Here is a 57,671-nt window from a genome sequence, read left to right on the forward strand (position 1 = left end):
AGGAAATTATCTTTGGAAAAGAAAAGATAACCACAGGAGCTTATAGTGACCTTAAACATTCAACTAATCTTGTAACTAACATGGTTACAGCTTATGGTATGGGAAAATCTTTAGGACTTCTTACTCTATCTGAAATAGGAGATTTATCATCTTCCACTAAAGATGAAATAATTAAAGAATGTAAAACTCTTATAGATAAGCTATATGAAGATACAAAGAATATTCTATTATGCAATAAAAATATGCTAGAAGATATAACAAATCAACTTCTTGAAAAAGAAACACTTTATTACGAAGATATGGAAAAAATAATACACTAATAAAATCTCTGCCATAATTTTATTAGTAATGGAGAAGCGGATGTGCTAAAGCTCCTCACTTTTCCACTACTCCACTTCTAAAGGATTTCCCTCTGTGAAATCCTTTAATTTTTGTCTTCTAGTATTTCTTCAAGAACTCCTTTTTCCTCGTATACTCTTCTGTACCTAGTCATCATCTCAGTAAAAATATCTGCAGAACTTTGCGGAGTTATGGTTATAGCATTGGCCCCTGCTCTAATAGTCTCTCTTATAGTATTTTCATCAGGTCCACCTGTTGCAATTATAGGAACCTCCGGAAACCTTTTTCTAATTTCTCTAACCACATGCGGAGTCCTTTTTCCTGCAGAAATATTTATAATACTTGCTCCAGCATCTATTCTTCCTTGTATATCTTCCGTTTCCGATACAACAGTTATAACCACAGGTATATCTATAGTCTTTCTTACCCTGCTTAAAACCTGGTTTGGAGTAGGGTTATTTAAAACGACCCCACAAGCTCCCTTAAATTCCGCATCTAGGGCTAAGTTAACCACTCTTTTTCCTGTGGTCAATCCTCCTCCTACTCCACAAAAAACAGGTTTATCTGTTCCAATCATAATAGCAGCAGTTATAACTGGTTGAGGAGTAAATGGATAAACTGCAAATATAGCATCTGCATTAGTGTTCCTTATAAGTGCTACATCTGTAGTAAAAACTAAGGACTTTATTCTCTTTCCAAGAACAATAATTCCGCTGGATTCTCTTATGCATTCTGGCATTTTTATCATATGGCTTCTCAAAACTCCATTTATTTCTGGTATGTTTTTCTTCATAATTTCCTCCAATCATAGCCGTTATTTTTGCAAAACTTGTAGTTTTATGAATATTGCTGTCTTATTATTTATTATATATTATTCCCTTAGTATATCATAATAATTAACTCTCTTAAAAGAGGAAAAATGAAATAAGGCTTCCACCTATTAATCCTCCTATATGAGCAAAATTGTCTATATTAGGAAGAGCAATACCAATAAAAATATTTATACCAACCACGGATAAAATCTCTTTAAGCATCATCCTGCTGCCTCTGCTCTTTGATTTCAAAGCTAAAACTAATACTGCTCCCAAAAGAGCAAAAATAGCTCCTGACGCTCCTATTGATACTCCATTTGAGAAAAGACAACTTGATATAGATGCTGCTAATCCACCAAAAATATATATTATTATATACTTAATTTTACCATAAGCCCTCTCAACAGCAGGTCCTAAAGCATTCAAAGCATACATATTAAGTACCAAGTGTAAAAGGCCACCGTGAAGAAACATGGATACAAAAAGCCTGTAATATTCTCCACTGGAAACCAAACTGCTCTCGTTAGCTCCCAAATAGAGAAGAACCCTAACATCACTATCCAAGATATTGCCGGATAAAAAAGCGGTTATACCATACATGATTACATTAATGACAATTAAAGCTATAGTAATTTTGGAACTTTTTCTTTTTCTATTTTCAGAATCCAATGCTCGCTTATAGTCTAAAACATGTTCTATCTGAGCCGATAAGTTCTCACTATATAGAGAGGAATATAATACCTTCTTCTTTTTCTCATCCACTACTATCAGATTATCTTCAAAACTTTCAGCAGCAAAATGCCAGTTGCCATCCCCTTTAGCGCTATCCACCATCAGTACTTTTGTAATCCTTATATTATGAGCATTCTCATCATGAATAAATTTCATATCTAAATTATTTAAGTTATTTTCATCTAAAAATACTACATAGCTTTTTATATCACCTATTACAGCGCTCATACCCCAGAATTTCTTACTACTGTCTATTGCTTTAAACTCTTGAATATTATAGTTATAGTATCTGTTGAACATATCTATAATGAACTTGGTTAATTCATCTTTTCTCATGTCCATCCCCTTCTCCTAAAAATGTTTAAAATCTGACGTATCATATGACTCATACCTATAAAATAACAACACCTATAAATAGGTGTTGTTATTTTATAGGTAATGCTGTTTTATGCTATAGATTCAATGACTATATCTAAATGTTGTAATAAGTCTATTTCATAGAATTGTACAGCCTGTTTTGTTTCTGGGTCATATAAAACCCTTATTACTGGTCTATCTGGGAAGCCTTTGTTCTGCCTTACAACATATCCTTCTACTTTATTTGAAAGTCTGACACAACTTCCTAATGGGTATATGGCAAAAGTTTCTTTAAAATTCACAACCATCTCTTTATCAAACATGCTTCCGCTTCCTCCTAATATAAGCTCATAAGCTTCATTAGGTTTAAACTTTTTTCTATAAATCCTATCATTGCTCACTGCATCGTACACATCACATATACAAACTGCCTTTCCAAACTTTGAAATTTGGTTCCCATGTAGACCATAAGGATACCCACTGCCATCTACCTTTTCATGATGCTGCTCTACTGCGTTTAATATAATGTCTGAAATACTCATATTTTTAACCAGAATATCTTTTCCATATATAGGATGGTTTTTGATTTCTAAAAATTCTTTTTCTGTCAGTTTTCCTTTTTTGTTTATAATTGTGCTGGGTATTTTTGTTTTGCCTATGTCATGAAGTATACCACCTTTTCCAAGTTCTATAAGCTCATCTAGACTAAATCCAATGCTTTCTCCTAAAAAAGTTACCATAATTCCTGTATCTATGCAGTGAACATATGTGTAATTATCATAAGTCTTAATATCATACAAACTTCTATTTATATCTCCAGATTCTATTATATACTCTATTAAATTTTCAACAATTCTTAAGGAATTTTTAGCTTCACTCTTATTAGCATTATTTAAATTTTTTATAATCTTATTCATATTTCTCATTGTGTGCTGCTTTAACTTGCACAATCTTTCATCTTCTACATCTATATCATCAAGTCTATCATCCTCTATATATACATAAAGAACTCCCAATTTTTTTAAATTTTTAATATACTGATTAGTAAGCTTGATTCCCGACCTTAATAGTACATTTCCTTCATTAGTTAAAATACTTTTCCCTAAAACATCATTTTCCTTAACTCTATTTATAAACTCTAGTCTCATAAGTCCACCTCAATAATAATTATATCTACTAGCTTTAAACACTTGAAGTCATTAATCATCATTATTATTATATTACACTTTATTCTATTTTTCATCATATTTTAGGGAAAAATGTAATTTATAATATATTTTAGTTTAATTGGATAAGTATTATTAAAAACTTAATTAAACTATTACTTATCGAGCATATCTAAAAGTTCATTAAATCTAGCTATAGTATCTTCAATAGGCTTAGGTGTAGTCATATCTACTCCAGCCTTCTTTAGAATATTTATAGGATAATCAGAACCTCCAGCTTTTAAAAATCCTTTATACTTATCTACTGCATCTCCTCCCTTTTCTAATATAGCCTTTACAAAGGAGTTTGCTGCAGAATAACCTGTAGCGTACTGATAAACATAAAAATCAGTGTAAAAATGAGGTATTCTAGCCCATTCCATGTCGATTTCCTTATCTATGACTATATCTTTTCCAAAATACTTAGCATTTAAATCATGATATATTTTGCAAAGGTCTTCGCTTGTCAAAGGCTCACCAGCATCTACTTTTTCATGAATTATCTTTTCAAATTCAGCAAACATAATTTGCCTAAACACAGTGGTTCTTATTTGCTCAAGCTGAGTATTTATAAGATATAGTTTTTTCTTCTCATCCTTTTCATTCTCTATAAGGTAATTTATAAGGAGATTTTCATTTACTGTAGATGCCACCTCTGCACAGAACAAGGTATAATCAGCATAAATATATGGCTGCTCTTTTCTTGAATAATATGAATGGATAGAATGCCCCATCTCATGAGCTAGTGTTGATACATCATTTAGCTCATAGTTGTAGTTTAATAAAACATAAGGCATAGTGTCATAGCTTCCCCAGGAGTAAGCTCCTTTTCTTTTACCCTTATTTTCATAAATATCTACCCATCTATTTTTGATTCCTTCATCAAATATTTTTAAATATTCTTCTCCTAAAGGTTTTAAAGCTTCTTTTATAATTTTTACTCCTTCATCAAATTCTATATGAGACTTTGGAGTATCAATCACTGGCACATATAAATCATACATATGAATTTCGCTAAGCCCAAGAAGCTTTTTCTTTATTCTCACGTATCTATGAAGGCTATCTAAATTATCATTTATAGTTTTTATTGCATTGTCATACACTTCTAATGGTATATCATTTGGCTTTAATGACGCCTCTAGTGAACTATTATATTTTCTTGTTTTAGCTACAAATGAGAAATTTTTTATAGATGATATAAGGGAAGTTGCTATAGTGTTCTTAAAGTTTTCATAGGTTCCAAAAAGAGCTTTAAATGCATCTTCTCTAACCCTTCTGTCCTTTGATTTATTATATATTCCATAATTTCCTTCTGTAAGTTCCACTTCGTTACCTTCCTCATCTTTAATAGTAGGGAAAGTCATATCCGCATTTGTAAGCATATTAAATATGCTTGAAGGAGCATTTAAAGCATCTGATACAGAAGCCATAAGCTCCTCTACTTCCTTACTTAAAGTATGAGGCTTTTTCTTTAGAATCCTCTTTAGCATAAATTCATATTTTTTAAGCTCTGAATTTTCTTCTATTGCCTTTTCTATAGTGCCTTCTTCATAAGATAAAATCTCAGGTATAAAGAATGCTCCCATAGCTGCTAGTTCTGCAGAATAAGATTCCACCTTGTTTTTTATTGATTGATTAGCGTTGTTTGAAGTATCTTCATCAGACTTTAAAAAAGCGTATACAAAAAGTTTATCAGCAAGTCTTGATATTTCTTCATCCAGCTTTAGGAAATTTAAAAGCTCCTTAGGATCTTTAAGCTTTCCTTGAAAATCCTTTATCTTTGGAGCCATATCCTTAAGCTTCTTAAAATCCTTCTCCCACTCCTCAGTATTTTCATAAATCTTCTCTATATCCCACTTATCTTCTTTTGCAATTTCATCTCTTCTTTTTACTTTTTTAACATCAGACATCATTTCAACACCCCAATCTTTTTTGTTTTTAAGTATTTCTAATAGTTTTATTGATATTCTTCCTTTTTCTCTTGTGCCTCTTCAAAGGTTCTTTCCATTTCACCCTTTATAAGCTGGCAAACCTCATTTATTTTTTCCACCATAAGGCTGTGATCTTCCTCATAATCAAACTTTACAACCCAAGTAGGATTATATTCATCATCTTTTTCTTCTATGTCATAACCCCTCTCTTCAAAAACATCCAAATCAAATAAATCATATATAGCAGTAAACTCCCACTCTTCTACATCTTTATTAGTATCAAAATAAAGACTTACCTTTCCATCTTCTGCATTATAGTAGAATTTAGTCACATACTCTGCTCCATCTCCTACTTCATAACTTCCCATTTCACTTATAAATTTGTTGTCCTTATCTACTTCCATTAATACTAATGCTGCAAATTCCATAAAAACACCCCTTCACTATATTTTAGTTCTTCTAACGCTGACATCACTGTTTTTATTATTCCTTTATGCCATACTTATAATGCATTATTTATTAGCATTAGAAAGCTCATGGCAAATATACATTAATATTATCATACATGAATATTTAGGTAAATTATCTTACAATAAAAATAAAACGCTGCTTAAATAAGTTAAATTTATTTTAATCTTATTCAGCAGCAATATTTTATTAAAAAGCCCTGCACAAAACCTTATATAGCTTCTACATTTTCTTCTTTAAGTATCTTAGTATCTAAAAGCTGTATTCCCTGAGCTACAGCTTGAGTCATATATCTTCTTTCCCCATCTTTAGTTTCATATGACCTTACCTCAAGTCTTCCCATTACACATATACGACTGCCCTTCTTAGCATACCTTGATAAAAACTCTGCATCCTTGTTCCATGCAACTACAGGTATAAAGTCAACTAACTTTTCTCCATTAGCTCCAGGAAACTCTCTTTCAACAGCTAAGCTAAAAGCAGTAACACATTTATCGCTGTCTTTAAGTCTTTTCACCTCAATATCTTTAGTTATTCTTCCAATAAACATTACTTTATTCATCAAATTTTCCTCCAATATAATCTATTTTATATAGATTATATCCATATCCTTACTTAAACCCGTATAACAAACTTTTTATTAATTTATCTCTCCACTAAACTTCTTCACTCTAAATTCCCCACTTTACACTTCTAAACTCTTCATTTTTAAATTAATGACTCTTAGTCTAATAACATACCTTAAAGGAATATCATCTTTAATCCAAAAAGTATAAGTATGACTCCTCCAACGTAATCTGCATATTTTGAGATTACACTTATCTTTCTTAGATACTTTGCAATGATAAAGGCAGTGATGCACATAATGAGAGTTATAAGGCCAATAAACACAGTGGATTCCAGCAATACAAAAGATACTGTTATGCTGTTTAAGGCTGTAAATCCTATTACTGCTGCATCTATGCTCACAGAAATCCCCAATATAAGATACATTTTTTTATTTATAAGTATATTGCTATTGTCATTATCCACGCCTTCTTTTAACATAAGCATTCCTACAATAGCTATTATTATGCCTCCTATAATCTTGGGAATAGATAATATGTAAGTGTTAAAAAGATAACCTAAAAATGCTCCAATATAGGATAATAGAAATTGAAAAAATCCAAAGGATATGCAAAACCAGATCTTGCTTTTTCTTTTTACTGCTGGATTTAGTCCTATGCTTAGGGATACTCCGAAAGCATCAAGGGCTAATGCTAAGGATATTATAAAGAGTGAGTATATTTCAATATAAAAAGTTTCCATAAAAAAAGTTCCCCCGTAGTTTAATAAGTATAAAGCCTTAATATATACTATTAATATGAGGGGGAAATTTGAGTTATTACTCTATGATATCTATACATTTATATTTTGAATTTCATTATTTTTAATCCTAGTTTTCTCTGCCGTCATCTGACCAAATCTGTATAATATATCTTCCTGCTTCATTGAATGTTATATGCACTCCCGTATTTGTATAATAGGACTTCAAATCGTATATCTTATAATTCATTGTCCCATCTTCACTAACTGTCCCATTCATTGCTTCATCTTCTCCTGCTTTTCGTACTATAACATTTTCTCCATTTGATATACTCATCATTATACTGCATTCATGTAAGCCTAGTTCATTGATTATATCTTGTCTTATTAACAAACTAACAGTACTTCCCTTATCTACATCAATATCAAGACCACTTTCTGTATATTCTGTTTGCGTACCTGGTAGTTTTCTACTAAGACTTAATCTTACTGGAGCAGTATCCTTTATGTTTATTGTAACTTTTGATCCCAGCTTCAATAAGTTTTTCTTATGAATATTTTCTACAATTATATCTACATAATTATTATCCAAAGACTCTAAAATTACATTTTTATTCTCTATTTGGTTTAGATGATACTCTCCTCCTTCAATCTTTACAACACCATTTTCATGAATATTTTGTATAGCTGCGTTTATATCATTATAGTCATATGCTTCTCCTATGCCTACAGTTACTTCATCTTTTAAACTTCTAGAAGTCTCTTCTTCCTCATAAGTTACCACAGCCTTTGCAAAAACTTTAGGTGTAATTGTTAATATATAGATTATAGCTAACAAAGTTAATAATAAAACTTTTCTCATGATTTTCTATCTCCATTTTTATATGAATTACATATTATTATCTGTTATCATCTACATATATTTCTGCCGTATATGTCTCCGCTTCATTGAATGTTATATCAATATTAAATGCTTCTGTTGTATTACCATCTATATCACCGATATCAAACTTTCCATCATTATCTGCATCCTTTATTTCTATTCCATTAGCCTTTACTACTGCTTTAGAAGCATTAGCTCCTAGATTTAATATTAGATCAGCAGGTTGTCCATTTCTTCCAAAAGCATCAGCATTTTTATCATTGATTTTCGCACTAATTACTATACTTGCAGATTCTCCCGGATTTTTCTTGATATCTATACTACTAGCACTAAAATCCACTCCATCTACAGTTCCTGATAATGTTACTGTGTTTTCAATATCATTATTGAGATAATCGATTTTATTTTCATCATACTTATTTTTTGAGACCTCAACTGCTCCTGCTCCATCTAACAAAACTCCTGCAGAATCATCATCGCCTATGTAATTGTGTTTTGTAATTGTATTTCCAGTTGCTTTTCCAATAACCTTATCTTCAAATACAATACCATTTTGTGCTATTACATCTGTTGCACCAGCCCCCATAAGTATGTTATCTATTACATTAGCAGTAAGTCCTTCTCCTTTAACATGAATTCCATCTTTCTGATAGGCAGTTACTGTACATTTTGTTATGTTTACCTTTCTTAGAGCCTTGTCCATATTATTCACATAGATTCCCCATCCATGTTGATTTCCAGTCAGATTTTTTTCTTTAATATTAGTCACTTCTACAGCCTCTATTGTTCCTCCAGCATTTTCTAAGCTTATACCAGTAAATCCATCTGTAACAGTTACTTTAGAATTTCCATCTACTTTAAGATTTTTTATATTTACATCTTCTGCACCTGTAACATAAATTATAGGTTTCTTATCACCTTTAGCCTCCAAAACATCTGGTGCTTTAATAAGAGCCCCATTGCCATTTATAGTGACATTTCTTCTAATTTCAAATTGCCCTTCATAATTTCCAGTAGGTGAAAGATTTATGACTTCTATGTTTTTATCAGCAAGGGCCTTTTTTAATTCCTCTGCATTTATTGGATTTGCCGTTGTTGATGCAGTATTAACAGTTACATCTACTGTTAATATATTAGAAATGGGTTTTGCAAAAGCTGATATTGAAACTAAATTTCCTGTGGTTAGCAGGGCTGCCATAATGGCTGAAACTTTTTTCTTATTCATTAACAATACCTCCATAAATTTTATATTCAGCGGTTAATATGCCGCTCTATGACATAAATAAATATGGCATAAATAAAATTAAATCTTTACTTCACATCAACATCCACTTTCAGCTTATTTGATATAGTCCGTCTTACTTTTGTAGTATCACTACTTCTATGCTTTTCCTTTGAACCTCTTACTAATTTTTTCTCTATCACTGTATTCTCTGTCCCTTCTAACCTTATTACTTCTTCATCAGACATTGTAAGAAGATTAGATTTTACATTTTTAAAAACTATACCCTGCTTTGCTCCAGATAGTATAACAATATTTGAAGCAGTTACATTTATTAAAGTTGACTTTCCATCTATTCCTGGATTTATAAATAAAGTTCCATCTATATTTGCATCCTCTAGAACTATATTATTTCCTGTTATGTATAAATCCTTAGAAGATTTTATATTTTTATATTGAGAATTGTCTTTTGCTTTTACTGGACACGTGCTCAGCTCTTCTTCAATCTTTACAACTCTTTCTATATCTTCCGGCATATCAGCCCTATTTAACTTTTCAGCTTCTTCATCTAAATTAAACAACTCATTATTTAAGCTTTTATATACTAATATTTCTTTTAATCTTTTATAATCCACATACTTACCATGGCTTTCATGAAATGAATGAATTCTTCCATCTGATAACTTCTTATTAAAATCTTCAAATAATAAATCCTTAAATCCTAATTTGCTGGTGATTAACCCATCTATAAGCTCTTCTTTATCATATTCATACACTTGTCCACTTTTATCCTCAATATCGTAATAATCTACAACAGCAAAAGCTTTTATGTTGGCCTTAATAGAAATTCCAAGAGCTATAATAATAAATGCTAATGCCTTTGCTTGTTTCATATTTTTCCCTCCTTTTCTTTAAAAGCATCCTCTATTTTTTATGCTAGATTTATTCAAAGTTATGCCAACTTTTTTATTTTCCTTTTTAATATTTTTCTTACCTATAAAAAAATAAGGAACTAGAAGTATGATTTTCTCCTAGTTCCATCAACCTTGATTAAATATATTCTTTTTATTAGTTTCCTGAAAGCTCTTCTTTCAGCTTTAAAGCATTTTCCATATCCACATTAGAAAACACCTGAATTTTAAACCTCTCCTTTTCTTCTGGAGTTAAACTTTTATAAATGCTCATAACACTTTTAACATCTCCCCAGAAATTATAAGAAGAATCTGACTGCAGATTATTTACTGTGCCGCTCATTATACTAACCATTTGTTTTTCTTTTGAAGAAGAAACATTTCCATAAAGAGAACCTAGTTCCCCTCCTATCTTACTAAGGGAACCACCTGAATTTGAATTATTTTCTCCTTCATTACTGTTTCCTTTTGATGTATTGTTCTCACTGCTTCCTAGACTTCCATTTCCTGTACTTGAATTTTTACCACCAGCATTATTTTCTAAATTTTTGAGAACTGTCCCGGATTCTAACTTAACTTTTTCTTCTATCTTTTTTATGGTTTCGTTAGTTTTTGCAAGGGTTTCTCTTGTTTCTTTCTTTGCAGTACAAAGAATTTTTCCATCCTTTATGGTGAAAGTTTCAATATCATCTGGTAAAATGTTTTTGCTTACAACTATCTTTCCTTCTTCTACAAGCATTTTTCCTTTAAAGTGGCCGCCTATGTATCCTAAAGTTTTGCTCTTAGGCAGATTGATTTTTCCTACTTTAAAGTATTCTGGTGTGTAAACAATGCTGCTGTCATCCATAGCAACTTGTCCTTCTGTTGTTAAAAGAACAGACAGTCCCTTATACTTTACTGGAATCAAAAACTTTGCTTTATCCTCACCTAAAACTACATTTAAACCCTTTATAGTTAAATTTCCCTTTTTTACTCCATCTTTAAAATAAGATGAACCCAGCACACTTATATCTTCTTCTGTAATTTCCATCTTTCCTTCGCTTTGAACTGTATCTAAAAGCAAGCTCATTAAAGTTCCAAAAGATTCTTGTCCACTATACTCCTTATAATTTCCCTTTGAAAATACTAAATAACTAAAAATTAAAATTACAGCTAATATAGCTAAAGAAAATTTTAGTCCTTTGCTTTTTAAACTTATCCTCATCTATTCCTCTCCTTTCTATGAAGATACAAATTAATTCTATCATTTTATATGCTGCAGGTAAACAGCATATTATTTCTCATTATGTATATGTCTACATTTATGGATAAAATTACGATAAAACCCTGTATTTTTATTAAAAATATATTATAATTTAAATAGTACAAAGGAAGGGGAGATTTATATGTCAGTAAAGAAAGCAATAATTCCAGCAGCAGGGCTTGGAACAAGATTTTTACCTGCAACTAAGGCTCAACCAAAGGAAATGCTCCCTATAGTTGATAAGCCTACTATTCAGTACATAATAGAAGAGGCTGTAGCTTCTGGAATAGAGGAAATACTAATCATAACAGGAAGAAATAAAAGAGCTATAGAAGACCATTTTGACAAATCTGTAGAGCTTGAATATCAGCTGGAGCAAAACAATAAAACAGAACTATTAGAAGAAGTTAGAAAAATCTCTAATATGGCAGACATACATTATATAAGGCAAAAGGAACCAAAAGGTCTTGGACATGCTATAAGCTGTGCTAAAACCTTTGTTGGAAATGAGCCTTTTGCAGTTATGCTAGGTGATGACGTTGTAGATAGTGAAGTCCCTTGTCTAAGGCAGCTTATAGACTGCTATAATGAATATAAAACAACTATTCTTGGAGTTCAAAAAGTTCCTAAAAGCGAAACTTCAAAATATGGAATAGTCGATGGTTTTAATATTGAAAATAGAGTTTATAAGGTTAGAAATTTGGTGGAAAAGCCTTCTATTGAAGAAGCTCCATCTAATATAGCAATCCTTGGAAGATATATAATAACTCCAGAAATATTCAATATACTAGAAAATACTCCTCCTGGAAAGGGCGGAGAAATTCAGCTAACAGATGCTCTTAAAACCCTTATAAGTCACGAAGCTATGTACGCTTATGATTTTGAAGGCAGAAGATATGATGTTGGAGATAAATTTGGTTTTCTTCAGGCTACTGTAGAATTTGCATTAAAAAAGCCAGATTTAAGAGAGCCTTTCCTAAAGTATCTTTCAACTTTAAAAGAAACTTCTCTTGTTAAAAATCTATATAAAGAAAACCAGGTTATGGATGAAGTAGCATCTTCAAAAGAAGAATAAATTAAAAAAGCCATGTAAAATTACATGGCTTTTTTATTATTTATTTTAGATACTGCTAGTTATTTTGCTCAATAATCCTTCCATCTTTTATATGTATTATTCTATCTGTCTTTTTAGCTATTCTATCATCATGGGTTATTATTACAAAGGTAGTTTTAAATTTATCATTTATATCTCTAAATACATTATATATACTCTCTGATGAATTAGAATCTAAATTTCCTGTTGGTTCGTCTGCTAATATAATCTTAGGATTATTCATGAGAGCTCTTGCAATAGCTACTCTTTGCTGCTGCCCTCCAGATAAATCATAAACCTTATTTTTCTTAATGGAAGAAAGTCCAACTAAATCCAAAAGCATTTCAGCTCTTTCTCTTGTTTTTCTACCGTGAAAAAACTTGTTTATAGTATGAGGCATGAGTACATTTTCTATGACATTAAATTCTGGAAGAAGATAATGAAACTGAAACACAAAGCCTATATTTCTATTTCTAAGAGAAGCTAAAGCCCTTTTACTCATTTTATCAATTCTCCTGCTTTGAATGTATACTTCTCCGCTGGTAGGCTTGTCTAAAGTACCTAATATATTTAAAAGAGTGGTTTTTCCACTTCCTGATGCTCCTATTATTGAATTAAATGAACCTTCTTCAATAGACATATTAATATCGTATAGCACTTGGGTTTTAACCCTTCTTCCATATATTTTGTTTATATTTTTTAGTTCTATAATATTAGCCATTTTTTATCACCTCTACAGGAGTTAATTTGAGGGACTTTATAGCTGGAAATACTGCTGCTAAAGTAGAAGCTGCAACAGCTATTAAAGAAGATATAATAATAAATCTGTTATTTATGATAATATCTACAATTGGCTTTCCATCTGAAGTAACTATGTATCTGTTAAATCCCTTTATATACAGCAATGTTAATAATACCCCTACTGCTGTGCCTATTAAACCTAGAATAAATGCCTGCAGCAAAAATATAAGTGCGGCAGAACCATCCTTTATTCCCATAGCTTTTAAAATACCAATTTGCTTATATTTTTGAACTACGCTTATGTTAAGTATACTCATTATACTTAACACTGAAGCTAAAAGTACAAAAAATTGTATTATAACAGAGCATATTTTCTGACCTATTATAGCACTAGCTATAAGTTTATTTTGATCTTTCCAGTTTTCTATTTTTAAATCATTATTTTTAATAGAGTTCTTTATGTTATTTGCAATATTATCTGCATTATAAGCATCATTAGTTGAAAGCTCAAAGGAAGTAATTTTATTTCCACTATCAGCTATGTCCTGAGCAGTTTTTAAATCAGTTATTACCCATATGCTATTTAATTTAACTGCTCCTAAATTATAAAACCCAACTACAATTACTTCTACATTCTTTCCTTGAAAATTCACCACATTTATTTTATCCCCTATTTTTAGTCCTAATTTATCACCTAAATCTTTACCAATAAGAGCTTGTCCGCTTTTGCTAATCATTTTTCCTTCATAAATCTTATTTTTCATATCGTATAGAGTATTCAAATCTTGTGGCAAAAACCCTCTTACTTGTATATTTTGTTTTTTATTATTAGTGTTTATAAAAGCATTATGTTCAATTACTGGAGAAACTATATTTATGTTTTTATCTACAGCCTTGATCTTTCTCTCAATATCTTCCCAAGATTCTATACTTCCTTTACTTGAAGTAATATTAATATGAACAAAGCTTCCAGCAACCTTACTTAAAAGGCTTTTATCTAGTCCTTGACTTAAAAGCCCTATAAAAATCTGCACTGATACTCCTATAGCTATACCCATAATTATAATAAGTGTCTGTATCTTACTTTTTCTTAAAAACCTTGAAGCTATCTTAAAAGACGTTAGCATAATTACTCCTCCATAAATATTATTTGTTTACTGAATTTTTCTTGTTCCACATATTACATACTCCTCCTTTAGAACTTATCTTACTCCAAATATTATCATATATGTAAAATATAAATATTCCAAATAATGAACCAGCAAAATCAATTAATATATCTCCAACATTAGATGTTCTATCCTGTATGAATTTTTGATAAAACTCATCCATAACAGCACACAATAAGCATATAAATAGTATATATCCTAGAGCACCTTTTCCTTTAAAATTTTTTAAATAAAGCAAGACTTATAATTATACCTAAAATAAGATATTCTATAAAGTGAGCACTTTTTCTTACAATAAAATTTAAGGTACTTGATTTAATATCCACATACTTTCTAATATGCTTTTTATAGATATTATTATTTTTTATAAAATTAACTATAGTGTAGCTTTTTTCATGAGACACAGATCCTATATTACTTGAATTATAAAATATAATTCCTATCCACAACATGCAAAATATTATTATTATCTTTTTCATAAATTGACCTCTCTTATTTATAGCAATCAGGTTATCCATTTTATTAAAATTCATAAAAATCATTATAAATTTTAATAAAATGATTTATCAGTCAACATAGCTTACGCTATATTTACTCTAACTGGGTGTAACCCCACACCCTCTATTCCCTCTGCAAATGCTTCAGGAAATACTTTTCTTATTATTTGATAAGAAGCATTTAAATCTGCATTAATCAATTTACCTTTATTGCTTCTAAATAATCCTCTAAATATTCTTCTGCTCTTATTATAATTCTCTTTTATTGGTAACTCACCATCTAAAAATGATGTTCCACTTGTATAACTTTCTTCTGTGATTATTACTTTAATTCCTACATTCTCTGCTTTGTAGATTATTTTATTTATAAAGTCTTGATGTGGTATGCCTACAAACGATTGATTGACTTTTTTACTCATTTTGCTTTCTCTTTTCCAATTTTTATTATTACCTATAATTATTGTGTTTATATCTAATGCTAAAGCATAATCTACTACCCATTTGCTTGCTTTATGAATGAAATCGTTAATCTTGTTATTTCTTTTTATAGTTAATTTATTCATTCTTTTCGTATAATCTAAATTATTCATTCTTTTAGCAATTTCTCTATAATGACTAATTTTCTTATTATAGTATTGATTTATTGATTTTAGACCCTTACCATTCAATATTATAGGCATTGCACCTACATTATTACTTATGGTTGCAAAGTTATCTAAACCAATATCAATACTAATATATCTACCATTATCTTGTTTTAATTCTGGGACTTCTGTTTGATAAACAACTTCAACTATAATATGATTGTATCTTGGTAATATCCTAACTTGTTGTAAATTATTAATTTTAGTATTTAATTTAAATCCATTAAAACATTTAGGGAAATGAATTTGATTATCTTTTAATTTACAATTCATGTTTGTTAATATTAATGAGTATCTACCATTTTTAGGTAAGTAATTTGGCAATTTAGGTCTACCATTATATTTCTCTTTATGCTTGCTCCAATCTTTAATAGCTTTGAAGAAGGACTTCCAATTCTTGTCTAATAATCTTAATGTTTGTTGTGCTGATTGAGCAGTAGGCATATTTCTATAATCCGTATTCATTCCTTCTTGTTTTAATAACTTATCCATTTGATTATATGAAATATACTTACTTTCACTACAAAACTTTTGCCTTATTTGATAATTTGCAAAATTATAAAGATTTTTAGATTTAAAACAATATTCATCTAACATCTTGTAGTAGGGATTTTTAGGATATATTATATGCCTTTCTACTCTATTAGCTTTCATCTTCTTCATTCACCTCCTTTTCTTCAAGTATCTTTTTTATCTTTTGTCCTTTTCTTTTAGAGTATAATTTCATAGAATAACAATTCAATAAACTAATTATTTCTTCAAATATTTCTTCACTATCTAATTTTTCAGAACCTACTTCGCTCATAACAATTATCTCACAATTGTATTTTTTAAATAAATGATAAAATAACTCAAAACCTACTCTGCTTAATCTATCTTTATAAGTTATTACAATTCTTTCTACTTTACCTGCAATTACATCGTCGAGCATTTTAAAAAAATCTTTTCTTTTTTCAAAACTAATTCCACTCGCTATATCTGAAAACACTCTTGATATGCAATATCCATTACTAAAACAAAACTGTTTCAACATCTGGATTTGATTTTCCAAGTCGGCTTTCTGTTTTGGTGTAGAAACCCTTGCATAAATGTATGTTTTTCTTTCTACTCCTTTATTGAATAATTTGTATACACTGTCTTTGTCATAATCATATCTGCCATTAGGTAAAATGTTTACTTTTATTAATCCTTCTTTAACGTATTTTGTAAGAGTAGGTCTTGTTATTTGCAATAATTCTAATACTTCTTCAGAGATTTCGCATCTAAATTCCAGTAAAAATTTTATTTTTACTGGAATTATTATTTTTTACACTTAATTGAAGGGCTGGTAAGCCCGCAGACCGTTAGGTCGTAAATTGAATATAATTCCCCCTTACCCCCACGCTACCAAATATTAACTTGGAAATTAAGATTATGTTTTAGCAAATAACGGATTTATCCAATTATTAATAAGTAGCATTTCATCCCTAATATCTTCGATTATATCTACCTGTAACATCTTTCTCTTTCTAAATCCCCTAATACATCTAAAAAAGTATAAGTGCATTAAGTTAAATGCTATTATTATAAATATTAACACAGTTTCTACGCCCATAGGGCTGTGAAGAAAACAGTGATTTAAATGCCACTCAGTTTTCAATTGATGAAAGGCATTGTTTTCAATATCCCACCTACTATGCATTATCTTCCACAAAGTTTCCACTGAAGTAACTTTAGATGTAGTTATAATCCATGCTTCTTTTATTTCTACTTTACCAGAGAAATGTAGTTCTTCTACAAACCTTATAAATCTTACTTTTGTATCTAAACTTGGCATTTGAAAATCATCTTCATCCCAGGCTTTAATTTTAGTATAATTGCTACTTTTCTTCTTAACAGTCCATTCTTTATCTGCCTGTCGGCACTTGAATAAACCAAGTGCATCCTTAACAATATTAAGTCTTTCATCTTTAACTCTTACTACTGCATCCATTCCTATTGATAAAACTTCATTAATCCAGGTAGATTTACAATATAATGCGTCAGCTACTATAATATCTGCAAAATGATGAAATTCCTTATACAGCTTTCTAATTAGGCGCTTTCCTCCTGTAATTTCCCCTTCATCCTTATCTGAACCATCTCCTTTAGGTTCCAGCATTTCCTGACCTAAGATAAGATGTGGATCAGAACCTACAGTTGAACATACTACAGACCTATGAAAGTAATGAGTAACTCCATTCCTTTGAACTCGTGAGAGACAATTATCACAACATTTTTTAGTGCTTTCAAATAACTCTACACCATCTATTGCAGCAACTTTTAGTCCATCTATAGTTCCATTTCTAAAAACCTTATTATTTATACTTGTCTTAATTATACTATTATGAAGTTTCTTCAAGCCATCTAAATCAAAATCGCTTAAAGACCGCCTAACGGCGTCAATGCGAGGCATTTTAGTTCTTTTAGGTAATACTTTATTAAATTTACCCTTCTTGAGCCAATGTTCTAATCTATTGAAACTTCTTATTTGAAGCATAAATCCAAATAAAACTACAAATGTAATTGTTGAAATTTTTATTGGTGATTTTACTCTTTTATCTTTTAGGGTATTGATTTTTTCTCCAAGATGGTATACCTTAGAGAAGTAAGTGAGCATTTGTTTTAAATAACTTTTACTCATTTTATCAGCATCCTTTCTTTATGTTTGTAGCAAAACTATTATAGAAGGGATGCTTTTATTATGCAAATTTTTTCTCTATAATTTCCAGTAAAAATCGGAAAATACCACAGTTCTAGTTGTCACTCGTTAAGTCATATAAATCAACGGGCTTATCGCCCTAAAAAATTTCAAATGCGAAATCTCTGGCTTTTTATGTATTTTATGCATATTTAAAAGTAAAGTGGCTGTAGATTAAACAGCCACCTTACTTTTAAATAAAGAAATATTATTTTTTAAGGTTATAGAAAGCTTTAAGTCCTCTATATTCTCCCATTGTTCCTAATTCTTCTTCGATTCTTAATAATTGATTGTACTTAGCAACTCTCTCACTTCTTGCTGGAGCACCAGTCTTGATTTGTCCTGCATTTACTGCAACAACTAAGTCAGCTATTGTAGTATCTTCAGTTTCTCCACTTCTGTGAGAAACTACTGCAGTATATCCTGCTCTCTCAGCCATTTCTATTGTATTTAAAGTTTCAGTTAATGTTCCTATTTGGTTAAGCTTTATAAGAACTGAGTTTGCAACTCCTCTTTCAATTCCCATAGCAAGTCTTTCTGTATTAGTTACGAATAAATCGTCTCCTACTAATTGAATCTTTCCGCCTAACTTTTCAGTTAATAACTTCCATCCTTCCCAATCTTCTTCTGCCATACCGTCTTCGATTGAGATTATTGGATATTTTTCTACTAATTCAGCATAGAAATCAGCCATTTCAGCTGGAGTTAATGTTCTTCCTTCTCCTTTTAATTCATACATCTTAGTTTCAGTATTGTAGAATTCTGAAGATGCAGGGTCTAAAGCTATGAATACTTGTTCTCCTGCTTTGTATCCAGCTTTTTCTATAGCTTCTACAATAACTTGTATTGCTTCTTCATTGCTCTTTAAGTCTGGAGCAAATCCACCTTCATCACCAACACCTGTTGATAATCCTTTGTTCTTTAATATGTTCTTTAATGTATGATATATTTCAGAACACATTCTTAAAGCTTCTGAGAAAGATTGAGCTCCTGCTGGCATAATCATGAACTCTTGTAGATCTACATTGTTGTCAGCGTGTGATCCACCATTTAATATGTTCATCATAGGTACTGGTAGAACTTTTGCGTTAACTCCACCTATGTATTGATATAAACTAATTCCTAAGTATTCTGCAGCAGCTTTTGCACATGCAAGTGATACTCCAAGCATTGCATTAGCTCCAAGTTTGCTCTTATTTTTTGTTCCATCAAGTTCAAGCATAACTTTATCTATTGCAACTTGATCAAATACATTCATTCCAACTAATTCTTCGGCTATAATTTCATTTACATTGTTAACTGCTTTTTCAACGCTTTTTCCCATGTATACTGATTTATCGTTATCTCTTAATTCAACTGCTTCGAATATACCAGTTGAAGCTCCTGATGGAACTGCAGCTCTTCCTACTGTACCATCTTCTAATTCAACTTCTACTTCTACAGTTGGATTTCCTCTTGAGTCTAAAATTTGTCTTGCATAAACATCTACTATTTCTACAAAAGTCTTCATATTTATCTCCTCCTAATTTAAGATAAAAATTTATATATACAGTAGGAAACAATCATAATTGTTTCCTAACTGATATTATTTAAAGATGCTTTTTCCTGTCATTTCCTTTGGAATTTCTAAGCCCATTTCTTCTAGCATTGTAGGAGCTATATCTGCAAGTATTCCACTCTCTCTTAATTCTTTTTTCTTGGCATCATTTGATACATAAATGAATGGTACAGGATTTGTTGTATGAGCTGTCATACTTCCTCCTGTAGAATAATCTATCATCTGTTCACAGTTACCATGGTCTGCTGTTATGAATATAGAACCGTTTTTCTCTAATATTTTATCCACAACTCTACCTAAACATTCATCCACAGCTTCAACTGCTTTAAATTGCAGCATCCATAACTCCTGTATGGCCTACCATATCCGGATTTGCATAATTTAATATTATGGCATCATACTCATCTGAATCTATTCTTTTAATAACTTCATCTGTTACTTCATATGCACTCATTTCTGGTTTTAAATCGTAAGTTGCAACCTTTGGAGAAGGTATTAAAACTCTATCTTCATTAGCATAAGGCTCTTCAATTCCTCCATTAAAGAAGAAGGTTACATGAGCATACTTTTCTGTTTCAGCTATTCTTAATTGCTTTTTACCTAATTTTGATAAATATTCTCCAAAAGTATTTTTATAAGATTCAGAACCAAAAGCAACTTCAACATTTTCAATAGTCTTATCATACTCTGTTAAAGTTACGAAAGTCAAATCAAGATTCTCTCTTTCAAATGCATCGAATACTTTATCATTTATTGCTCTTGTTATTTGTCTTGCTCTATCTGGTCTGAAATTAAAGAATACTACTGAGTCTCCATCTTTAATAGTAGCTACAGGCTTCTCATTCTTTAATATTACAGTTGGAAGCACAAATTCGTCTTGCTTGTTATCATGATAAGATTTTTCTATAGCTTCTAGAGCACTTCCTGCATATTCACCTTTTCCTAATACCAATGCATTATATGCAAGCTGAGTCCTTTCCCATCTTTTGTCTCTATCCATAGCATAGTATCTTCCAGATATAGTAGCAATAGTTCCTACTCCAACTGAACTCATATAGCTTTCTAAGTCTTTTACATATGTTGGTGCTGAATCTGGTGGTGTATCTCTTCCATCAAGAAAAGCATGTACATATACTTTTTTTATGCCACTTTTTGCAGCAAAGTCAATTAGGCCTTTTAAATGATCTATATGTGAATGAACTCCACCATCTGATAAAAGTCCCATGAAATGAAGTGAAGAGTTATTAGCCTTTACATTATTTACAGCCTTTAGCAAAGCTTCATTTTTAACTAAATCTCCATCTTCTATGGCTTTAGTTATTCTTGTAAGAGCTTGATATATTATTCTTCCTGCGCCTATATTTAAGTGACCAACCTCTGAATTACCCATTTGTCCTTCTGGAAGTCCAACAGATAATCCACTAGCTCCTAGTTGTGTATGTGGATATTCGTTCCAAAGTTTATCATAATTAGGCTTCTTAGCTATTCTAACAGAATTTCCGTCTTCATTATCTGATATTCCAAATCCGTCTAGTATAGCTAACATAACAGGCCTCTTTATCATGTGTAATCACCTCCGAGAAATATCTTTAATCCTTTCTAGGATTCTAACTTCAGCTTTACTGCCTAACTGAAACTCAGAGTCCCTAATCCAATAAAATTGCGGGGAAATCTTATTACTTATCAAAGTTTACTATAGCAGCAAAATCTTGTGCTTTTAGTGAAGCTCCTCCGATAAGTCCTCCATCTATATTTGGTTTTGCCATTTGCTCTTTTATTGTTGATGGTTTAACTGAACCGCCATATTGTATTCTCATCTTTTCTGCAGCTTCTTCTCCAAACATGCTTGCAACAGTTTTTCTAACGAAAGCTATTGTTTCTTCTGCTTGATCAGATGTAGCAGTTTTTCCTGTTCCTATAGCCCAGATTGGTTCGTAAGCTATTACAAGTTTTTCAACTTGTTCTTTTTCAAGTCCAGCTAAGTCAAGCTTAATTTGTCTTCCCAATACTTCTTCAGTTATATTAGCTTCTCTTTCCTCAAGAGTTTCTCCTATGCAAAGTATTGGAAGTAGGTTATGTTCAAAAGCTTTCTTTATCTTCTTATTTAAGTCAGCATCATTTTCTGCAAAATATTGTCTTCTTTCACTATGCCCTAATATTACATACTTTATTCCCATTTCTTCAAGCATAGCTGGAGAAGTTTCTCCTGTAAAAGCTCCACTTTCTTCAAAGTGCATATTTTGAGCTCCAACTTCTATATTAGTTCCCTTAACAGCCTTTACTACCGCATCTAAACATATAGTTGGTGGACAAACTACAACTTCACTGTTAGCATCTTTAACTAATGGCTTTAATTCCTCTATAAGCTTTAATGCTTGTGATACAGTATTATTCATCTTCCAGTTTCCTGCTATAATTGGCTTTCTCATATTAACACACCCCTTATATTTTTTAATAGCCAGCTTTTTTAGGTATTAGGTACTAGTATCTAGAACCCAGTACCTAGTACCTATGACTATCCTTTCATAACTTATGCTTTCTAACCTACTTTTATTATTTGTCTGTAAGTGCTGCAATTCCTGGTAGTTCTTTTCCTTCTAAGAACTCAAGTGATGCTCCACCACCAGTTGAAATGTGAGTCATTTTATCTCCAAATCCAAGAGTATTAACAGCAGCTGCACTGTCTCCTCCTCCGATTATAGTAGTTGCATTTGACTGTGCCATAGCTTCTGCTACTGCTATTGTTCCTTTTGCAAAGTTTGCAAATTCAAATACTCCCATTGGTCCATTCCATATAACTGTCTTAGCATCCTTTACTGCTTCAGCATAAAGTTTAGCTGTTTTAGGTCCTATATCTAATCCCATGTAACCTTCTGGAATGTTTTGATCTTCTGTAGTAACTGGTTTTGTGTCTGCACTAAACTCAGCACCAACTACGTTATCTATTGGAAGTAATAATTTAACTCCTTTAGCTTGTGCCTTTTCCATCATTTCTTTAGCATAATCTATTTTATCTTCTTCTAATAAAGATGTTCCTATAGAATAGCCTTGAGCTTTTAAGAAAGTATAAGCCATTCCTCCACCTATTATTAATGTATCAACTTTTTCTAAAAGATTGTTTATAACGTTAATTTTATCAGAAACTTTAGCTCCACCAAGTATTGCTACAAATGGTCTTTCTGGAGTTTCAACAGCTTCACCTAAGAATTTTAATTCCTTTTGAATTAGGTATCCACAAGCAGATTCACTAACAAATTCTGTTACTCCAACTGTTGAACAGTGTGCTCTATGAGCTGTTCCAAAAGCATCATTTACAAATACATCAGCAAGAGAAGCTAATTCTTTTGAGAAGTTTTCTTCATTTTTAGTTTCTTCTTTTCTATATCTTGTGTTTTCAAGTAAAACAATATCTCCGTCTTTCATATTTGCTACAGCATTCTTAGCGTTTTCTCCAACTACATTATTATCTGCTGCAAATACAACTTCTTTTCCTAATAATTCTGAAAGTCTCTTAGCAACTGGTGCTAATGATAATTCTGGCTTTGGTTCTCCCTTTGGCTTACCAAGATGTGAACAAAGTATAACCTTAGCTCCTTGGTCTACTAAATATTTAATTGTTGGAAGTGCTCCTATTAATCTATTTTCATCTGTTATAACTCCTTCTTTAAGCGGTACATTGAAGTCACATCTTACTAATACTCTTTTACTTTTAACTTGGATATCTTCTACAGTCTTCTTGTTTAACTTCATGATTATATCTCCCTTCACATTTTAATAAAATTGCCTTGCAATTTTCTTACTAGTGATAAAAAATAAATTAATGATTTATATGTATCATTAAAATAGCACATATAAAAGCTAAATTTGCTTTAAAATTAGTATTCTACATCTTTTTATAATTATTATTGTTGAATTAAATTGTAAGCGGTCCTTTTTTGTCCCACGGACAAGTTATTTGTCCCACTTACATTATAATGTAAACGTAGGGATTTTTAAATAGGATTTTTAAAAAAAGTTTTAGTTTTAACATATAAGAAAAATGCACATCAATTTTATTATATAAAATATAAATCCAATGCGCCATCCTTAGAATTAAAAAGCATATTAATCTTAATTAATCAAAGATTAATATGCTTTTACTATGTTAGGGTATATATTTTAGGTATCTAATTTAAATTATTTTGAAAGGTTAGCAAAATATTTTAAAGTTCTAATTAATTGAGAAGTATATGACATTTCATTGTCATACCAAGAAGCAACTTTAACTAATTGCTCTCCATTTACGTCCATAACCTTTGTTTGAGTAGCATCAAATAATGAACCATAGTGAATTCCAATTACATCTGAAGATACTATAGGGTCTTCAGTGTATCCAAAAGATTCATTAGAAGCAGCTTTCATTGCTGCATTTATTTCTTCTACACTAACCTTCTTTTCTAGAGTACATACTAATTCAGTTAATGAACCAGTTATAACAGGAACTCTTTGTGCTCCTCCATCTAATTTACCTGCTAATTGTGGAATAACTAATCCTATAGCTTTAGCAGCACCAGTTGAGTTAGGAATTATGCTTGCAGCTGCAGCTCTTGCTCTTCTTAAATCACCTTTTTTGTGTGGAGCATCTAAAGTATTTTGGTCATTTGTATAAGCATGGATTGTAGTCATGAATCCTTTTGTTAAACCAAATTTGTCATTTAATACTTTAGCCATTGGAGCTAAGCAGTTTGTTGTACAAGATGCACCAGAGATAACTGTTTCTGAACCATCTAATACATCATGGTTTACGTTGAATACAACTGTCTTTAAGTCTCCAGTTGCAGGAGCTGATATAACAACTTTCTTAGCACCAGCTTGAATATGAGCTTCTGCTTTTTCTTTCTTAGTGAATAGTCCAGTACATTCTAGTACTATGTCTACTCCTAATTCTCCCCAAGGTAAGCTTGCTGGATCTTTTTCAGCAATTACTTTTATTTCTTTTCCATTAACTACGAAAGCTCCGTCCTTAACTTCGATTTCACCATTGAATCTTCCTTGAGATGAATCGTATTTGAATAAATGAGCTAAAGTTTTAGCATCTGTTAAGTCATTTATTGCAACTACTTCAAACTCAGGATTGTCGATCATTAATCTTAAAGCTAATCTTCCTATTCTTCCAAAACCATTAATAGCAACCTTTGTCATTGAAATTACCTCCTAAAAATCTTATTTTATATATTTTTATATATTTTTATATAAATATATATTTATATATTTTTAACGTTTTAAATGTATTTATTGGCGCTCACTTTTTATAATATTTATGATTTCTTTAGCAGCACCTTCATCAGTTATAAGAATATTATTTGAGTTGAATCTCTGTACACCTAGAATAGCCTTTGCTTTACTGTGTCCTCCAGATATAGCTATGATAGTTTGAATTTTTTTTGTATCTTCACCTTTTATTCCAGCAGTTGGAGTTGAAAAGATAACTTCTCCATTTATGTTAAAATAGCATCCAAATGCTTCTCCTACTGCTCCTTTTTCGTGCAATTCATTTATAGCTTCATCTTTTAAGCCTCTTTTTTGTGCCATATCCTCAGCTTTTCCAATACCGTAAATCAATATATTTGCTTTATGTATATTTTCTACAACTTCTTTTATACTTTCTTCATTTAAAATAGCAAATATCTCTGCATAATCTACATTATCTATGAGTTGAAGCATTTTATAATCTGCTGATAATCTCTCTGCCAATCTTGCAACTAAAGTATTAGCTTGAATTTCTACATTTCTGCCAATTCCACCTCTTGCAGGTATTATGAGAATATCTTTATATTCACTGGTCTTTGGCATATTATCTACCATCTTTTTTATGCTTTTCCCACCAGTTAATGCTATAATATTTTTATCTTTCAGTATGCTCTTTACAAAATTTGCTGCACTCTTTCCTAACTCCTCTAAGGTGAGCTCATTTTCATCTATATCTCCTGGGACAACTATTACTTTTCTTAGCTTCAAATTCTCTTTTAAATATTCTTCCATTTCTGATAGTCCTCTAAGGTCATGAACAAATTCCTTTAATGCTTCTAATATTTTCTTCCCATCGTAATTCACTGTCATTCCTTCTGCATTAATGTCTATCAACCCTTGTTTTTTAAGAAATCCAATTTCGCTTCTTACTATTCTTTCTCCAATTCCTAAGTGACTTGCCAGCATTCTCCTTCCTATGGGTTGATTATAATATATAGTGGTCAATATATTATACCTTTTGTCTAATAGTTCAAGTACTTCCGGAACCACTTTTTTTTCTATCTCCAAATACTTCAAAAGTAACACCTCTTTGGCCCTCTAATGTCCCACTTGTTTATTATACGTCCCACTTATTATTATAAATCAAATATATTTTTTTTAAAAGACATTTAACAAAAAAAATGTTAAATTTTTATTCTAAAAAATAATAAAGAAAAAGATACTTCTCTTTTCCTTTATTATTTGCTAAGCATTCTATTTTATTTATAGTAAAACTTTTAAATAAATCTTTATATTGATTAAAATCTTTTTCTTTTACTTGAGGATTTAATTCCCATTTCTTCTCTATACTTTGCCACCGTTCTTCTTGAAATATCAATATCTCTTTCTTTTAACAAATCACATATTTTCTGATCAGATAAAGGTTTCTTTTTATCTTCCTTATTTATAAGATCTTCTATTTCCTTTTTTATTATCTTTGTAGATACATCTTCAAAGCTGTCTACTCTAGAGATTCCAGTAGTAAAAAGATCCTTAATTTTTATTGTTCCTCTTTCTGTATGAATATACTTTTCTCTTATGGCTCTGCTCACCGTTGATTCATGTATCCCTAGACTATCTGCAATCTCTTTTAAAGTCATAGGCTTTAAAAAAGCCTCTCCATATTCAAAATAATCTTTTTGAATTTCTATTATTTTTTCTAATATATTATATATAGTATTTTCTCTTTGCCTAATACTCTTTATTAAAAATACAGCACTATTTAGTTTATCCTTTACAAACTTTACTGTATTCTTATCATCTTCATTATTGATTATCTGTTTATATAACTGATTTATATTTAATTTTGGGATAGAAGCATCATTCATTATAATGCAATACTCTCCATTTATTTTTCTTATATAAGCCTCAGGAATTATATATTTAGTTTCTTCTCCAGTAAAGAATCCTCTTGAAGGTTTAGGCTCTAAGGACTTTATTAAATCTCCATATTTTTGAGCATCCTTCACATCTATTTTTAGCTCTTTAGCTATTACATTATATTTATTTTCAGCTATCATTTCTAAATAGTTATCTACTATTTTATAAAGTTTTTCATCTTGAAAACCTTTTACTTGAAGCTGTATTTTTAAACATTCCTTTAGATCTCTAGCTCCTATTCCATGAGGTTCTAGTGATTGTACGATTTTTAAGCATGACTCAGCTAACTCCTTAGATATGGCTAGCTCTTCTTGAATTTCTTCAAGGGTTATATCCAAATATCCTCTGTTATCTATATTTTCAATCATATATTTACATACAGCTTTAACAAAATCATCCTCATTTAACTCTACTATTTGCTCCATTAAAAACTCTTTAAGTGATTTTTTAGCGCTGATAAAATTAAACGGAGATACCTCATCCTCGCTTTTTTCTCTGCTATAGCTTCCATGTCCATAGTCATCAAATTCTAAATACTTCAAGAAATTTTTATAGTCTATTTCATTCTTTGATTTTTCTGTATCATTTTTTTTATTATAATCTGCATCAAGCACTGGATTTTCTTGAAGCTCTTTTTCTATATAGCTTTGAATTTCGAAATTTGACATTTGAAGCAACTTTACTGATAGCTGCATTTGTTGAGTCATTATTAGCTTTTGTTCTTGAGTTAAATTTAAATTAAACTCCATCTTCATATTTTATCACCACTTTGCATTATAATACCGCTTCATATTACATTATATCATAAGAATTGGGCAATTAATAATTAAAATTCCTCAATGACTTTATGTAACATTTTCTTCTAATACTAAATACACCCATAAAAAATAAAAGCACCCTGATTTAGCGGGTGTTTTTATTTTCATTTATAATTTAATTATATTTTTCTATAAATGCTATTCCACAAGCATTAGGTCCTGCATGGGTTCCTACTACACATCCAACTTCACATTCAATATAGTTTACACCTCTATTAGTTAGCTCCTGTTGGAGATAAGGAAAAATATCTTTATTATCTATATGAAGTAATATACTAGGCTCTTCATTATTTAAATTATCTAAATATCCCAAAACCGTCTTAATTGCTCTTTTTGTTCCTCTTACCTTATCTAAAACTTCCATTTTCCCATCTACTGCAGCTAAAATCAGCTTTATATTCAGCAAGTTTCCTATTGCTCCAGCGGTTTTAGAAAGACGTCCTCCCTTAACCAGATTTTCCAAGCTTACAAATACGTAGCCACTTTTTATATGCGGAACAGTTTCTTTTAAAACTTTCTCAATTTCTTCTATGGAATAACCTTTATCTCTCAATTCAGCTGCTTTTATCACTAATAACCCTAATCCAGCAGTTACATTTAAACTGTCTATAACTAATATATCATCGCTTTCAAGCATTTCCTTAGCAATACATGCCGACTGGTATGTACCGCTCATTTTTGATGAAAGATGAATAGAAACAACTTTGTATCCTTCATCCAAATATTTTTTATATAATTCGTAAAATTTATGAGGATTTATTCCTGATGTGGTAGGAAACATGTCCTCTTCTTTTATTTTTTTTAAAAATTCTCTTATATTTATGGTCACGCCATCTAAATAACTCTCTTCTCCAAAACTAACCATAAGAGGTATGACTTCTATATCATATTTTTCTATGATTTCTTTATTTAAATCACAGGTACTATCCGTGATTATCTTAATCTTCTCCATAGTCTATACCTCCTACTTCATTCCTGGAAATCCTAATTGTCTTAAAGCTTCGTACGCAACTATAGCTACAGTATTCGAAAGATTTAAAGATCTTGTAGTAGTATTTACCATAGGTACTCGTATTCTATTTTCCACATATCTATCTCTTATATAGTCAGGTAACCCTGAAGTTTCCCTTCCAAAAACAATAAAATCTCCCTTTTTATATTGTACTTCATCATGATGATATTTAGCTTCTTTTGTTGTTGATAAATATATATTGGCATCAGGATATTTCTCTAACATATCATCGAAAGATTCATGAATTTCTATATCTAATAATGGCCAATAATCTAGGCCAGCTCTTTTTACTCTCTTATCATCTATGCTAAATCCTAAAGGTTTTATTAAATGTAATCTACAATCAGTTAGTACACAAGTTCTTGCTATATTTCCAGTATTCTGCGGTATTTCTGGTTGAAATAATACTATATTTAAATTAGGTTTATCTAATCTCATTGTTGACCCCCTATATTAGTGGAATTTAACTCTATATTATATTAATCATAAAATGAAGTAAAGTACATATAATCATGTATAGATGAGTTTACTACAGAATAAATTTTTCTATAGCCTTAGCCACTCCATCTTCGTCGTTAGTTTCAGTTATATAATCTGCTTCCTTTTTTACATAGTCTGGCGCATTTCCCATTGCTACTCCTAATCCAGCATACTTTATCATAGATAAATCATTTTCGCCATCGCCTATGCAAATAACTTCCTCTCTTTTAAATCCATAAAACTCTGTCAATATTTTTACTGCATTACCTTTTGAAATTCCTTTTTTCATTACTTCAAAATTATCTCCAAGAGAACTTACAACTTCAAAACTTTTTAAATTTATTATCTCATCTTTAGCTTTTTTTAGAGTACTGTAGTCTTCACTAATGCATATAGCTTTAAGTATTTCACCATCTCTATTTACAAATTCTTCTTCTAAATTAGGATTTACATGAAGATTAATTTTCATATCATCTGATAAATCTTCATTCATCTCAAGATAAGTATATCCTTTTGGGTAGGGTTTAGGCGAAATAATAGTATTAAAAGTATTAAAATAAACTTTAAAATCATAATTTTTAATAATTCCTAGTATCTTTTTACATTCTTCTATACTCAATGTAGAACTATATATTACCTCGTTTCTATCTTTTTCTCTAATATATGCTCCATTTGAAGCTATAATTGGTGCATTTATCCCTAAAAGTTGTGCATAATATTTTGCAGATGTAAACACCCTTCCTGTAGAAATCGCTATTTTAACTCCCATATCATGGGCTTTTTTTATGGCTTCCTTATTTCTATTACTAACTTCTTTACTGCTGTTCAATAAAGTCCCATCCATGTCCAAGCACACTAACTTAAATGCCATATTAATCTCCCCTTTATAATTTCATCCACTATGCTGACATTACCTATTCCCTACAGTATCAAAGAGTATTATAACATATAAGAAAATTGGGATGCAATTTTCTCAATTTAAAAGTGCTTAATCCTAAGTTTTTTGTTTCTTCCATATGGATTAAGCACTCTAAATTAACTTATTAATACTTTTTTAATATTTAATCTTACTTTTTCGTTCCTCTTCTAATTACTCCATTTATCGGTACATAATAATCATTAGATATTAATTCCTTACCTATAAACTTACCATTTTCATAGATATTTCTATAAGCTTTAACTCTGTAACCTTTGCGAGGCTGCTTTTCTACCTCTGTTTGTCCTGCTGGTAATGATGGATCATCTATATATTTTGTTGTTGGCTCAATTGTACTATATACTTCCGTAGTTATATCATAGGTTCGTTTTGCTAATTCAGAATTTGAATATACATTGAAATACACATTTCTATTTGAAGTAAAGCCTTCGATATATATAGGATAATCGAAAGTATTTTTAAATTTCAAGTCAATATTTCCCCAGTCAACCGTAGCATCAAGACCAATATCAACATATGTAGAAGGAATAGAATGGTGCACTCTTTCAGTGGTTTTTATATTTGCTCTTAGCAATGCATTATATAGAGTTGAAGATACTTGACATATTCCTCCGCCAAGGCCTGAATCGAATTTTTGATTTATTATAACTCCAGCTTCCTTGTATCCTCTTTCTTTTGTTCTTTCTCCAACAACTTCATTAAAGCTAAAAGTATCTCCTGGCATTATCACTGTACCATTAATACTTTGAGTTGATAATCTTATATTAGTCGCCCTACCTTCTGAAGAAGAGGAATAATTAGTTGAAAATGACCCTATCTTTGAATCAACCTTTCTTAATGCTTCCGCTTTAACCTTAGATTCTATAACTTTTATAGGGGCGTCTATGTTTATATCTCCAGTACTGTTATTTTTGATTTTAGCTGCAATTTCATCACTTAATTTTTTCTTTTCAAGCTCAAAACCTTTTTCATCTTCAGTAACTTGAAAACCTCCGTTTACAGACTTAATCGTTGCTTCCTTTGGTTTTGTATTAATATCCTTGCTTATAGACTCTATCATGTCATCTACTGGCTTATGATCATATGAAAATTGAAGATTATATTTTTTTAATTCAGGACTTTTTATAAGCTTATATTTAGATATTATATTTAAATTCTTACCATAAGCAAAAGCTTCATCTATGACTTCTGTTATATTGTATTGAGGATTTAATTGAGAATAATTTATTGTATAAGTTTTGCTTGGAGTTTTAACATGTATTTTCTTACTAAGTATTGGTTTTGAATACTTTTCTTTTAAAATTTCTAAAGCTTCTTCCTTACTCTTTCCTGATAATTCCACACTTTCAATAATAACTCCCGGGAACATAACATTGTCGAATTTTTGCGTAATAAAATACACATAACTAACAGCAGCTGAAATTAATAATAAAATGATTGTAAATACTAGATTTCTGACCCTCTTATTACTCTTTTTTCTTATTGTATTTTTTTTACTTCTAGCCATTTAATCTCTCCCCTCTTTCCAACTTATTATACTACAAAATTTTAAATAATTACATATGAAACTGTGTTTATACATTGGCTATAGTTTCATATTATGATAAAATTTTTTAAAGGAGTGATGAAATCATGAATTATGACAAATACAAACTTAAAACTTATTTAAAAAATATCTTATCCATCCCAAGTCCTTCTGGCTATACTTATAAAGTAATGGAATATATAAAAAGTGAACTTGATTCCTTAAAAGCTCCATATATTATTACGAATAAGGGAGCCATAATAGTTACACTCAAAGGAAAAAACAACGAATACCAAAGAACTTTTTCCTCTCATGTAGATACCTTAGGCGCTATGGTTAGTGAGATAAAATCAGATGGAAAGCTTGGTATAAGTCTAATAGGCGGATTCACAGGGAATTCTATAGAAGGAGAAAATTGCACTATTTTAACTATGGATGATAAAACTTATACCGGAACAATTCAATCCTTAAAGCCTTCTGTTCACATAAGTGGGAATGAGGCTTATGATCTTAAAAGAACCCCTGAAAATATGGAAGTTATTTTAGATGAGAAGGTATTTTCTAAAGAAGATATTCTAAACTTTGGAATTAATGTTGGTGATTTTATCTTTTTAGACCCTAGAACCATAATAACAGATAATGGTTTTATTAAAAGCAGACACTTAGATGATAAAGCTAGTACCGCTATACTCTTGTATACTATAGACTATATATTAAGCAATAATATAGTCCTCCCTTATACAACTAACTTTTTTATAAGCAACTATGAAGAAGTAGGTCATGGTGCAGCTTCATCTATACCTCCTTCTACTAAAGAATTTATATCTGTAGATATGGGGGCACCTGGACTTAATCAAAATTCTTCTGAATACGCTATATGCATATGTGCAAAAGATTCTTCTGGTCCTTATGACTATGAACTTAGAAAAAAGCTTGTAAACTTATGCAAAGTACAACACATAGATTACAGAATAGATATATATCCTCATTACGGATCAGATGCCTCTGCAGCTCTCAAAGCTGGATGGGATATTAAAACTGCTTTAATTGGGCCTGGTGTTTTTGCTTCTCATGCTTATGAAAGAACCCACATGGATTCGCTTATATCCACTTTAGAACTTATTGTTAAGTACTGCAAAATTAAATAGAACTAAGAGGAACGTTGCAAAATTTTACCCCCATATGTTCCCTTTTTTATTACAAATTATATAAAAAAGAAGGTTTTTTCCAAAAATAATAGAATATTGAATAATAGAATATTGTATAAAGTAATTTTTTTACGCAATTAACTCGAAGCATATAGGTGGTGAATTTTATTATGGATAATTACTCTATTTGTCTTGAATTTTTAAAAAATATTCCAGTACCAATTATTATACTTGATTCTCAATATAAAATTTTAGGAATAACTTCATCAGGAGAGGATTTATTAAAAAGATTACACATTACCTTACCAGAACTTTCTAACTTATTAGTGAAGCCTATAGAAAATTTTTTATCGAAGAACCTCAAAGAATATATTTTTGAAAAACAATTTGGAAGTACATATCTTCAATTCAAGGTTAATAAAATTTCCAATTCAACTAATAGCATTAATTTAATTTCTATAGTTATTAATGATATTTCTGAAAAGAAATATATCCAACTTGCTTTAGAAAAAAGCAAAGAACAACTTAAATTACTTTTGAATAATATGCCTGTTATGATACAAGCCTTTGATAAAGAAGGAAATATGATACTTTGGAATAATGAATGCGAAAGAATTACAGGGTATACTCGTGAGGAAATACTTTCTGCTAAGAACCCAAATATCATATTATATCCTGATTATGAATATAGAAAGTCAATCGAAGATAAGTGTAAAGAATTGAACTATGAGTACAAAGACGTAGAATCAACTATTATATGTAAAGATGGCAGAAAAAAAACTATTTCCTGGTATTCAACTTCTCAGTCATCACCAATCTCTAATTGGTTTTATATAAAATTTGGTGTAGATATTACATTTAGGAAAGTAGCAGAAAAAAAATTAAGAGAGAAAAAAATTCAGCTAGAAACTATTTTTAAAGCTTTTCCAGACATATACCTTGTTTTTGATAAAAATGGTACTTTTTTAGATTGTAAAACAAAGGATTCAGATAGCTTAATATCTCCTTTTGATGAACTTATAGGGAAAAAAGTATACGAAATATATGACAACTCTACTGGGCTTCAGTTTAAGTCTGCTATTTTGAAAGCTTTGAAAACAAAATCTTTAGTTGTTTTTGAGTATGAGCTTCCTCTTAGAAAGAATCTTCAATACTTTGAGGCTAGACTAATACCTTTATCAGATAATGAAGTTATATCCATAATAAGGAATATTACTAAAAGAAAACAAAGCGATGAAGAATTATTAAAAATGGAAAAACTTAATTCCATAGGCATTTTAGCTGGAGGTATCGCCCATGATTTCAATAATATACTCACTATAATTCTAGGAAATATATCTTTAATGAAAACCTACGTGAAACCTGATGATAAAATCTCGAAGAAGCTTTCAGACTTAGAAAAAACTGTATTCCAAGCAAAAAGTTTAACTAAACAGCTTTTTACCTTTTCTAAGGACAGTAAACCTTTGAAAAAAATAACTTATATAAATGATTTAATAAAAGAAACTACTAATTTAGCATTAAGTGGCTCAAACGTAGCTTGTAAAATGTATATTCCTAATAATCTTTGGCCTGTTGAAATAGACTGCGGTCAAATGAGTCAGGTAATAAGCAATTTAGTAATAAATGCATATCAGGCTATGCCTAATGGAGGTTTCATATCTATTAGATGCAGAAATATTGAACTTTCAGAAAATGAGATAGTAGGTCTTAATCCTGGAAAATATATCTGTATCTCTGTAAAGGATCAAGGCTGTGGAATAAGCAAAGATAACTTGCTCAAAATATTTGACCCTTACTTTACAACTAAAAAAACTGGTATTGGACTTGGACTTGCTTCAGCTTATTCTATAATAAAGAAGCATAATGGTCATATTTTGGTTAAGTCCAAATTAGATAAAGGCTCTGTTTTTAAAATTTATCTACCTGCCTGTGAGGGAGTCCCTATTGAAATAGAAGAACCAAAGTATGGATTAATTAGTGGAGAAAATAAAATCCTTGTTATGGATGATGAAATAGATATAAGAAAAATGTTATCTGCCATGTTAAAGCATATGGGTTATAAAGTTGTATCATGTAAAGATGGTCTAGAAGCCATAGAATTGTATAAAAAAGCTATGTCTTTAGGTGACGCCTTCGATGCAGTCATAATGGACTTAACTATTCCAGGCGGCATGGGAGGAGAAGAGACTATAAAACATCTTCTTCAAGTAGATCCAAAAATTAAAGCCATAGTCTCTAGCGGCTACTCTGCCGGCGGAGTTATATCAAATTTTAAAGATTATGGTTTTAAGGGAGCAATAAACAAACCTTATACTATAGAGGAGCTAAGTAATGAATTGAACAGAGTGCTGAACAGTAACTAGTTCGATTTTAGATTGTTTAGCCTAAAGTGTGAAGTTTGAAACCACTGATTTCTAAGCCATGTTTTTAGTTTAGAAGTTTAGAGAGTTTAGACACTAAAACGTAAAATTTAGCCAATATACTTAGTTTAAAAACAAACTTTCTAAACTTCTAATATAATTTATTCTCCTCCATTTAGATACTTACACTGTGGTGCTAAAGGACAAGCCTCACACTTTGGCTTTCTTGCAGCACAGGTTCTTCTTCCATGAAATATGAGAAGATGGTGAGCTTTTGACCATCGCTCTCTTGGAATATTATTTCTTAGTTGCTCTTCTGTTCCTTCAACATTTTTGCTCTCAGCAATTCCTATTCTATTAGCTACTCTAAACACATGAGTATCCACTGCAATTGCTGGAACACCAAAAGCATTAGATAATACTACATTAGCAGTTTTTCTTCCAACTCCAGGCAGCTTAATTAATTCTTCCATAGTCCTTGGAACTTCTCCATTATAATCATCTATCAGCATCTTGCACAGACCTATTATATTCTTAGCCTTGTTTTTGTATAAACCTATTTCTCTTATTTCTTTTTCCAACTCCTCCTGCTCTAGAGCAGCAAAATCATTCGGCGTCTTATACTTTTTAAATAATTTTTCCGTAACCTGATTTACTTTTTTATCCGTTGTCTGCGCACTTAGTACAGTAGCTATTAAAAGTTGAAAAGGGTTCTCATGAATAAGCTCACACTGAGCATCAGGATAAGCTTTTTCAAGTATATCTAATATTTCATTAACATTTTTCTTCATTGCCTTTTTTCTCTCCTTTTATTAACCAGCCTTTTAAAAATCAAGCCTTTCGATGATTAGAATATTATAATCTAGTATAACTTATACCTTAAACTTAATTTATGATTTATAGTAACAAACATTAATATTCTTATAAAATATAATGCTGAATTAAGCCTCGCTTAATTCAGCATTATATTTCTACACTTCTCCACTGCCCTTACTGGTATTCTCCTCTATATTCTTCTGGTAAAAGCTTAGCAATATTTCTCATAATAACGTCTAAAGCTCTTTCTTCATAATCCTTTTTAGATTCTTCCTCAAGTTTCTGTGGAAGATAAAATTCTTCCCCTATTCTAACGGTAATATCTGAATGTTGGAATTTTTCCATCTCCATTTTTCCTTCCATATTAATAGGAAGAAGCTTTTCTGTTCCTGTCATTCCTATAGGTATAATAGGAACATTACATATTTTTGAAATTAATATAATTCCTTTTTTACCTTTTATCATTTTACCAGTTCTGCTTCTCGTACCCTCAGGGAAAATTAAAACATTATCACCACTTTTAATAATTTGAATAATCTTTTTTATCCCTTCTTTATCTGCTGAATTAGGGTGTACTGGTGTAGTCTTTACTATGCTTAGCCCAAGACTTGTAAGAGGATTACCGCTCAATTTAACTCCTGCTACAAAAGTAACATCATGATCCTTAAGCACCCTATCTAGTACTAAAGCATCTGAATTACTAAGATGGTTGCATATAAATATAACTGGTTTCTTTATATCATTCAATCTTTCCTTATTTTCCACCTTAATATGTGCATACTTATTTATATATCCATTTAAAAGTTTATTAGATATAAACTTTACAAGACCTTTTGGAAGATGACCTATAATTTTGCTCATAGTTGGGGATATCATCTACAAATTCCACCTTTCACATTCATTTCTACATATAATTAATATACATCAAAATTTAGAATTTTTCAAAAGTTTATTATAATATTCCTTAACATAAGGGGAATTAAATTTTTTTCCATCATCCAGCTTCTTCATATGTGCTAAATTTATGAGTACATTTCTCTGAAGTACGCTTTTTCCTCTCCAACCACATGAGGTCATCTTGTATTTCTCATTAAAATCCTTTTTGCTCATACTTAGTATTTCTTCAAAGTTTATATTTCTCATAAAATCAAATGGTTTAAATTCTTCAATCTTAGAAAATTCTACATGTTTGTTATATGGACAAACATCTTGACAAATATCACATCCAAATATTTTGCCTTTAAGCTTAGAAATTTCTTCTTCGTTAATATTTTTCTTTTGTGTTATATATGATAAACATATATTTGGATTACATCCTTTTTCACTTATAGCTCCTCCAGGACATGCCTTTATGCATATATCACAATTTCCGCATTTAGATTCCTTAGGCATATCTTCTTCTATTTCTAAATCTGTTATTATTTCTCCTAAGAAAATATAAGAACCATACCTTTCTGTAATTACCATATTATTCTTGCCTATAAAGCCTATTCCACTTAGATATGCTATATATCTCTCTGGCAGTGCATTGTTGTCAACAAAGTATATTGCTTTTCCATTTAAGCTTTTTATAAAGTTACATATGCTCTCTAAATATTTACTTACAACTTCATGATAATCTCTACCTAAGGTATACTTAGAAAAATATTTATCAGCTTTAGTACTAGTTTCATGCATATATGGAAAGGCTAGTGAAATTATAGTTTTTCCTTCTTTCATATACAAAAAAGGATTTATTCTCTTTTCTATATCTTTCTCTTCAAATTCATTTTCTATATTTTCATGTTTTCTTTTAGTGAGAAATTCCTTAAGTTCATGAAACACTCTACACTTAGTAAATCCAATCTGACTTAAACCTATTTCATAACAATATTTAATTATAGATTCCTTATAATCCATATTTACTAACCTACAATTCTAGCATCTATTATCTCACGCATTCATCCTTTATTCCATAATCCTCAATTTTAACCACATTTTTAGCCTTCTTGTTTACAACCTTTCCCGGTATTCCTACTACTGTTGAATTTGGCGGTACATCCTTTAGTACCACTGAATTTGCTCCTATCTTTGAGTTATCTCCTATATATATTGGACCTAATATCTTTGCTCCAGATCCAATCATTACATTATTTCCTACAGTAGGATGTCTTTTACCTTGGTCTTTACCTGTTCCACCTAAAGTTACACCATGATATAAAGTTACATTATCCCCTATCTCTGCAGTTTCTCCGATTACTACTCCCATTCCATGATCTATAAAAAATCCTTTTCCTATTTTTGCACCTGGGTGTATTTCTATCCCTGTGATAAATCTAGCAAATTGAGATATTAGCCTAGCTAGGAAGTATAACTTTCTTTTGTATAGCCCATGTGCTACCCTATAATAGATTGTTGCATGTACACACGGATAAAGTAATAATACTTCTAAAAAATTTCTTGCTGCAGGATCATTTTTTAATATATTATCTATATCATATTTGATCGCTTTAAAAAATTTCATCATAAATTTCCCCCTCCATCAAAATAAAATTACATAAACAAAAAGCTCTATCTCTAATATCTAGAGACAAAGCTATTACACTCTGCGGTTCCACTCTAATTGGATAAAATCCCACCTCTTTTCAAGCACGCTCCTAAAACAAAATGGAGTTATATACTCTATTACTATAACGGGTAAGACCGTTGCAGCCTACTTTATCTTTCGGTGCAAAACTCCGAAGGGCACTTCGTTTAAATCCGATATAGAAATCTCACAGCATATGATTTCTTCTCTGAAATATCCAATTTACACTACTTTCCTTCTTCACTGTATTTCATACTATTTTACTAAGAATTATATTTTTATTATATTCATTACTTATAGAATTGTCAACATTATTTGCAAAATCTATGTTGTCCTATGACTTTTATCAAAGGCCTTGACCAAATCCATGCACTTGTAGCTGTTCTAGGATTAAAGTAGTATAGAGCACCTCCAGAAGGGTCCCATCCGTTTAAAGCATCTCTTGCAGCTTTAAGAGAGGTTTCTTGCATTTCAGCGTGTATTTGACCATCTACTACCGCAGTGAAGGCACCTGGCTGGTAAACAACTCCCGCTATTGTATTAGGAAAATCTGGATGTCTTACTCTATTTAAAATTACTGCTCCAACAGCTACCTGTCCTTCATAAGGCTCGCCTCTCGCTTCTCCATTTATAAACCTTGCAAGTAGCATTAAATCAGAATTATTGGATGATGCTGCATTTGAAGAAGAAGTACTAGTTTTACCTCCAGCACTTGAGCCTCCTCCAGGTCCTGGATTTATTCCTAAAGCTGCTAATGTAGAGTTTCCTGCTATGCCGTCAACGGTAAGACCATTTTTCCTTTGAAATTCTTTAACAGCAAGGTAGGTCTCGTATCCATAAATTCCATCCATATTTCCTTTATAATATCCCCATGCTATTAATCTTCTTTGAATTTCTGTTACAATTGCATCTTTAGATCCATACTTATAAACTGCAGTTTTTACACTGTTGCGGTAAGGAATAATAAATCCTGATGTACTCACATATGAAAACATGATTACTATAATTAAAATGCTAATTCTTTTCCATCCTAATCTGTTTTTCATATATAGCTTCCTCCTAAAATAAGTATACAAAACGTCTCTTCCTTACTTATATTTTGTGCAACTTTATAAAAAATACACTCTTTATTCCAAAGTACCTATTTATTTTATAAATTATAAAAAAAGAACTGCTTATATTAATATATAAACAATCCTTTTTATAACTTACACCGCTCTTTTTAACTTCTTTTTCCACTTCTCTTCAAAAAATTCCTCTATTATATCATTTATAATTACTACTCCTTGAAGTATTTCTTCAGAGTCTATTACAGGAATAGCTATAAGATCATACTTAACAAATTTTTTAATGGCTGTATCTAATTTTTCATCATCGCTTAACTTTATAACTTCCTTTTTCATTATTTCTTTTAACTTCATATCTCCACTGGAAAATACTAGTTCTGTTAAAGATATTACCCCTTGAAGCCTTTCATTTTGATCAGTTATATAAATGTAATGGGAAACTTTATCCTCTGGCTTAATTTCTTTTAAAAGCTCTAAGGTTTCAGCTGCTGTTATATTTAAATTAAATGAAACAAAATCTGTATTCATTATACTTCCTACGGATTCCTCTTCATATTTCATGAGGTCCCTTACCTTTTCTTCGTCTTCTGTTTCTAAGTTCATAAGAAGCTTTTCTGCCATTTCTTCATCTAATTCTTCTAAGATATCAGCAATTTCATCATTGGACATATTATTTAAAATACCAGGTACCTTAGACTCGTTTATAGTTTCTAGTATATCCGCCTGAATTTCAGGATCTATTTCCTCTAAAGTATCTGCAGCTAAATGTTCATCTAGACTTTCAAATATTTTATTTCTATACTTCAAGTCTACTTCCTCTAGTATATCAGCTATATCTGCTGGATGTAATTCTGAAATCTTTTTATATGGAACTAATATTTTTAAATTATCATCTACCATTTCTAGAGATTCAACATCGTCCCACATTATAACTGTATCATAAACTTCTTTTCTGCAAAGTTTATATAAAAACTTCACAATCTTATCCAAACCATATCTTCTGCTCAGAGCTAACAATCCTGTTTCAACAGCTATTACTCTTATTTCCGTGGAAATATTAGCTATTCTCAAGTCATTCACTCTTACAACCTTTTTCCCATTTATATCAACTATTTGCTTGTCTAATAAATTTTTGGACAAAAGGTAAGAGTATGCCCTTGGAATAATATCCTTAACACCTCTCACTTTTATAACTATTTTAGAATCCTCGTTGTAAAAATCGATGCTTCTAAATTCATAATTATTTATTTCTCCACCTTTTTTCACCTTATATCCTATGGCCTTAGGGTATCCATCACCTGTGGTAACATATATATCGCACAGTTTACCTATACAGTCACCGTATTCATCATAAACATCCCTGTGGAGTATTTCACTTAAATAAAAGCTGCTAAGTTTCTTCATGGATATTCCTCCTTTCAATATAGAGGAAACCCACGGTACTACCACGGTACTAATCTAAAGGTCGGAAGTCAGAGAGTTAGCATGCTAACACTTAAACTAAAGAATTAGTAGGTTAGTAAATTAATATTTAACAATTGATAATACATTTTACTTTTAATTATCAACTCTTAATTATCAACTTAAATTTTTAGTTTCCAACTTCTAACCTTTAACTTTGTATTTATGGATCTCATTTTTAATCAATGTGTACTTTATCTGTTTTATAACTTCTAACTCCCTACCCTTAAAAATGGGTTTTCTCTATATTCACTATTTAATTTTAAATTTTGTTTTGATCTCCTACTAAGGGGACCACCTTCCATTGATATCTCACCTCTTTTTAAAACATGGAATAAAACTAAAATCCTGTTTATGAAAGTTTCATATTACATATCTCTAATATAAATTATATTATAATTAGATTAAAATGCAACCATATTTAATCATTTACACTAAAATTATTAGTTTACATCAATATAATTATCTTTTAAATGAAATTTCAAGGTTTTACTCTACTATTTAATTAATTTTAAATTTTTATTTATTTTTTTATATACACTTTCCCTATTATTATACTCTTCTTCAATAAAATGTTTTATTTATATTTTACATTTATTATGTTAATATTATTACTAGATTTGGAGGGACTTAATGAATGAGATTAAATAAAGAATTTTTACCTGTAAGCAAAGAAGATTTAAACGCAAGAAATATAGACCAATTGGATTTTGTACTAATAACTGGAGATGCTTATGTAGATCACCCTTCCTTCGGCACAGCAGTAATAGGCCGTGTACTTGAACATGAAGGCTTTAGTGTAGGAGTTATTGCTCAACCTGATTGGCATAGTGTAGATGACTTTAGAAAACTTGGTAAACCAAAGTATGGCTTTTTAATAAACTCTGGTAATATGGACTCACTAGTAAGCAATTATACTGTATCCAAGAAAAAAAGACATTACGACGTATTTTCTCCTGGTGGAAAAGGAGGACACAGACCAGACAGAGCCTTAATCGTATATTGCAATAGAGCTAGAGAAGCTTATAAGGGCGTTCCTATAATAATTGGAGGCTTAGAGGCAAGTCTTAGACGTTTTGCTCATTATGACTACTGGGATAATAAAATAAGAAGAAGTGTACTTGTAGATTGTAAAGCTGATTTATTAATATACGGCATGGGCGAAAAGGCTATAGTTCAAATTGCTAATTTACTTAGGTATGGTATGGACATAAAAAATATAACAAATGTCAGAGGTACTGTTTATATTTCAAACTCTTTAGAAGATGTAGAAGATTATGTAGAAGTTCCTTCTTTTGAAGAATGTGTAGCTAGTAAAAAAGCCTACGCAAATAGCTTCAAAATACAATATTATGAACAGGACAGCATAAACGGCAGAACTATAGTTCAAAAACATGGTGATAGATATATTGTACAAAATAGACCTCAAGAAGCTTTAACCCAATCTGAAATGGACACAGTATACGGATTACCTTATGCTAGGGACTACCATCCTATGTACGAAAAATATGGTGGAATTCCTGCTATTAATGAAATTAAGTTTTCTATAACAAGCCATAGAGGATGCTTTGGTGGTTGTTCCTTCTGTGCACTTAATTTCCATCAAGGAAGATCCATACAGAACAGGAGCCAAGAGTCTATTATAGATGAAGCCAAACTCTTAACAACTTTAGATGATTTTAAAGGATACATTCACGATATTGGAGGTCCTACTGCAAACTTTAGACATAGAGCCTGCGATCATCAAAAGAAACATGGTGTTTGTAAAAATAGACAGTGTCTTTCTCCTACTCCTTGTAAAAACTTAAAGGTAGACCACAGCGAATATCTTGACCTTTTAAGAAAGGTTAGAAAATTACCTAAGATTAAAAAGGTATTTGTCCGTTCTGGAATAAGATTTGATTACTTAATTGAAGATAAAAATGATACTTTTCTTAGAGAATTATGTGAACATCATATTAGCGGTCAATTAAAAGTAGCACCTGAGCATATAAATGATAAAGTGCTTAAAGCTATGGGAAAACCTAAAAATGAGGTTTATGAAAAATTTCAAAAGAAATATGAAGCTATGAATAAGAAGCTAGGTAAAAAGCAGTTTTTAGTTCCTTATCTTATCTCCAGCCATCCAGGCAGTGATTTAGATGCAGCAATTGAACTTGCACTTTATATAAAGACTATGGGACATAATCCTGAACAGGTACAAGATTTTTATCCAACACCTGGAAGCCTTTCTACTACTATGTACTATACAGGTATAAATCCCCTTACTGGAGAAGAAATATATGTTCCAAAAACTCCTGAAGAAAAGTCTATGCAAAGAGCTTTACTCCAATTTTCAAAACCTGAAAATTATTCTTTAGTAAAAAAAGCTCTAATAAAAGCTGGCAGAGAAGACTTAATTGGGTTCGGTAAAAACTGTTTAATACCACCTAGACCTATCAAAGGAAAAAACACTGGCAAAAATAAGAATAATACCCCACACAAAAGCAGTAAAGAGAAAAAACATACTAAAACACGAAAATAAAATTTAAATCGCTAATTCCTAGATCCTAATCTCTATTTTTAAAGATTAGCCCTAGGATTAGCGATTATTTTTTACTAGTGATTATGGACTTCTTCAGCTTTGAAATTGCGTAATTCAATGTCACCATCCACAAAAGATCTCCTATGATTAAATGAATGAATATTCCCTTTCCAAGGACATATAACATGGTCTCTAATATAGTACCTATAGATGCAGACACAATAAATATGATTCCCTTTTTATCTATATTTGCTCTATAAATGTTCATGCTCAAAATTATAAAAAACACATTCATTAGCATGTATCCAATGTATATGTACGGATTACCTATAAATTCAATATGATATCCATATATAATATTTAAGCCTAGTCTTGCAGGATATTTATAAATCAAATATCCATAAATTAAAATTAATATTAGACTTAGTGGAAACATATATAAAAACTTTATTTTATCGTTTCTCATCAATATGTATATGGATGTTAAGGCTGCAATTAATATACATAAAAAATTCAAAAAATAGAGAGGCTTTAATAAATATAGGTATCTCATATCTTCTGATATAGTGAATATTATTATTGATCCATATCTCAGAAGCATTGCAGCAAATATTCCCGTACAAATAAATTTTATTCTATTTGGAGCATATTTAAAATTATCTTTAAGGCCTTCGCAAATAATCAGTAACGTAACCAATATTGATATCAAATAAATATAAATCCTCAATATATTCTCCCCATGAAATTACTGTTACTTATAATTATTTTATATTCATATTATTTATTCATACTTTTTAGCTTTTTTAGCTTTTTGTAAATTTTACACCTAAAACCTTTAATCCTCCTTTTATACATTCTATAGTAACAGGAAAATCAGGTCCTCTCTCTCCATCTATATCTGTTACTATATCCTCATTACACTCTATATATAACTTATCTGTCTTAAAATAAATAAGCCCCTTTGAGTGTTCTAAGTGTTCACTCTTCAACATTTTTATAAATAAAGATATTATATCTTTTATCATACCTGCCTTTATTATGATTACGTCCAACATTCCATCAGTTAAATCAGCCTTATATGCTAGATTGAAGTTTCCTGCAGTCTGACCATTAAAAACAAGCATCAAATACATATCTCCATCAAACTCCATATGAGATGAAGATACTTTTATCTTAAGTTTTCTAAGATTAGGAATTTGCTCTATGCCCTTTACATAATAAGCAAGCTTTCCTATGGTATTTTTTAAGTTTACATCTGTCTTCTGAGATACATCAGTAAATAGACCTGTGCTAGCTACATTTACAAAATATTTATCATTTATCTTTCCTATATCAATATTCACTGGGCTGCTGGTAAGTATTTGTTCGCAAGCCTTCTCTACATTTAGAGGCATTCCTATGAACTTTGCAAAGTCGTTGGCAGTTCCTACTGGAAGAACAGCAATAGGAAGATCTATGCCTAAAAGCTTCATATGATTTACTACGTTGTCTACCGTTCCATCTCCTCCTGCAACTAATATATATTTAAAACTGTCATCAATGTTCTTGAAAGCCTCACCTAATTCATAATCCATACTAATCCTAAATGGTTCAACCACATAACCATATTTTTGATGAATCATAATTACTGTGTCTATATCACTTATGATTGTATTTTCGCCTGAATACGGATTATAAATAAATTTTACTCTATTCATTTCAACTCTCCTATCAAAATAGTAAAAATTGCTTCATTTAATTTTTATATTATATATTATAGCCTTAATACAAAATATAAAAAAGCCTATGATGAAAATTCATAGGCTTTTTGGAAAAATCTATAATTATAGCTTAAATTTTGTACAACAAATGAACTCATTTCCATGCTTCGAATAAATAGATTACCACCAAATTATAAATTTAGTGTATCAGCTTATATTTGTGGACTAGCTGGTGTTGAAATATTGCTTAATGCGCTTTCAGCTTCATTTGCAAATTGAGGTTCAACTGCTAAGTCCCCTAGTGCAACTATTCCTACAACCTTATCATTTTCTACAATTGGAAGCCTTCTTATTTGTCTTTCACTCATTAATCTTGCAGCTTCATGAACATCCATATTTGGTGTTCCTGTAACTGGATTAGAAGTCATTATATCTTTTACTTTTTGCTGTTTAACATTTTGTCCTTCTGCAGTAGATCTCAAGGCAATATCTCTATCTGTAATTACTCCAACCACCTTTTCTCCTCTACAAACAGGTATAGAACCTACATTGTGTTCTTTCATCATTTGAGCTGCTCGTTCTACTGTATCTTCTGCATTTATAGTTGCTACAGTTTTTGTCATTATATTTCTTATTTCCATGAAAAACACCTCCCAAGTTTATTCTTAACCAAAACTCTTCTTAATATATGTTTATATTAAGTTTTTATAAAAAAAATTTTTTTCTACTTAAATATTTGTCCAAAATAATATATAATAGTATAATAAACATTAACTTTTAATTATATTTAAATTTCACGCAATAATTTTTAGGAGTGATATTGTAATGACCAAAAGTGCATTACCAAATGCCTTCACTTTAGGAAATCTCGCATGTGGTCTTATATCTTTAATAATGACATTTAAAGGAGACTATAGAGCAGCTTGTATATTTATCTTATTAGCAGGTATTATGGATAGATATGATGGAAGAATTGCCAGATTTTTAGATGCAGCTAGTGATATAGGAAAAGAACTTGATTCTCTTGCTGATTTAGTTTCCTTTGGCGTTGCACCTTCAATTTTAGTTTTCAACTTATATGATCTTATGAGTTTAGGATTAGTAGGATATTTGTTAGTTTTAATATTTCCTTTGTCTGGTGCCTATAGATTAGCGAGATATAATTGTACTGAATTTGACGGAGCCTTTGTGGGAATTCCTATAACTGTAGCTGGCATGTTGCTTTCCTTATACTCATTCATAACAATGGACAATGCTTCAAATGTATTTTTAACAGGCATGTTAATGGTTTTACTTTCTTATCTTATGGTGAGTAGATTAAGAATAAAAAAAGTGTGAGGTCTTCACACTTTTTTTATCTTTTTTAATCTTTTTTTAATCTTTGAAATTTAAATCTTCCTCAATTTCCGTATATATATATCCTTCATTAAGTTTTCCTTTTATTATATCAGACTTTAGTTCACAATAATCTAAATATCCATTGCTAGACTTTTCTAACATGTCTATAATTTCATCTATTATATCTCCAAGTTTATCTGCTCTTTTTAAAGCATCCCTTACATCACTTTTCCTTGATAAAGCTATTTTATTCAATTCATCTGCTCCGCCAATTAATAATCTATATGAATTAACCAATTTCCCTAATAGGTCTGCTAGATTATTAATATCTGTATAGTATGTTTGTATAACTTTTCTGCTCCCCACTTAATCACCTTATGAATTGATATCATAATAATTATATTAATTAAAACATCAATTCATGCTAAGTAATAGTATCCCATAGTAATCATTGTGTATATAGCAAGTAAAATAGCTCCTTCAAACCAATAGGTTTTACCATCTTGGAATACAAAGAAAGACATAGCTATAGCTATGGCACTCATCATAATTTGAAAATGACTAAAAACAAAGTTCATTTGAACTCCCATAAAGTATGAAAAAATTATTAAAATAGGAGTTACAAATAGTGAAATTTGTATACTTGATCCAATGGCTATTTCCAAGCTCATATTTATTTTATTTTTCACCGCGCATATTATAGCCGAAACATTCTCTCCCATATTTCCTAATATAGGTATGAGCATTATTCCTATAAATTGCTGAGATAAACTATACTTATTTACTAGCTCATTTATACTAAAAATAAGTTTTTCACTAATTATAAATAGTAATATTGATTCCACTACTATTTTAATTATTACTATATTTTTTGTCTTATTATCTTTTTTATTACCTTTCTCCTCTATTTCTTCGCTTATTATAAAAAGATTATTGTGAGTATAAAGAGAAAATATAAGTCCCAATATATATACTCCTATTAAAACAATTGATACTTTTATACTTATTGTAAACATTGTTTTTCCAGGTAAATTGCTATAACTGTCTATTGATGCCATAACCAACATAGCAGACATAGCTAAGAGGAGCATATTAAAGTTTGTTCTTGCCACTATTTTGTTAAATCTTTGTTCCTTATGCTTAATGCCTCCACAGAATATAGATATACCAAGGACTAGAAGCATGTTACTTATTATAGAGCCTACAAGAGCAGACTTAACCATAGGTACCATTCCAAAGCTTATAGACCATATTCCCATCATAAGCTCTGGAAAATTTCCTATGGTAGCGGCTAAAAGACCTCCTCTTTTCTCTCCTATATATTGAGACATTATTGATGTAAGGTCTCCAAGCAATATGGCCACTGGAATTATTGCCGCAGAATAAATTATTGTATTTACTAAAATAAAAGGAGTATTAATAAAAATTGCTATTATAGATATCAATATAAATATATACTTTTTTATCACCTAATCCCTCACTCTTTATCTATTGCTACCTTCTTTTAGTGTATGGACTAGCGACAAATGAGGTTACACTTTTTGTGGAATTATATAAACAGCAGCTGTAGCAGGTGTTTTAAATTCATAAATAAGGAGTTTCTAGCATAAAATATTTCTAGTATTTATAAAAACAGCTTCCACCTATAAACTCCCTGAGTATAGAGTTATCTGGAATTAAATCATCGTCTATATCTCTGAAAAAATGTAAAAAGCTTTTTAATCTCATGGCTTCATAATAAACAGGACTATCCTTAGGAATCTTTAAAAGCTGTGGTTCAGCATGTTTTTTCAAAACACATAATTCATATATTAAGCTTGAGTTAAACATAACATCTGCTTCTTCTTGGAATACAAATATATTTTTTTCCTCTCCCCTTCTTATAGAAGGCCACATTTTTAAAGTATCTTCTGCTTTATAACCTCTTGATAAATAGTCTCTTACTATTCTTCTTATTATTCTAACATCAGTTGTAGCTATTCTATTATGATTATCTAGATTCAATTGTGTTAGTGCACTTATATATATTTTAAACTTGTTTTCTTTTGGTATTGAAGAAGTTAAAGTCTCATTTAATCCATGTATTCCTTCAATTAAAATCACACCATTTTTAGGAAGCTTTAAAGGTTTTTCATGCCATTTTCTGCTGCCTGTTATAAAATCAAATTGAGGAACAACTACCTCTTTTCCTTCTAGTAAATCATTGAGATTTTTATTAAATAATTCTAAATCTAAGGCATAAATAGATTCAAAATCATAGTTTCCGTCTTCATCTTTAGGAGTATTTTCTCTATCCACAAAATAATCATCTAGAGATATTTGAACTGGTATCATGCCGTTAACTTTTAATTGTATGGCTAATCTTCTTGTAAATGTAGTCTTTCCTGAAGAAGATGGTCCAGCTATTAATACAATTTTTACATCTTTTCTATTGTGTATCATATCTGCAATGTAAGCTGCTTTCTTTTCATGCAGTGCTTCTGCTATCCTAATAATATCAACTATTTCACCATTTACTACCTTATCATTTAATGCTCCAACATCAGCTATATCAAGTATTCTTCCCCATTGCTCTGCTTCATAAAATATCTTAGCTAATTTCTTATGATCTTCAAATTTTTGAAGCATACTTGGATTATCTTCTGAAGGCAGCATAAGAATAAATCCTGGAGCATAATACATTATATCAAATACCTTAAGTGCTCCTGTTGAAAATGCCATAGGTCCATAAAAGTAATCATACATTCCTTCAAGCTCATAAAGAGTTACTTCATTCACATTTGTATGTTGCAATATTCTCAATTTATCATCCATATTAGATTTTTTAAAAATTTCAACAGCTTTTTCTTTGCTTACAATTACTTTGTTAATTCTCATATCTTGGTCTATTATTTCCTGCATTCTCTTTTTTATATTTACTATATCTTCCTCATTAAGAGGGGTTTCCTTGTATATCTCTCCAAACAATCCTTTACTCAAAGAATGTTCTATAGTAACTTTAGCGTCAGGGTATAAATCGTGTACAGCTTTTATAAGCACAAATTTTAAACTTCTTGTATATGCAAGAATAGATATCTTTTCCCTTAAATCAACAGGCTCAAAATATCCATCTTCTTCAGGCTCATAGCAAAGCTCATATGCTTTTCCATTAAATTTTCCTAATACGTAGGGTCTGTTATTTTCTATTCTATACTGTTTTGCAATTTCATATAAAGTTGTCCCTTTATCAACACTTAAACTTTTTCCACCCCTTAGGATAATATTTAATTTGCTCATACCACATTCCTCCATTTGCATATTGTTTTTCTTTATCTTCGTTTATTTTTGGCCTATATTTTATGATTGATTATTATTTATATAAGTATGGTCACTTATACTACTATTATATACCTGCAGCATATATATGAGTTACTTACTATATATTATAATTTTTTAATATTAGGTAAAAATATTATTCTGAAAGGGGAATGATTTATGTTCATAGTACTAATAAGAACTATAATACTTTATTCTTTAGTAGTATTAACCATGCGTTTAATGGGTAAAAGGCAGATTGGAGAATTGGAACCTTTTGAACTTGTAATCGCAATTATGATATCTGATTTAGCTTCATTTCCTATGCAAGATATAAGAATTCCTCTTATACATGGAATAATTCCTATATTAACTTTACTAATGATTCAAACTATAATAACTCTCATAGAACTCAAAAGTGAAAAAGCTGCAGAAATATTAACAGGCAAACCAAGCATTTTAATAAAGCAAGGTAAAATAGATATAAAAGAACTACGAAATCAAAAATTGAGTTTTAATGATTTAATAGAAGAATTGAGGCTCAATGGCTATTATAATATTTCAGATGTTGAATATGCTATTTTAGAAACCAGCGGACAGTTATCTATAATGCCTAAGACAAATATTTCTCCTGCAACAAAAGAAGATTTAAAAATAAATTCTCCACAAGAGAAACTTCCTGTAACCTTGATTTTAGATGGAAAAATAAATAAATCAAATTTAAAACTTATAAACAAAACAGAAGAATGGCTTTATAATCAATTAAAGATTAATAATATATCCTCTGTAAAAGAAGTTTTTATAGCCACTATAGATTCTAAAGGTAAATTTTTTTATCAACTTAAAGATAAATAAGAAGAAACATAGGGAGGATTCACTGTGAAAAACACAATAGCTTCATTTTCATTATTCACACTATTGATAGTACTTATGATATTTTCAACAAAATATGTTGAAAATAAATCTGAATATTATTCAAATAAAGCAAATATTTTAGAGTCAATTATAGTAAATGAATCCTGGAAAGAAGCATATAATAATTCTATGAACTTTTTAGAGGAATGGAAAAAGGATTCAAATATAATTCCAGCTTTTATTAACCATTCCCATATCGAAACCATAAGTAACGATATTTTAAAACTAACCCAATATATTAAAAATGAAGACAAAGTAGATTGCCTTGCAACAATTCATGAAGTAAAATTTTTATTAGAGGAAATGGTTAATTCAGAAAAGGTTACTCTACCTAATGTTTTTTAAATTTAATTTTAAATTTTTATAATATCTATGGTAAATTTCATAATAGTAGAGTATAATATTTAATTATGATATTAGTATCAGAGGGACAAATATAGTCCCACTAAACATTATTGGAAGGTGGTTTTTTATATGGCATTAGTATCTACTAAAGAAATGTTCAAAAAAGCTTACGAAGGGAAATATGCTATCGGAGCTTTTAATATTAACAATATGGAAATATTGCAAGGTGTTGTAGAGGGCGCTAAAGCTCAAAAATCTCCTGTAATACTTCAAGTTTCGAAGGGTGCATTAGACTATGCTGGTCCTAAATACCTAAAAGCAATGGTTGATGCTGCTATAGCTGATACTGGAATAGATGTTGCTCTACATTTAGACCACGGCCCTGATTTAGAAACAGTTAAACTATGCATAGAAAATGGATTTACTTCTGTTATGTTTGATGGTTCTCACTATGACTATGAAGAAAATGTAAGAAAGACTAAAGAAGTTGTTGATTACGCTCATGCTCATGGAGTAGTTGTTGAAGCTGAACTTGGAGTACTTGCTGGAGTAGAAGATGATGTTAAGAGTGACGTACATATCTACACTGATCCAGACCAAGCAGTTGATTTCGTTAATAGAACTGGATGTGATTCTCTTGCTATAGCAATCGGAACTAGCCACGGTGCTTTTAAATTCGAAGGAGAAGCTAAACTAAGATTTGATATATTAGAAGAAATCCAACAAAAATTACCTGGATTCCCAATAGTTCTTCATGGAGCATCTTCAGTTGATCCTGAATTAGTTGCAACATGTAATGCTAATGGTGGAAATATTCCATCTAAAGCTAAGGGAGTTCCTGCTGATATGCTTAGACGTGCAGCTTCTATGGCAGTATGTAAGATAAACATGGATACTGACTTAAGACTTGCTATGACTGCTGGTATAAGAAAAGTATTTGGAGAAAAACCTGCTGAATTTGACCCTAGAAAATACTTAGGACCTGGAAGAGATTTAATAAGACAAGTAGTTGAAAAGAAAATAACTGAAGTTCTAGGTTCTGCTAACACACTATAAAAGAGTTTAAAAGTTTAGAAAGTTTGAAACAGACTATTAGCATTTTCTAATAGTCTGTTTTACTATATCTAAGATTTAAATTTAACCATAATTTCTGTTACGATTTTGAATTAAATTACATTCATTCCATATATACTGCTTATTACCCACAGGATAAAAATCAGATTATTGTCAAACAATATACTATATGAAGATTTTAGGGGTGATATGAATGAAAAAAGCTTTTAAAATTTTAGGAATATTAATATTCCCCGTTTTCATTTTTACTTCATGCTCTAGCTTAAGGCTCTCGCATAATCCTCCTGCTCCTCAATCTTTAAAACTATATTACCCACAGCCTATGAATAATGACGTAAGAATAGTGTCTACTGAAGCTAAAGCATATTTAAAAACAGATGGAGAAGTTAAAGATGTATTTGAGAACTATTTTAAAACTCCAGTAAAAAGCAACTTATCTACACTTATAAGTAAAGACACAAAAATCAATAAATTATATTTAAACACTAATGAAAATAAAGTTTACGTAGATTTTTCTAAAGAATTTTTAGATGATATGAACGCAGGTGGATCCAAAGAACTTTTAATTCTAAAAAGTATTACAAATACACTTGGAACATATTATAATTGTGATAAAGTATATATCACTATAGATGGAGAACCTTATAGTTCTGGACATGTATCTCTAGATAAAGGAGAAAGCTTTTCTGTAGATTATGATGATATTGAAGAAATTACCTAAAATAGAATTGGCAATTGACAGCTTCAATTGCCAATTCTATTTTATATATGTTATAATTCAAATATTGTAAAAAACGTAATGGGGTGTTTTAAGTGCAGGAAATAGAAACAAGAATAATAGATATTAATGTAGATGACATTCGAAAAAAACTCTTAAGCATGAATGCAGTTAAGGTGAAGGAAGAAAATCAAATTAATAATATTTTCGATTTTAGTGATAGAAGGCTTTTAAATGAAAAAGGTTATGCAAGAATAAGAATTGTAGAGGATAACTTAAGAAATGAAAAACACTATTATATGACAACTAAAAAGCTCATAAGTCAGGATAAGTATAAAGTAATGAATGAGCACGAAATAGAAATCAGTAACCCAGTAGATGGAGAGAATATCTTTAAGTCTCTAGGGCTTAAATTAGTAGAATCCATAAAAAAATACAGAGAAAGTTATAAATACAAAAACACTTTAGTTGAAATTGATATAAATGAAGAAAGCTTCTGCCCTTTTCCTTATATTGAAATAGAAACTTCTTATGAGGAAGAATTAAAAGAAGTTGTTGAACTTTTAGGATATACTTTAGAAGACACCACTTCTAAGACAATTTATGAAATATTAGAAGACAGAAACAGAACAAAAGGATTATAAAAATTTTTTCAGGTTCCTTGACTTTTTTTCTTAAAGTGATATAATTAATTGTTGTTAGCACTTTGAATATATATTGCCCAATCGCCAAGCGGTAAGGCACTTGACTCTGACTCAAGCATTCGAGGGTTCGAATCCTTCTTGGGCAGCCAACTAAAAAAGACTATGCATTTTGTGCATAGTCTTTTTTTTCTAGAACTTCATATTCTTTAAAAGGTCAGCAAATAGATAGTTTCCTTCATCCTTATCACTATACTTTTCTATTTCCTCTGCTGTTTTGTTTTCAGCTTCTTTAATGCTAAGAGCCATTTTCTTTTTTTCTGGATTAATTTCTAGTATTTTAACCTTCACTTTATCTCCAATCTTTAATACTTGGGATGGTTTTGCTATGTTCTCATCAGTAATCTCAGTAACATGAACTAAGCCCTCTATACCCGGTTCCACTTCTACAAAGGCACCAAAGTCTAATAATCTTACCACTGTTCCTTCTAAAACATCATTTACTTTGTACTTAAATGCTGCATTATTCCAAGGGTCTCCTTCTACATCCTTTAATCCAAGGGATATTCTTCCCTTTTCCTTATCAAAATCTATTACATATACTTCTACCTTATCCCCTTCTTTAACAACTTCTGAAGGATGATTTACTCTCTTCCATGACAAATCAGAATTATGAATTAAGCCATCTACTCCTCCTAAATCTACAAAAGCACCAAACTTCGCAAGCCTTGATACAGTTCCAGTTCTTTTTTCTCCTTTTTTAAGAGAATTCCAAAGAGCTTCCTTTTTCTCTTCTGCTTCTTTCCTCTCAACTTCTTTTCTTGATAACACAACTCTTTTCTTTTTTTCATCAAATTCTATTACCTTAACCTCTAGATTCTTACCTACAAATTTATTTAAGTCCTTTACAAAAGAATTTGAAGCATGAGAAGCTGGTATAAAACATCTTACTTCATTTACGTAAGCCACTAATCCACCTTTAACTACCTCACTTACTCTTGCTTCTACAGTATTCCCTGTTTTATAACTTTCCTCTAAGCTTTGCCATACTTTCAATTCATCTGCTTTCTTTTTAGATAAAACTACATTACCATCCTCATCTCTTACTTTAACCACATATACATCTATTTTATCCCCTGGTTTTAGCATATCATTTGGATTTATCTCTTCGTTTGAAAGCTCATCTCTCTTTATGATTCCATCACTTATGTATCCTATATTCACTAAAACTTCACTATCAGATACAGAAATAACTTCTCCCTTTATAATATCGCCACTATAAATTGGTTTCATAGAATCTTCTATTTCTGACATCATGTCTTTCATAGACATTTCTTCCAAATTTTCATTACTCATGTCGTATCTCTCCTTGCTTTATTAAATTATAATATTAGAAATATTCTTTCTATTATAGTATAACAAAATTTTAGCAAATGATAAACATGGAGCTTGACCTCTTTCCTCATAAAATATGCTCTTAACAAAATGCTCCTGCCAAATATGCTCTTGACAGTATTTTTTATTTAGCCTATAATTAAAAATCAAAAGGCTATAAATATTATATTGCTGTGATAAGGAGTAGTAGTATTTGATTCAATTTTAGAGAACTGTCGGTGGGTGCAAGACAGAATTGATAAAATATGAACTTGCCTTGGAGCTTGTCTGTAAAAATCGGACACGGATTAAACCGTTATTTTTTGAAGTGAAGCTTAATGCTTAATTAGAGTGGTACCGCGGAATTACAACTTTCGTCTCTTGATTTAGAGATGAAAGTTTTTATTTTTTATTACTTAATTTCACTTAAGATTGAGGAGGTTACTTAAAATGGGTAATTACGGAACATCTGTAGATGAAAAATGGCAAACCAAATGGGAAGAATCTGGTCTTCATAATTTTGATGAAAATGCACCAGGTGAAAAACTATATGTACTTGAAATGTTTTCATATCCTTCAGGAGCAAAATTACATGCAGGACACTGGTTTAACTATGGTCCTACAGATTCCTGGGCTAGATTTAAAAAGATGCAGGGATATAATGTATTCCAGCCTATGGGATTTGATGCTTTTGGTCTTCCTGCTGAAAACTATGCAATAAAAACTGGAATACACCCAAAAGACTCTACAATGCAAAACATAGCTAATATGGAAGAACAACTAAGAGCCATGGGTGCTATGTTTAACTGGGATCATGAGGTTATAACTTGTCTTCCAGACTATTATAAATGGACTCAATGGGTATTTCTAAAATTATTCGAAAAAGGCCTTGCATATAGAAAAAATGCTCCAGTAAACTGGTGCCCTAGCTGTAACACAGTTCTTGCAAATGAGCAAGTTATCGATGGACATTGCGAAAGATGTGATTCTGAGGTTGAAAAAAAGGATTTAACTCAATGGTTCCTAAAGATAACTGATTACGCTGATGAACTTTTAGAAAAGCTTGACGAATTAGACTGGCCAGAAAAAACAAAGGCAATGCAAAAACACTGGATTGGAAAATCAAAAGGAGCACAAGTTACATTCAAAGTTGAAAATTCTGATTTGACTTTTGACGTGTTTACTACAAGAGTAGATACTCTAAATGGAGTAACTTATGTTGTATTAGCTCCTGAAACTCCTTTAGTTGATAAGATTACATTACCTGAATATAAAGATGCTGTGGAAGAATACAAAATTCAAGCACAAAAACAATCAGATATTGAAAGACAATCTACTTCAAGAGAAAAAACAGGGGTATTTACTGGTTCCTATGCTATAAACCCTATTAACGGAAAGAGAGTACCTATCTGGGTTGGAGACTACGTATTAGCTACATATGGTACTGGATGCGTAATGGCTGTTCCTGCTCACGATGAACGTGACTTTGCTTTTGCTACAAAATATAATCTTCCAATAATTAGAGTTGTTGAAGGAGGAGACTCTCTTCCTTATACTGAATATGGTTCTCTAGTTAACAGTGGAGAATTTGACGGTCTAAGCGGAGATGAAGCTAAAGAAGCTATAGTAAATAAACTTAAACAGCAAGGTCTTGGAGACTGGAAAGTTAACTACAGACTTCGTGACTGGCTTGTTTCAAGACAAAGATACTGGGGAGCACCTATTCCTGTAGTTTATTGCGATAAATGCGGCATAGTACCTGTACCTGAGGATCAACTTCCTGTTGAACTTCCTTATGATATCGAATTTACTCCAGATGGAAAGTCTCCACTATCTAAAAGTGAAAGCTTTTTGAATACAACTTGCCCTAAGTGCGGCGGTCACGCAACTCGTGAATCTGATACTTTAGATACATTTGTATGTTCTTCTTTCTATTATCTAAGATATGTAGATAATAAAAACAAAGAAAAATGCTTTGATTCTGATAAAGTTAATGCAATGCTTCCTGTAGACAAATACGTAGGTGGTCCTGAGCATGCTACAATGCATCTATTATATGCTAGATTCATTACAAAGGCTTTAAGAGATATGGGATATTTAAACTTTGATGAACCTTTTAAATCTCTTACTCATCAAGGATTAATACTTGGACCAGATGGTCAAAAAATGAGTAAGTCAAAGGGAAATACCATCTCTCCAGATGATTACATCAAAGAATTTGGTGCAGATGTGTTTAGAATGTATCTAATGTTCGGATTTGCATATTCTGAAGGTGGAGCTTGGTCTGATGAAGGAATAAAATCTATAGGCAGATTTGTGGATAGAGTTGAAAGACTTCTAGAACAATGTAGAAATGAAATAAATAACTCTAAAAACACAATTACATCAATGAATAAAGCAGAAAAAGAACTTAACTATGCAAGACACTATGCTATACAGCACGTTACTGAGGATACAGAAAAGTTCCAGTTCAATACTTCTATTGCTAGAATTATGGAGTTTACAAATGCTTTATCTAAATATTTAAATGAAGAAAACAAAAATGTTAAATTCTTAGAAGAAACAGTTGTAGATTAT

At 30.6% G+C, this 57,671-nt stretch carries 53 protein-coding genes, 1 tRNA gene, 1 pseudogene and 2 other annotated features (2 of these 57 cut by a window edge); of the genes and pseudogenes, 13 read left to right on the forward strand and 42 right to left on the reverse strand.

What is annotated here, in order from left to right:
• On the forward strand, positions 1–320 hold the 3' portion of the coding sequence (locus tag ACFWTK_RS00305; protein ID WP_415874183.1) for an ATP-dependent metallopeptidase FtsH/Yme1/Tma family protein. It extends 1,420 nt beyond the left edge of the window; 320 of the gene's 1,740 nt are visible here — the last part of the coding sequence; its start codon lies beyond the left edge, outside the window; the stop codon is at positions 318–320.
• Between the two features lie 104 nt (positions 321–424).
• On the opposite strand, the gene ACFWTK_RS00310 is transcribed toward ACFWTK_RS00305, so the two are convergent.
• The 11 genes from ACFWTK_RS00310 to ACFWTK_RS00360 form a co-directional block, all read right to left on the reverse strand.
• The gene (locus tag ACFWTK_RS00310) at positions 425–1,132 is read right to left on the reverse strand and encodes a hydrolase (RefSeq protein ID WP_415874184.1); all 708 of its coding nucleotides are present in this window, start codon (positions 1,130–1,132) and stop codon (positions 425–427) included.
• 112 nt (positions 1,133–1,244) lie between these two features.
• A complete protein-coding gene (locus tag ACFWTK_RS00315; RefSeq protein ID WP_415874185.1) occupies positions 1,245–2,219 on the reverse strand; it encodes a rhomboid family intramembrane serine protease in 975 nt (324 codons plus the stop codon).
• Positions 2,220–2,329: 110 nt separating this feature from the next.
• The gene (locus tag ACFWTK_RS00320) at positions 2,330–3,388 is read right to left on the reverse strand and encodes an HD-GYP domain-containing protein (RefSeq protein ID WP_415874186.1); all 1,059 of its coding nucleotides are present in this window, start codon (positions 3,386–3,388) and stop codon (positions 2,330–2,332) included.
• Positions 3,389–3,561: 173 nt separating this feature from the next.
• Positions 3,562–5,355, reverse strand: a complete 1,794-nt coding sequence (gene pepF / locus ACFWTK_RS00325) for an oligoendopeptidase F (protein ID WP_415874187.1) — start codon at positions 5,353–5,355, stop codon at positions 3,562–3,564.
• 47 nt (positions 5,356–5,402) lie between these two features.
• On the reverse strand, positions 5,403–5,804 hold the full coding sequence (locus tag ACFWTK_RS00330) for a DUF6762 family protein (protein ID WP_415874188.1): 402 nt from the start codon (positions 5,802–5,804) through the stop codon (positions 5,403–5,405).
• 251 nt (positions 5,805–6,055) lie between these two features.
• Positions 6,056–6,406, reverse strand: coding sequence for a single-stranded DNA-binding protein (locus ACFWTK_RS00335; RefSeq protein ID WP_415874189.1), 351 nt, complete (start codon positions 6,404–6,406; stop codon positions 6,056–6,058).
• A 179-nt stretch (positions 6,407–6,585) separates the two neighbouring features.
• The gene (locus ACFWTK_RS00340; protein WP_415874664.1) at positions 6,586–7,137 is read right to left on the reverse strand and encodes a manganese efflux pump MntP; all 552 of its coding nucleotides are present in this window, start codon (positions 7,135–7,137) and stop codon (positions 6,586–6,588) included.
• A 142-nt stretch (positions 7,138–7,279) separates the two neighbouring features.
• Positions 7,280–8,011, reverse strand: coding sequence for a hypothetical protein (locus tag ACFWTK_RS00345; RefSeq protein ID WP_415874190.1), 732 nt, complete (start codon positions 8,009–8,011; stop codon positions 7,280–7,282).
• Between the two features lie 37 nt (positions 8,012–8,048).
• The gene (locus ACFWTK_RS00350; protein ID WP_415874191.1) at positions 8,049–9,257 is read right to left on the reverse strand and encodes a hypothetical protein; all 1,209 of its coding nucleotides are present in this window, start codon (positions 9,255–9,257) and stop codon (positions 8,049–8,051) included.
• 86 nt (positions 9,258–9,343) lie between these two features.
• Positions 9,344–10,147, reverse strand: coding sequence for a hypothetical protein (locus tag ACFWTK_RS00355; RefSeq protein WP_415874192.1), 804 nt, complete (start codon positions 10,145–10,147; stop codon positions 9,344–9,346).
• Between the two features lie 175 nt (positions 10,148–10,322).
• Complete coding sequence (locus tag ACFWTK_RS00360; protein ID WP_415874193.1) at positions 10,323–11,369, reverse strand: hypothetical protein; 1,047 nt, start codon at positions 11,367–11,369, stop codon at positions 10,323–10,325.
• A gap of 181 nt (positions 11,370–11,550) precedes the next feature.
• Between ACFWTK_RS00360 and galU the strand changes: the two genes are divergently transcribed.
• Positions 11,551–12,483 (forward strand): UTP--glucose-1-phosphate uridylyltransferase GalU, encoded by a 933-nt coding sequence (gene galU, locus ACFWTK_RS00365; RefSeq protein ID WP_415874194.1) that lies wholly within the window; start codon positions 11,551–11,553, stop codon positions 12,481–12,483.
• Positions 12,484–12,538: 55 nt separating this feature from the next.
• Here the strand turns inward: galU and ACFWTK_RS00370 are convergent, their stop codons facing one another.
• The 18 genes and pseudogenes from ACFWTK_RS00370 to ACFWTK_RS00455 form a co-directional block, all read right to left on the reverse strand.
• Complete coding sequence (locus ACFWTK_RS00370) at positions 12,539–13,222, reverse strand: ABC transporter ATP-binding protein (RefSeq protein ID WP_415874195.1); 684 nt, start codon at positions 13,220–13,222, stop codon at positions 12,539–12,541.
• A complete protein-coding gene (locus ACFWTK_RS00375) occupies positions 13,215–14,369 on the reverse strand; it encodes an ABC transporter permease (protein ID WP_415874196.1) in 1,155 nt (384 codons plus the stop codon). Before ACFWTK_RS00375 ends, ACFWTK_RS00370 begins: the two co-directional genes overlap by 8 nt.
• A 19-nt stretch (positions 14,370–14,388) precedes the next feature.
• On the reverse strand, positions 14,389–14,574 hold the full coding sequence (locus tag ACFWTK_RS00380; RefSeq protein ID WP_415874197.1) for a VanZ family protein: 186 nt from the start codon (positions 14,572–14,574) through the stop codon (positions 14,389–14,391).
• 52 nt (positions 14,575–14,626) lie between these two features.
• Entirely contained in the window at positions 14,627–14,890 is a 264-nt protein-coding gene (locus ACFWTK_RS00385; RefSeq protein WP_415874198.1) for a VanZ family protein, read from the reverse strand.
• 101 nt (positions 14,891–14,991) lie between these two features.
• Positions 14,992–16,215: an RNA-guided endonuclease InsQ/TnpB family protein gene (locus ACFWTK_RS00390; protein WP_415874199.1), complete on the reverse strand. Its 1,224-nt coding sequence runs from the start codon at positions 16,213–16,215 to the stop codon at positions 14,992–14,994.
• The gene (locus ACFWTK_RS00395; protein ID WP_415874665.1) at positions 16,196–16,807 is read right to left on the reverse strand and encodes an IS607 family transposase; all 612 of its coding nucleotides are present in this window, start codon (positions 16,805–16,807) and stop codon (positions 16,196–16,198) included. The genes ACFWTK_RS00390 and ACFWTK_RS00395 overlap by 20 nt, the downstream gene beginning before the upstream one ends.
• 156 nt (positions 16,808–16,963) lie before the next feature.
• Complete coding sequence (locus ACFWTK_RS00400; RefSeq protein WP_415874200.1) at positions 16,964–18,214, reverse strand: transposase; 1,251 nt, start codon at positions 18,212–18,214, stop codon at positions 16,964–16,966.
• A gap of 265 nt (positions 18,215–18,479) precedes the next feature.
• Positions 18,480–19,781 carry a phosphopyruvate hydratase gene (gene eno, locus ACFWTK_RS00405; protein ID WP_061858079.1) on the reverse strand — a complete coding sequence of 434 codons (1,302 nt, stop codon included), beginning with the start codon at positions 19,779–19,781 and terminating at the stop codon, positions 18,480–18,482.
• Positions 19,782–19,856: 75 nt separating this feature from the next.
• Positions 19,857–21,393, reverse strand: a pseudogene (gene gpmI, locus ACFWTK_RS00410) (2,3-bisphosphoglycerate-independent phosphoglycerate mutase).
• 112 nt (positions 21,394–21,505) lie between these two features.
• The gene (tpiA, locus tag ACFWTK_RS00415) at positions 21,506–22,258 is read right to left on the reverse strand and encodes a triose-phosphate isomerase (RefSeq protein WP_415874201.1); all 753 of its coding nucleotides are present in this window, start codon (positions 22,256–22,258) and stop codon (positions 21,506–21,508) included.
• Between the two features lie 124 nt (positions 22,259–22,382).
• Positions 22,383–23,579 (reverse strand): phosphoglycerate kinase, encoded by a 1,197-nt coding sequence (locus ACFWTK_RS00420; protein ID WP_415874202.1) that lies wholly within the window; start codon positions 23,577–23,579, stop codon positions 22,383–22,385.
• A 426-nt stretch (positions 23,580–24,005) separates the two neighbouring features.
• The gene (gene gap, locus ACFWTK_RS00425; protein WP_415874203.1) at positions 24,006–25,010 is read right to left on the reverse strand and encodes a type I glyceraldehyde-3-phosphate dehydrogenase; all 1,005 of its coding nucleotides are present in this window, start codon (positions 25,008–25,010) and stop codon (positions 24,006–24,008) included.
• Positions 25,011–25,100: 90 nt separating this feature from the next.
• The gene (locus ACFWTK_RS00430; RefSeq protein ID WP_415874204.1) at positions 25,101–26,135 is read right to left on the reverse strand and encodes a sugar-binding transcriptional regulator; all 1,035 of its coding nucleotides are present in this window, start codon (positions 26,133–26,135) and stop codon (positions 25,101–25,103) included.
• A 221-nt stretch (positions 26,136–26,356) separates the two neighbouring features.
• Positions 26,357–27,727 (reverse strand): RNA polymerase factor sigma-54, encoded by a 1,371-nt coding sequence (gene rpoN, locus ACFWTK_RS00435; protein ID WP_415874666.1) that lies wholly within the window; start codon positions 27,725–27,727, stop codon positions 26,357–26,359.
• Positions 27,728–27,911: 184 nt separating this feature from the next.
• Positions 27,912–28,748, reverse strand: coding sequence for a DegV family protein (locus ACFWTK_RS00440; RefSeq protein WP_415874205.1), 837 nt, complete (start codon positions 28,746–28,748; stop codon positions 27,912–27,914).
• Positions 28,749–28,760: 12 nt separating this feature from the next.
• Complete coding sequence (gene trmL, locus ACFWTK_RS00445) at positions 28,761–29,246, reverse strand: tRNA (uridine(34)/cytosine(34)/5-carboxymethylaminomethyluridine(34)-2'-O)-methyltransferase TrmL (protein WP_061858087.1); 486 nt, start codon at positions 29,244–29,246, stop codon at positions 28,761–28,763.
• Between the two features lie 91 nt (positions 29,247–29,337).
• Positions 29,338–30,159: a Cof-type HAD-IIB family hydrolase gene (locus ACFWTK_RS00450; RefSeq protein ID WP_415874206.1), complete on the reverse strand. Its 822-nt coding sequence runs from the start codon at positions 30,157–30,159 to the stop codon at positions 29,338–29,340.
• A gap of 196 nt (positions 30,160–30,355) precedes the next feature.
• Positions 30,356–31,732, reverse strand: coding sequence for a VanW family protein (locus tag ACFWTK_RS00455; RefSeq protein ID WP_415874207.1), 1,377 nt, complete (start codon positions 31,730–31,732; stop codon positions 30,356–30,358).
• Positions 31,733–31,857: 125 nt separating this feature from the next.
• Between ACFWTK_RS00455 and ACFWTK_RS00460 the strand changes: the two genes are divergently transcribed.
• The gene (locus ACFWTK_RS00460) at positions 31,858–32,898 is read left to right on the forward strand and encodes a M42 family metallopeptidase (protein ID WP_415874208.1); all 1,041 of its coding nucleotides are present in this window, start codon (positions 31,858–31,860) and stop codon (positions 32,896–32,898) included.
• A gap of 170 nt (positions 32,899–33,068) precedes the next feature.
• Positions 33,069–35,264: a PAS domain-containing hybrid sensor histidine kinase/response regulator gene (locus ACFWTK_RS00465; protein ID WP_415874209.1), complete on the forward strand. Its 2,196-nt coding sequence runs from the start codon at positions 33,069–33,071 to the stop codon at positions 35,262–35,264.
• A gap of 158 nt (positions 35,265–35,422) precedes the next feature.
• On the opposite strand, the gene nth is transcribed toward ACFWTK_RS00465, so the two are convergent.
• From nth to ACFWTK_RS00495, 6 genes are all read right to left on the reverse strand, one after another.
• Entirely contained in the window at positions 35,423–36,052 is a 630-nt protein-coding gene (gene nth / locus ACFWTK_RS00470; protein ID WP_415874210.1) for an endonuclease III, read from the reverse strand.
• Positions 36,053–36,251: 199 nt separating this feature from the next.
• Positions 36,252–36,953 carry a lysophospholipid acyltransferase family protein gene (locus ACFWTK_RS00475; protein WP_415874211.1) on the reverse strand — a complete coding sequence of 234 codons (702 nt, stop codon included), beginning with the start codon at positions 36,951–36,953 and terminating at the stop codon, positions 36,252–36,254.
• Positions 36,954–37,001: 48 nt separating this feature from the next.
• Complete coding sequence (gene queG / locus ACFWTK_RS00480; RefSeq protein WP_415874212.1) at positions 37,002–37,976, reverse strand: tRNA epoxyqueuosine(34) reductase QueG; 975 nt, start codon at positions 37,974–37,976, stop codon at positions 37,002–37,004.
• A gap of 28 nt (positions 37,977–38,004) precedes the next feature.
• Positions 38,005–38,583: a serine O-acetyltransferase EpsC gene (gene epsC, locus ACFWTK_RS00485; protein WP_415874213.1), complete on the reverse strand. Its 579-nt coding sequence runs from the start codon at positions 38,581–38,583 to the stop codon at positions 38,005–38,007.
• A 56-nt stretch (positions 38,584–38,639) separates the two neighbouring features.
• Positions 38,640–38,896: a binding site (T-box leader), on the reverse strand.
• Between the two features lie 58 nt (positions 38,897–38,954).
• On the reverse strand, positions 38,955–39,689 hold the full coding sequence (gene sleB / locus ACFWTK_RS00490; protein WP_415874214.1) for a spore cortex-lytic enzyme: 735 nt from the start codon (positions 39,687–39,689) through the stop codon (positions 38,955–38,957).
• 162 nt (positions 39,690–39,851) lie between these two features.
• Positions 39,852–41,114, reverse strand: coding sequence for a magnesium transporter (locus ACFWTK_RS00495; protein ID WP_415874215.1), 1,263 nt, complete (start codon positions 41,112–41,114; stop codon positions 39,852–39,854).
• A gap of 694 nt (positions 41,115–41,808) precedes the next feature.
• Here ACFWTK_RS00495 and ACFWTK_RS00500 point away from each other — a divergent pair.
• The gene (locus tag ACFWTK_RS00500; RefSeq protein ID WP_415874216.1) at positions 41,809–43,695 is read left to right on the forward strand and encodes a YgiQ family radical SAM protein; all 1,887 of its coding nucleotides are present in this window, start codon (positions 41,809–41,811) and stop codon (positions 43,693–43,695) included.
• A gap of 64 nt (positions 43,696–43,759) precedes the next feature.
• Here ACFWTK_RS00500 and ACFWTK_RS00505 read toward each other — a convergent pair whose 3' ends face one another.
• From ACFWTK_RS00505 to ACFWTK_RS00515, 3 genes are all read right to left on the reverse strand, one after another.
• Positions 43,760–44,161 (reverse strand): hypothetical protein, encoded by a 402-nt coding sequence (locus ACFWTK_RS00505; protein WP_415874217.1) that lies wholly within the window; start codon positions 44,159–44,161, stop codon positions 43,760–43,762.
• Between the two features lie 337 nt (positions 44,162–44,498).
• A complete protein-coding gene (locus tag ACFWTK_RS00510; protein ID WP_415874218.1) occupies positions 44,499–45,392 on the reverse strand; it encodes a YegS/Rv2252/BmrU family lipid kinase in 894 nt (297 codons plus the stop codon).
• A gap of 215 nt (positions 45,393–45,607) precedes the next feature.
• A complete protein-coding gene (locus ACFWTK_RS00515; protein WP_415874219.1) occupies positions 45,608–46,036 on the reverse strand; it encodes a CBS domain-containing protein in 429 nt (142 codons plus the stop codon).
• Between the two features lie 184 nt (positions 46,037–46,220).
• On the opposite strand from ACFWTK_RS00515, the gene pssA reads away from it, so the two are divergent.
• On the forward strand, positions 46,221–46,733 hold the full coding sequence (gene pssA / locus ACFWTK_RS00520) for a CDP-diacylglycerol--serine O-phosphatidyltransferase (RefSeq protein ID WP_061858202.1): 513 nt from the start codon (positions 46,221–46,223) through the stop codon (positions 46,731–46,733).
• Between the two features lie 36 nt (positions 46,734–46,769).
• Here the strand turns inward: pssA and ACFWTK_RS00525 are convergent, their stop codons facing one another.
• The 3 genes from ACFWTK_RS00525 to ACFWTK_RS00535 all read right to left on the reverse strand — a co-directional run bounded on the left by ACFWTK_RS00525 (position 46,770) and on the right by ACFWTK_RS00535 (position 50,009).
• The gene (locus tag ACFWTK_RS00525) at positions 46,770–47,030 is read right to left on the reverse strand and encodes a hypothetical protein (RefSeq protein ID WP_415874220.1); all 261 of its coding nucleotides are present in this window, start codon (positions 47,028–47,030) and stop codon (positions 46,770–46,772) included.
• A gap of 122 nt (positions 47,031–47,152) precedes the next feature.
• Positions 47,153–48,202 (reverse strand): calcium/proton exchanger, encoded by a 1,050-nt coding sequence (gene cax, locus ACFWTK_RS00530; RefSeq protein WP_415874221.1) that lies wholly within the window; start codon positions 48,200–48,202, stop codon positions 47,153–47,155.
• A gap of 148 nt (positions 48,203–48,350) precedes the next feature.
• Positions 48,351–50,009, reverse strand: a complete 1,659-nt coding sequence (locus ACFWTK_RS00535; RefSeq protein WP_415874222.1) for a nucleoside kinase — start codon at positions 50,007–50,009, stop codon at positions 48,351–48,353.
• A gap of 198 nt (positions 50,010–50,207) precedes the next feature.
• On the opposite strand from ACFWTK_RS00535, the gene ACFWTK_RS00540 reads away from it, so the two are divergent.
• The 6 genes from ACFWTK_RS00540 to ACFWTK_RS00565 all read left to right on the forward strand — a co-directional run bounded on the left by ACFWTK_RS00540 (position 50,208) and on the right by ACFWTK_RS00565 (position 53,872).
• Positions 50,208–50,882 carry a DUF421 domain-containing protein gene (locus ACFWTK_RS00540; protein ID WP_106024172.1) on the forward strand — a complete coding sequence of 225 codons (675 nt, stop codon included), beginning with the start codon at positions 50,208–50,210 and terminating at the stop codon, positions 50,880–50,882.
• Between the two features lie 24 nt (positions 50,883–50,906).
• A complete protein-coding gene (locus tag ACFWTK_RS00545; protein ID WP_106024173.1) occupies positions 50,907–51,287 on the forward strand; it encodes a DUF4363 family protein in 381 nt (126 codons plus the stop codon).
• A gap of 129 nt (positions 51,288–51,416) precedes the next feature.
• A complete protein-coding gene (gene fba, locus ACFWTK_RS00550; RefSeq protein WP_415874223.1) occupies positions 51,417–52,343 on the forward strand; it encodes a class II fructose-1,6-bisphosphate aldolase in 927 nt (308 codons plus the stop codon).
• Positions 52,344–52,554: 211 nt separating this feature from the next.
• The gene (locus ACFWTK_RS00555) at positions 52,555–53,082 is read left to right on the forward strand and encodes a GerMN domain-containing protein (protein WP_415874224.1); all 528 of its coding nucleotides are present in this window, start codon (positions 52,555–52,557) and stop codon (positions 53,080–53,082) included.
• A gap of 92 nt (positions 53,083–53,174) precedes the next feature.
• The gene (locus ACFWTK_RS00560) at positions 53,175–53,723 is read left to right on the forward strand and encodes a class IV adenylate cyclase (RefSeq protein WP_415874225.1); all 549 of its coding nucleotides are present in this window, start codon (positions 53,175–53,177) and stop codon (positions 53,721–53,723) included.
• Between the two features lie 74 nt (positions 53,724–53,797).
• Positions 53,798–53,872, forward strand: a tRNA-Gln gene (locus ACFWTK_RS00565).
• A 40-nt stretch (positions 53,873–53,912) separates the two neighbouring features.
• Here ACFWTK_RS00565 and rpsA read toward each other — a convergent pair.
• Positions 53,913–55,076 carry a 30S ribosomal protein S1 gene (rpsA, locus tag ACFWTK_RS00570; RefSeq protein WP_415874226.1) on the reverse strand — a complete coding sequence of 388 codons (1,164 nt, stop codon included), beginning with the start codon at positions 55,074–55,076 and terminating at the stop codon, positions 53,913–53,915.
• 203 nt (positions 55,077–55,279) lie between these two features.
• Positions 55,280–55,479, forward strand: a binding site (T-box leader).
• A 65-nt stretch (positions 55,480–55,544) separates the two neighbouring features.
• Here rpsA and leuS point away from each other — a divergent pair.
• Positions 55,545–57,671: the 5' portion of a leucine--tRNA ligase gene (gene leuS / locus ACFWTK_RS00575; RefSeq protein ID WP_415874227.1), read on the forward strand. 312 nt of this gene lie beyond the right edge of the window; the window shows 2,127 of its 2,439 coding nt (coding positions 1–2,127); its start codon is at positions 55,545–55,547; the stop codon falls past the right edge of the window.

Source organism: Clostridium sp. (genome assembly GCF_047777555.1).
In the GTDB taxonomy this organism is placed as follows: Bacteria; Bacillota; Clostridia; order Clostridiales; family Clostridiaceae; genus Clostridium_H.

Excerpts from the sequence above, each read along its gene's own strand:
- sleB (WP_415874214.1), bottom strand. The coding sequence starts at position 39,689 with ATGAAAAACAGATTAGGATGGAAAAGAATTAGCATTTTAATTATAGTA.
- ACFWTK_RS00355 (WP_415874192.1), bottom strand. The coding sequence starts at position 10,147 with ATGAAACAAGCAAAGGCATTAGCATTTATTATTATAGCTCTTGGAATT.
- galU (WP_415874194.1), top strand. The coding sequence starts at position 11,551 with ATGTCAGTAAAGAAAGCAATAATTCCAGCAGCAGGGCTTGGAACAAGA.
- ACFWTK_RS00495 (WP_415874215.1), bottom strand. The coding sequence starts at position 41,114 with ATGAAGAAACTTAGCAGCTTTTATTTAAGTGAAATACTCCACAGGGAT.
- gap (WP_415874203.1), bottom strand. The coding sequence starts at position 25,010 with ATGACAAAGGTTGCTATTAATGGTTTTGGAAGAATAGGAAGATTAGCT.
- ACFWTK_RS00420 (WP_415874202.1), bottom strand. The coding sequence starts at position 23,579 with ATGAAGTTAAACAAGAAGACTGTAGAAGATATCCAAGTTAAAAGTAAA.
- ACFWTK_RS00330 (WP_415874188.1), bottom strand. The coding sequence starts at position 5,804 with ATGGAATTTGCAGCATTAGTATTAATGGAAGTAGATAAGGACAACAAA.
- ACFWTK_RS00370 (WP_415874195.1), bottom strand. The coding sequence starts at position 13,222 with ATGGCTAATATTATAGAACTAAAAAATATAAACAAAATATATGGAAGA.
- ACFWTK_RS00455 (WP_415874207.1), bottom strand. The coding sequence starts at position 31,732 with ATGGCTAGAAGTAAAAAAAATACAATAAGAAAAAAGAGTAATAAGAGG.
- ACFWTK_RS00350 (WP_415874191.1), bottom strand. The coding sequence starts at position 9,257 with ATGAATAAGAAAAAAGTTTCAGCCATTATGGCAGCCCTGCTAACCACA.
- ACFWTK_RS00450 (WP_415874206.1), bottom strand. The coding sequence starts at position 30,159 with ATGGCATTTAAGTTAGTGTGCTTGGACATGGATGGGACTTTATTGAAC.
- rpsA (WP_415874226.1), bottom strand. The coding sequence starts at position 55,076 with ATGAGTAATGAAAATTTGGAAGAAATGTCTATGAAAGACATGATGTCA.
- ACFWTK_RS00345 (WP_415874190.1), bottom strand. The coding sequence starts at position 8,011 with ATGAGAAAAGTTTTATTATTAACTTTGTTAGCTATAATCTATATATTA.
- ACFWTK_RS00505 (WP_415874217.1), bottom strand. The coding sequence starts at position 44,161 with ATGAGAAACGATAAAATAAAGTTTTTATATATGTTTCCACTAAGTCTA.
- ACFWTK_RS00385 (WP_415874198.1), bottom strand. The coding sequence starts at position 14,890 with ATGAAAAAGATAATAATAATATTTTGCATGTTGTGGATAGGAATTATA.
- ACFWTK_RS00360 (WP_415874193.1), bottom strand. The coding sequence starts at position 11,369 with ATGAGGATAAGTTTAAAAAGCAAAGGACTAAAATTTTCTTTAGCTATA.
- trmL (WP_061858087.1), bottom strand. The coding sequence starts at position 29,246 with ATGAGATTAGATAAACCTAATTTAAATATAGTATTATTTCAACCAGAA.
- pssA (WP_061858202.1), top strand. The coding sequence starts at position 46,221 with ATGACCAAAAGTGCATTACCAAATGCCTTCACTTTAGGAAATCTCGCA.
- ACFWTK_RS00320 (WP_415874186.1), bottom strand. The coding sequence starts at position 3,388 with ATGAGACTAGAGTTTATAAATAGAGTTAAGGAAAATGATGTTTTAGGG.
- ACFWTK_RS00500 (WP_415874216.1), top strand. The coding sequence starts at position 41,809 with ATGAGATTAAATAAAGAATTTTTACCTGTAAGCAAAGAAGATTTAAAC.
- ACFWTK_RS00390 (WP_415874199.1), bottom strand. The coding sequence starts at position 16,215 with ATGAAGAAGATGAAAGCTAATAGAGTAGAAAGGCATATAATATATCCT.
- ACFWTK_RS00440 (WP_415874205.1), bottom strand. The coding sequence starts at position 28,748 with ATGGAGAAGATTAAGATAATCACGGATAGTACCTGTGATTTAAATAAA.
- ACFWTK_RS00400 (WP_415874200.1), bottom strand. The coding sequence starts at position 18,214 with ATGAGTAAAAGTTATTTAAAACAAATGCTCACTTACTTCTCTAAGGTA.
- nth (WP_415874210.1), bottom strand. The coding sequence starts at position 36,052 with ATGAAGAAAAATGTTAATGAAATATTAGATATACTTGAAAAAGCTTAT.
- rpoN (WP_415874666.1), bottom strand. The coding sequence starts at position 27,727 with ATGGAGTTTAATTTAAATTTAACTCAAGAACAAAAGCTAATAATGACT.
- epsC (WP_415874213.1), bottom strand. The coding sequence starts at position 38,583 with ATGATGAAATTTTTTAAAGCGATCAAATATGATATAGATAATATATTA.
- ACFWTK_RS00460 (WP_415874208.1), top strand. The coding sequence starts at position 31,858 with ATGAATTATGACAAATACAAACTTAAAACTTATTTAAAAAATATCTTA.
- ACFWTK_RS00510 (WP_415874218.1), bottom strand. The coding sequence starts at position 45,392 with ATGAATAGAGTAAAATTTATTTATAATCCGTATTCAGGCGAAAATACA.
- ACFWTK_RS00515 (WP_415874219.1), bottom strand. The coding sequence starts at position 46,036 with ATGGAAATAAGAAATATAATGACAAAAACTGTAGCAACTATAAATGCA.
- queG (WP_415874212.1), bottom strand. The coding sequence starts at position 37,976 with ATGGATTATAAGGAATCTATAATTAAATATTGTTATGAAATAGGTTTA.
- ACFWTK_RS00465 (WP_415874209.1), top strand. The coding sequence starts at position 33,069 with ATGGATAATTACTCTATTTGTCTTGAATTTTTAAAAAATATTCCAGTA.
- pepF (WP_415874187.1), bottom strand. The coding sequence starts at position 5,355 with ATGTCTGATGTTAAAAAAGTAAAAAGAAGAGATGAAATTGCAAAAGAA.
- ACFWTK_RS00335 (WP_415874189.1), bottom strand. The coding sequence starts at position 6,406 with ATGAATAAAGTAATGTTTATTGGAAGAATAACTAAAGATATTGAGGTG.
- fba (WP_415874223.1), top strand. The coding sequence starts at position 51,417 with ATGGCATTAGTATCTACTAAAGAAATGTTCAAAAAAGCTTACGAAGGG.
- ACFWTK_RS00535 (WP_415874222.1), bottom strand. The coding sequence starts at position 50,009 with ATGAGCAAATTAAATATTATCCTAAGGGGTGGAAAAAGTTTAAGTGTT.
- tpiA (WP_415874201.1), bottom strand. The coding sequence starts at position 22,258 with ATGAGAAAGCCAATTATAGCAGGAAACTGGAAGATGAATAATACTGTA.
- ACFWTK_RS00310 (WP_415874184.1), bottom strand. The coding sequence starts at position 1,132 with ATGAAGAAAAACATACCAGAAATAAATGGAGTTTTGAGAAGCCATATG.
- ACFWTK_RS00475 (WP_415874211.1), bottom strand. The coding sequence starts at position 36,953 with ATGATATCCCCAACTATGAGCAAAATTATAGGTCATCTTCCAAAAGGT.
- ACFWTK_RS00540 (WP_106024172.1), top strand. The coding sequence starts at position 50,208 with ATGTTCATAGTACTAATAAGAACTATAATACTTTATTCTTTAGTAGTA.
- ACFWTK_RS00315 (WP_415874185.1), bottom strand. The coding sequence starts at position 2,219 with ATGAGAAAAGATGAATTAACCAAGTTCATTATAGATATGTTCAACAGA.
- eno (WP_061858079.1), bottom strand. The coding sequence starts at position 19,781 with ATGAAGACTTTTGTAGAAATAGTAGATGTTTATGCAAGACAAATTTTA.
- ACFWTK_RS00380 (WP_415874197.1), bottom strand. The coding sequence starts at position 14,574 with ATGGATGAGTTTTATCAAAAATTCATACAGGATAGAACATCTAATGTT.
- ACFWTK_RS00375 (WP_415874196.1), bottom strand. The coding sequence starts at position 14,369 with ATGCTAACGTCTTTTAAGATAGCTTCAAGGTTTTTAAGAAAAAGTAAG.
- ACFWTK_RS00555 (WP_415874224.1), top strand. The coding sequence starts at position 52,555 with ATGAAAAAAGCTTTTAAAATTTTAGGAATATTAATATTCCCCGTTTTC.